This is a genomic window from Rheinheimera sp. F8, from assembly GCF_001518915.1.
Genome location: NZ_CP013656.1, coordinates 3,885,399 through 3,943,069, shown reverse-complemented (window position 1 = coordinate 3,943,069; position 57,671 = coordinate 3,885,399). Strand labels below are relative to the sequence as shown.

The 57,671-nt window shown below is 46.3% G+C and carries 49 protein-coding genes, 2 tRNA genes and 1 pseudogene (1 of these 52 only partly in view); 24 read left to right on the top strand and 28 right to left on the bottom strand.

Annotated elements, in window-relative coordinates; all coding sequences use genetic code 11:
- The 6 genes from parE to ATY27_RS17515 form a co-directional block, all read left to right on the top strand.
- Positions 1 to 468: the 3' end of a DNA topoisomerase IV subunit B gene (gene parE / locus ATY27_RS17540; RefSeq protein ID WP_208931898.1), read on the top strand. It extends 1,425 nt beyond the left edge of the window; the window shows 468 of its 1,893 coding nt (coding positions 1,426-1,893); its start codon lies off the left edge, out of view; it ends in the stop codon at positions 466 to 468.
- A gap of 87 nt (positions 469 to 555) precedes the next feature.
- Positions 556 to 1,950 (top strand): tetratricopeptide repeat protein, encoded by a 1,395-nt coding sequence (locus tag ATY27_RS17535; protein ID WP_208931896.1) that lies wholly within the window; start codon positions 556 to 558, stop codon positions 1,948 to 1,950.
- 27 nt (positions 1,951 to 1,977) lie between these two features.
- Entirely contained in the window at positions 1,978 to 4,245 is a 2,268-nt protein-coding gene (gene parC, locus ATY27_RS17530) for a DNA topoisomerase IV subunit A (RefSeq protein WP_208931895.1), read from the top strand.
- 253 nt (positions 4,246 to 4,498) lie between these two features.
- Entirely contained in the window at positions 4,499 to 5,245 is a 747-nt protein-coding gene (locus ATY27_RS17525) for a 1-acylglycerol-3-phosphate O-acyltransferase (protein ID WP_208931894.1), read from the top strand.
- Positions 5,246 to 5,250: 5 nt separating this feature from the next.
- On the top strand, positions 5,251 to 5,619 hold the full coding sequence (gene rraB, locus ATY27_RS17520; RefSeq protein WP_244151352.1) for a ribonuclease E inhibitor RraB: 369 nt from the start codon (positions 5,251 to 5,253) through the stop codon (positions 5,617 to 5,619).
- 241 nt (positions 5,620 to 5,860) lie between these two features.
- Complete coding sequence (locus tag ATY27_RS17515) at positions 5,861 to 6,655, top strand: THxN family PEP-CTERM protein (RefSeq protein WP_208931891.1); 795 nt, start codon at positions 5,861 to 5,863, stop codon at positions 6,653 to 6,655.
- A gap of 155 nt (positions 6,656 to 6,810) precedes the next feature.
- Here ATY27_RS17515 and ATY27_RS17510 read toward each other — a convergent pair whose 3' ends face one another.
- From ATY27_RS17510 to pepA, 5 genes are all read right to left on the bottom strand, one after another.
- Positions 6,811 to 7,620: a THxN family PEP-CTERM protein gene (locus tag ATY27_RS17510; RefSeq protein WP_208931889.1), complete on the bottom strand. Its 810-nt coding sequence runs from the start codon at positions 7,618 to 7,620 to the stop codon at positions 6,811 to 6,813.
- 269 nt (positions 7,621 to 7,889) lie between these two features.
- On the bottom strand, positions 7,890 to 8,099 hold the full coding sequence (locus ATY27_RS17505) for a hypothetical protein (protein ID WP_208931888.1): 210 nt from the start codon (positions 8,097 to 8,099) through the stop codon (positions 7,890 to 7,892).
- Between the two features lie 116 nt (positions 8,100 to 8,215).
- Positions 8,216 to 11,080, bottom strand: coding sequence for a valine--tRNA ligase (locus ATY27_RS17500; protein WP_208931887.1), 2,865 nt, complete (start codon positions 11,078 to 11,080; stop codon positions 8,216 to 8,218).
- 26 nt (positions 11,081 to 11,106) lie between these two features.
- Positions 11,107 to 11,538: a DNA polymerase III subunit chi gene (locus tag ATY27_RS17495; protein ID WP_208931885.1), complete on the bottom strand. Its 432-nt coding sequence runs from the start codon at positions 11,536 to 11,538 to the stop codon at positions 11,107 to 11,109.
- A gap of 57 nt (positions 11,539 to 11,595) precedes the next feature.
- Positions 11,596 to 13,104: a leucyl aminopeptidase gene (gene pepA, locus ATY27_RS17490; RefSeq protein WP_208931884.1), complete on the bottom strand. Its 1,509-nt coding sequence runs from the start codon at positions 13,102 to 13,104 to the stop codon at positions 11,596 to 11,598.
- Positions 13,105 to 13,298: 194 nt separating this feature from the next.
- Here pepA and lptF point away from each other — a divergent pair, with 194 nt between their 5' ends.
- Both lptF and lptG read left to right on the top strand, forming a co-directional pair.
- On the top strand, positions 13,299 to 14,414 hold the full coding sequence (gene lptF / locus ATY27_RS17485; protein WP_208931882.1) for an LPS export ABC transporter permease LptF: 1,116 nt from the start codon (positions 13,299 to 13,301) through the stop codon (positions 14,412 to 14,414).
- Positions 14,407 to 15,474 (top strand): LPS export ABC transporter permease LptG, encoded by a 1,068-nt coding sequence (gene lptG, locus ATY27_RS17480; RefSeq protein WP_208931881.1) that lies wholly within the window; start codon positions 14,407 to 14,409, stop codon positions 15,472 to 15,474. Before lptF ends, lptG begins: the two co-directional genes overlap by 8 nt.
- 9 nt (positions 15,475 to 15,483) lie before the next feature.
- Here the strand turns inward: lptG and ATY27_RS17475 are convergent, their stop codons facing one another.
- On the bottom strand, positions 15,484 to 15,981 hold the full coding sequence (locus tag ATY27_RS17475; protein WP_208931879.1) for an RDD family protein: 498 nt from the start codon (positions 15,979 to 15,981) through the stop codon (positions 15,484 to 15,486).
- Between the two features lie 136 nt (positions 15,982 to 16,117).
- On the opposite strand from ATY27_RS17475, the gene ATY27_RS17470 reads away from it, so the two are divergent.
- From ATY27_RS17470 to ATY27_RS17455, 4 genes are all read left to right on the top strand, one after another.
- Positions 16,118 to 16,579: a hypothetical protein gene (locus ATY27_RS17470; RefSeq protein ID WP_208931877.1), complete on the top strand. Its 462-nt coding sequence runs from the start codon at positions 16,118 to 16,120 to the stop codon at positions 16,577 to 16,579.
- Between the two features lie 129 nt (positions 16,580 to 16,708).
- On the top strand, positions 16,709 to 17,986 hold the full coding sequence (locus ATY27_RS17465) for a tyrosine-type recombinase/integrase (protein ID WP_208931876.1): 1,278 nt from the start codon (positions 16,709 to 16,711) through the stop codon (positions 17,984 to 17,986).
- A 7-nt stretch (positions 17,987 to 17,993) separates the two neighbouring features.
- The gene (locus tag ATY27_RS17460; RefSeq protein WP_208931874.1) at positions 17,994 to 19,265 is read left to right on the top strand and encodes a site-specific integrase; all 1,272 of its coding nucleotides are present in this window, start codon (positions 17,994 to 17,996) and stop codon (positions 19,263 to 19,265) included.
- 211 nt (positions 19,266 to 19,476) lie between these two features.
- Positions 19,477 to 20,457, top strand: coding sequence for a hypothetical protein (locus ATY27_RS17455; RefSeq protein ID WP_208931872.1), 981 nt, complete (start codon positions 19,477 to 19,479; stop codon positions 20,455 to 20,457).
- Between the two features lie 412 nt (positions 20,458 to 20,869).
- On the opposite strand, the gene ATY27_RS17450 is transcribed toward ATY27_RS17455, so the two are convergent.
- Both ATY27_RS17450 and ATY27_RS20035 read right to left on the bottom strand, forming a co-directional pair.
- Positions 20,870 to 21,451: a hypothetical protein gene (locus ATY27_RS17450; RefSeq protein ID WP_208931870.1), complete on the bottom strand. Its 582-nt coding sequence runs from the start codon at positions 21,449 to 21,451 to the stop codon at positions 20,870 to 20,872.
- Between the two features lie 414 nt (positions 21,452 to 21,865).
- Positions 21,866 to 22,060, bottom strand: a complete 195-nt coding sequence (locus ATY27_RS20035) for a type II toxin-antitoxin system ParD family antitoxin (protein WP_208931868.1) — start codon at positions 22,058 to 22,060, stop codon at positions 21,866 to 21,868.
- Between the two features lie 617 nt (positions 22,061 to 22,677).
- Between ATY27_RS20035 and ATY27_RS17435 the strand changes: the two genes are divergently transcribed.
- On the top strand, positions 22,678 to 24,126 hold the full coding sequence (locus ATY27_RS17435) for an SIR2 family protein (RefSeq protein ID WP_208931866.1): 1,449 nt from the start codon (positions 22,678 to 22,680) through the stop codon (positions 24,124 to 24,126).
- 131 nt (positions 24,127 to 24,257) lie between these two features.
- On the opposite strand, the gene ATY27_RS17430 is transcribed toward ATY27_RS17435, so the two are convergent.
- From ATY27_RS17430 to ATY27_RS17400, 7 genes and pseudogenes are all read right to left on the bottom strand, one after another.
- Positions 24,258 to 24,902: a uracil-DNA glycosylase gene (locus ATY27_RS17430; RefSeq protein WP_208931864.1), complete on the bottom strand. Its 645-nt coding sequence runs from the start codon at positions 24,900 to 24,902 to the stop codon at positions 24,258 to 24,260.
- 2 nt (positions 24,903 to 24,904) lie between these two features.
- A complete protein-coding gene (locus ATY27_RS17425; RefSeq protein WP_208931863.1) occupies positions 24,905 to 26,035 on the bottom strand; it encodes a nucleoside triphosphate pyrophosphohydrolase family protein in 1,131 nt (376 codons plus the stop codon).
- Positions 26,032 to 26,664, bottom strand: coding sequence for a hypothetical protein (locus ATY27_RS17420; protein ID WP_208931862.1), 633 nt, complete (start codon positions 26,662 to 26,664; stop codon positions 26,032 to 26,034). The genes ATY27_RS17425 and ATY27_RS17420 overlap by 4 nt, the downstream gene beginning before the upstream one ends.
- Positions 26,664 to 27,131, bottom strand: a complete 468-nt coding sequence (locus ATY27_RS17415) for a TIR domain-containing protein (protein ID WP_208931861.1) — start codon at positions 27,129 to 27,131, stop codon at positions 26,664 to 26,666. Before ATY27_RS17415 ends, ATY27_RS17420 begins: the two co-directional genes overlap by 1 nt.
- 185 nt (positions 27,132 to 27,316) lie before the next feature.
- Positions 27,317 to 27,496, bottom strand: a pseudogene (locus ATY27_RS17410) (flagellin); the annotation flags it as partial.
- Between the two features lie 82 nt (positions 27,497 to 27,578).
- Positions 27,579 to 29,351: a glycosyltransferase gene (locus ATY27_RS17405; RefSeq protein ID WP_208931860.1), complete on the bottom strand. Its 1,773-nt coding sequence runs from the start codon at positions 29,349 to 29,351 to the stop codon at positions 27,579 to 27,581.
- Positions 29,352 to 29,485: 134 nt separating this feature from the next.
- Positions 29,486 to 30,136 (bottom strand): response regulator transcription factor, encoded by a 651-nt coding sequence (locus tag ATY27_RS17400; protein ID WP_208931859.1) that lies wholly within the window; start codon positions 30,134 to 30,136, stop codon positions 29,486 to 29,488.
- A gap of 43 nt (positions 30,137 to 30,179) precedes the next feature.
- On the opposite strand from ATY27_RS17400, the gene ATY27_RS17395 reads away from it, so the two are divergent.
- Entirely contained in the window at positions 30,180 to 31,817 is a 1,638-nt protein-coding gene (locus ATY27_RS17395) for an MASE1 domain-containing protein (protein WP_208931858.1), read from the top strand.
- 38 nt (positions 31,818 to 31,855) lie between these two features.
- Here ATY27_RS17395 and ATY27_RS17390 read toward each other — a convergent pair whose 3' ends face one another.
- Positions 31,856 to 32,092: a hypothetical protein gene (locus ATY27_RS17390; RefSeq protein WP_208931857.1), complete on the bottom strand. Its 237-nt coding sequence runs from the start codon at positions 32,090 to 32,092 to the stop codon at positions 31,856 to 31,858.
- 985 nt (positions 32,093 to 33,077) lie between these two features.
- Between ATY27_RS17390 and ATY27_RS17385 the strand changes: the two genes are divergently transcribed.
- From ATY27_RS17385 to ATY27_RS17355, 7 genes are all read left to right on the top strand, one after another.
- A complete protein-coding gene (locus ATY27_RS17385; RefSeq protein WP_208931856.1) occupies positions 33,078 to 33,776 on the top strand; it encodes a hypothetical protein in 699 nt (232 codons plus the stop codon).
- Position 33,777: 1 nt separating this feature from the next.
- Positions 33,778 to 34,815 carry a hypothetical protein gene (locus ATY27_RS17380; RefSeq protein WP_208931855.1) on the top strand — a complete coding sequence of 346 codons (1,038 nt, stop codon included), beginning with the start codon at positions 33,778 to 33,780 and terminating at the stop codon, positions 34,813 to 34,815.
- Between the two features lie 94 nt (positions 34,816 to 34,909).
- Positions 34,910 to 35,446 (top strand): hypothetical protein, encoded by a 537-nt coding sequence (locus ATY27_RS17375; RefSeq protein ID WP_208931854.1) that lies wholly within the window; start codon positions 34,910 to 34,912, stop codon positions 35,444 to 35,446.
- 111 nt (positions 35,447 to 35,557) lie between these two features.
- Positions 35,558 to 36,466, top strand: a complete 909-nt coding sequence (locus tag ATY27_RS17370; RefSeq protein ID WP_208931853.1) for a tyrosine-type recombinase/integrase — start codon at positions 35,558 to 35,560, stop codon at positions 36,464 to 36,466.
- Positions 36,463 to 38,481, top strand: coding sequence for an AAA family ATPase (locus ATY27_RS17365; RefSeq protein WP_208931852.1), 2,019 nt, complete (start codon positions 36,463 to 36,465; stop codon positions 38,479 to 38,481). Before ATY27_RS17370 ends, ATY27_RS17365 begins: the two co-directional genes overlap by 4 nt.
- A gap of 36 nt (positions 38,482 to 38,517) precedes the next feature.
- Positions 38,518 to 38,967: a DUF6641 family protein gene (locus tag ATY27_RS17360; RefSeq protein ID WP_208931851.1), complete on the top strand. Its 450-nt coding sequence runs from the start codon at positions 38,518 to 38,520 to the stop codon at positions 38,965 to 38,967.
- A gap of 228 nt (positions 38,968 to 39,195) precedes the next feature.
- Positions 39,196 to 39,597: a DUF2787 family protein gene (locus ATY27_RS17355; protein WP_208931850.1), complete on the top strand. Its 402-nt coding sequence runs from the start codon at positions 39,196 to 39,198 to the stop codon at positions 39,595 to 39,597.
- 79 nt (positions 39,598 to 39,676) lie between these two features.
- Here the strand turns inward: ATY27_RS17355 and ATY27_RS17350 are convergent, their stop codons facing one another.
- From ATY27_RS17350 to ATY27_RS17320, 7 genes are all read right to left on the bottom strand, one after another.
- Complete coding sequence (locus ATY27_RS17350; RefSeq protein WP_208931849.1) at positions 39,677 to 40,357, bottom strand: SprT family zinc-dependent metalloprotease; 681 nt, start codon at positions 40,355 to 40,357, stop codon at positions 39,677 to 39,679.
- A gap of 1 nt (position 40,358) precedes the next feature.
- On the bottom strand, positions 40,359 to 44,333 hold the full coding sequence (locus tag ATY27_RS17345) for a type I restriction endonuclease (protein WP_208931848.1): 3,975 nt from the start codon (positions 44,331 to 44,333) through the stop codon (positions 40,359 to 40,361).
- Positions 44,334 to 44,394: 61 nt separating this feature from the next.
- Complete coding sequence (locus ATY27_RS17340; RefSeq protein ID WP_208931847.1) at positions 44,395 to 45,675, bottom strand: restriction endonuclease subunit S; 1,281 nt, start codon at positions 45,673 to 45,675, stop codon at positions 44,395 to 44,397.
- Positions 45,668 to 48,337: an N-6 DNA methylase gene (locus tag ATY27_RS17335; RefSeq protein WP_208931846.1), complete on the bottom strand. Its 2,670-nt coding sequence runs from the start codon at positions 48,335 to 48,337 to the stop codon at positions 45,668 to 45,670. Before ATY27_RS17335 ends, ATY27_RS17340 begins: the two co-directional genes overlap by 8 nt.
- Positions 48,338 to 48,362: 25 nt before the next feature.
- Entirely contained in the window at positions 48,363 to 48,866 is a 504-nt protein-coding gene (locus tag ATY27_RS17330; RefSeq protein WP_208931845.1) for a group I intron-associated PD-(D/E)XK endonuclease, read from the bottom strand.
- A 282-nt stretch (positions 48,867 to 49,148) separates the two neighbouring features.
- Entirely contained in the window at positions 49,149 to 49,895 is a 747-nt protein-coding gene (locus ATY27_RS17325) for a retron Ec48 family effector membrane protein (RefSeq protein ID WP_208931844.1), read from the bottom strand.
- Positions 49,876 to 50,703, bottom strand: coding sequence for a reverse transcriptase domain-containing protein (locus ATY27_RS17320; protein ID WP_208931843.1), 828 nt, complete (start codon positions 50,701 to 50,703; stop codon positions 49,876 to 49,878). The genes ATY27_RS17325 and ATY27_RS17320 overlap by 20 nt, the downstream gene beginning before the upstream one ends.
- Before the next feature lie 25 nt (positions 50,704 to 50,728).
- Between ATY27_RS17320 and ATY27_RS17315 the strand changes: the two genes are divergently transcribed.
- Entirely contained in the window at positions 50,729 to 51,904 is a 1,176-nt protein-coding gene (locus tag ATY27_RS17315) for an IS4 family transposase (protein WP_208931842.1), read from the top strand.
- Positions 51,905 to 51,909: 5 nt separating this feature from the next.
- Here ATY27_RS17315 and ATY27_RS17310 read toward each other — a convergent pair whose 3' ends face one another.
- Both ATY27_RS17310 and ATY27_RS17305 read right to left on the bottom strand, forming a co-directional pair.
- Positions 51,910 to 52,410: a reverse transcriptase domain-containing protein gene (locus ATY27_RS17310; RefSeq protein WP_208931841.1), complete on the bottom strand. Its 501-nt coding sequence runs from the start codon at positions 52,408 to 52,410 to the stop codon at positions 51,910 to 51,912.
- A 422-nt stretch (positions 52,411 to 52,832) separates the two neighbouring features.
- Positions 52,833 to 52,919 (bottom strand) — tRNA-Leu (locus ATY27_RS17305).
- A gap of 409 nt (positions 52,920 to 53,328) precedes the next feature.
- Here ATY27_RS17305 and ATY27_RS17300 point away from each other — a divergent pair.
- Together ATY27_RS17300 and ATY27_RS17295 are read left to right on the top strand one after the other, a co-directional pair.
- Positions 53,329 to 53,414: transfer RNA gene (locus ATY27_RS17300), tRNA-Leu, on the top strand.
- A gap of 132 nt (positions 53,415 to 53,546) precedes the next feature.
- The gene (locus tag ATY27_RS17295) at positions 53,547 to 54,389 is read left to right on the top strand and encodes an Eco29kI family restriction endonuclease (protein ID WP_208931840.1); all 843 of its coding nucleotides are present in this window, start codon (positions 53,547 to 53,549) and stop codon (positions 54,387 to 54,389) included.
- Here ATY27_RS17295 and ATY27_RS17290 read toward each other — a convergent pair.
- From ATY27_RS17290 to ATY27_RS17280, 3 genes are all read right to left on the bottom strand, one after another.
- Positions 54,386 to 55,579 (bottom strand): DNA cytosine methyltransferase, encoded by a 1,194-nt coding sequence (locus ATY27_RS17290; RefSeq protein WP_208931839.1) that lies wholly within the window; start codon positions 55,577 to 55,579, stop codon positions 54,386 to 54,388. The genes ATY27_RS17295 and ATY27_RS17290 overlap by 4 nt on opposite strands.
- Positions 55,580 to 55,847: 268 nt before the next feature.
- Complete coding sequence (locus tag ATY27_RS17285; RefSeq protein WP_208931838.1) at positions 55,848 to 56,258, bottom strand: DUF2787 family protein; 411 nt, start codon at positions 56,256 to 56,258, stop codon at positions 55,848 to 55,850.
- A gap of 143 nt (positions 56,259 to 56,401) precedes the next feature.
- A protein-coding gene (locus ATY27_RS17280) for an IS3 family transposase (protein ID WP_244151458.1) occupies positions 56,402 to 57,576 on the bottom strand; the annotation gives its coding sequence in 2 pieces (ribosomal slippage) (positions 56,402 to 57,318 and positions 57,318 to 57,576; 1,176 coding nt in all).
- Positions 57,577 to 57,671: the final 95 nt, after the last annotated feature.

Here is a 57,671-nt window from a genome sequence, read left to right as displayed (position 1 = left end):
ACGGACCTGTCACAACTGCGTTATGGCAAAGTTTGTATTCTGGCCGACGCCGACTCAGACGGTCTGCACATTGCCACCTTACTTTGTGCGTTGTTTATGCAACATTTCCGCACCCTGGTTGATGCCGGTCATGTATTTGTTGCGATGCCGCCGTTGTACCGCATCGACATTGGCAAAGATGTCTATTACGCGCTGGATGAAGATGAAAAAAATGGCATTCTCGATCGGCTGGAAGCAGAGAAAAAGCGCGGCAAAATCAATGTGCAACGCTTTAAAGGCCTCGGTGAAATGAACCCGTTGCAACTGCGCGAAACCACGATGGATCCGAACACGCGCCGGCTGGTGCAGCTGACCATCGATGATGAACGCCAGACGCTGGAAATGATGGATATGTTGCTGGCGAAGAAACGCGCCAATGACCGCAAGGACTGGCTGGAGCATAAGGGCGATCGCGCTATCCTGGCCTAACGTGAATACGTCCGGGGATTGTCAGCCTTGATTGGTCACGGTACTCTGAGCCGCAAATTTATGCACTTTGGATGAATTATTATTACTATGAAAGTCTGTGCAGCAATATTACTGAGTTGTCTGTGGTGTTGGTCAGCGTCCGTGCTGGCCAACAATGACAGCACTGCAGCGTTACCGGAATGGATGCTGCAAATTCAACAACAGAAAAATATTCAGCCTGAAGCTATGTTACAGCAGGCGCTGAGCCATGAAGCCGAGTTTGGCAACTGGAATGCCACGCTGCAGGCCAGCTGGCTGAATGAATTATCGCTGATTTATGAGGCATTGGGCCGGCATCGCGATCAATTAGCGGCGGCAGAGCGCGGGCTGGCGCTGGTGCCGGATTTACTCAGTAAAACCCATGTCGAATTGCTGTTTAGCATGGGCTATGCACTGGAAATGCATCGGGAATATGCACAAGCCAATGAATATTATAAAAAAGGCATGGCGTTAGCGACCGAGCTGAAAGACGAAAAACTGATGATCCTGGGACAACTTAATCTGGCGGCGATGCTGGCGGAAGAAAATCAGGATCAGGATGCATTGGAAACGTTAAAACAAGCCTATGACCGCGCCGTGAAGCTTGGCGATAAAGAAACATTGGCCAGTGTTAATGCCGAATTAGGTCTGATGTACACCATGCTGATGAGCGATGAAGAAGCGCGCAAGCTGCTGGAAGAATCCTATCGCTTATTCGATGAGCTGGGCTGGGAGAAAAGCAAAATTTCAGTCTGGTACAATCTGGCGATGACCTACCGTAACCAGAGCAAGCCGGAACTGGCGCTGGAAATTTTCGACAAAATGCTGAAAGCCAGCTTGCAGGCCGAAGATCCGGTGCAGTCTTATTATGCTTATCTGGGCCTCGCGACGACCCACCGCGGGATGAAAAAGTACGATGCCGCTGTGTCTTACATGGAGCAGGCCGATACGTACCTGCCGTATCTGCAATCGACTTATCAGCTCAGCGAGCATCATTTTGAAAAAGCGCTGATTTACCGCGCATTGGGCCAGACCAGCCTGGCCTTTCAGGAAGTGGATTTGGCGGCAGAGACGCTTGGTAACCAGCGCAACGTGTCGGACAAATTTTTTGCCTTACATTTTGACCGGTTAAAATCGCATTTGTATGCCGACAATGGTGACTTTGAGAAAGCCTACAGCCTGCTCGATCAGTTCTTCAAAAATTATGTCAGCCTGCAAGACGATAAACGCGATTTGCAGGTGCAAAAGCTGCGTTTGAGCTTTGATGCTGAGCGCCAACAGGCGAAAAACGAGTTGTTGCAAAAGGACAATGAGCTGCAGGCTCTGCGATTACAGGAAGTAGAACGTAAGCGTCAGATCCAATGGTTGTGGATTGGGCTGTTTGCCAGCACCAGTCTGATCCTGCTGACATTATTGCTGTGGCAGTGGCGACGCCGTCGTCAGAGTCTTTCAGCCACAGAATAAGGCTAATTTTGCCGAAAAGGGTAATGCATGACTGATATCATCATCAGCGCCGACGGGATTGAACAACGCCCGATGCGGCTTTTTACTGAAGAAGCCTATCTCAATTATTCGATGTACGTGATTATGGACCGGGCGTTACCGCATATCGGTGACGGCTTGAAGCCGGTGCAGCGCCGCATCGTTTATGCCATGTCTGAGCTCGGCTTGTCGCACGTTGCGAAATATAAAAAGTCCGCCCGTACCGTTGGTGACGTGTTGGGTAAGTTCCACCCGCATGGCGACAGTGCCTGTTACGAAGCGATGGTGCTGATGGCGCAGCCATTTTCGTACCGTTATCCGTTGGTTGATGGCCAGGGCAACTGGGGCGCACCGGATGACCCGAAATCATTCGCTGCAATGCGTTACACCGAAGCAAAGCTGTCGCGTTTCAGCGAGCTGCTGTTAAGTGAGTTGGGGCAGGGCACGGTTGACTGGATCCCAAATTTCGACGGCACACTGGATGAACCCAAAGTACTGCCAGCCCGCTTGCCGCATATCCTGCTGAACGGTGTCACCGGTATCGCGGTCGGTATGGCCACAGACATTCCACCGCACAATGTGCGCGAAATTACCGACGCCGCCTGCCATTTATTGGACAACCCGACCGCGTCAGTGCCGGACTTGCTGCAGTATGTCAAAGGGCCGGATTATCCAACCGACGCCGAAATTATCACGCCGCAGCATGAATTGCAGACCATTTATGAAACCGGTCGTGGCAGTGTGCGGATGCGGGCAATTTATACCGTTGAAGATGGTGATATCGTCATTACCGCGTTGCCGCATCAGACTTCCGGCGCCAAAGTGCTGGAACAAATCGCCGCGCAGATGAATGCGAAAAAGCTGCCGATGGTGTCAGACCTGCGCGATGAATCAGACCACGAAAGCCCGACCCGTATCGTGGTGGTGCCACGCTCCAACCGCATCGACGTTGAACAACTGATGCAGCATCTGTTCGCCACGACGGATTTAGAAAAATCCTACCGGGTGAATTTGAATATCCTTGGCCTCGATCAACGGCCGCGGGTGAAAAACCTGCTGGAAATTCTCAGCGAATGGCTGGTGTTCCGCCGCGATACCGTGCGCCGCCGCTTGCAATATCGCCTTGATAAAGTGCTCGACCGGCTGCATGTGCTGGAAGCCCTGTTAATCGCGTTTCTGAATATTGACGAAGTGATCCGCATTATTCGCGAAAACGATGAGCCGAAGCCGGTACTGATCGAGCGGTTTTTACTGACTGATCGTCAGGCCGAAGCGATTCTGGAACTGAAACTGCGTCACCTGGCGAAACTCGAAGAGTTTAAAATTCGCGCCGAGCAGGACGAGCTGAACAAAGAGCGTGAATATTTGCAGGGCATTTTGGGCAGTGAAAGCAAACTGACTAAACTGATCCGCACTGAATTGCTCGCTGATGCGAAAAAATACGGTGATGACCGCCGTAGCCCGATCGTTCAACGCGAAGAAGCCAAAGCGCTCAGTGAAAAAGAGTTGCTGCCGAGTGAAGCGGTCACAGTGATCCTGTCGGAAAAAGGCTGGGTGCGCTGTGCCAAAGGCACCGACGTGGATGGTAATAGTCTGCAATACAAAGCTGGTGACGGCTTTAAGTCGGCTGCGAGCGGCCGTAGCAATCAATATGCGGCATTTATCGATTCCAGTGGCCGTAGTTTTGCCGCCGAAGCACATGATCTGCCATCGGCTCGTGGTCAGGGCGAGCCGTTAACCACACGGTTCGCTTTAGTGGCCGGCGAGAATTTCGAGCATGTGCTGATGGCTGAGAACCAGCTTCAGCTGTTGATCGCCAGCGATGCGGGTTACGGTTTTGTCGCGAGCTTCGAAGATCTGATCAGCCGCAACAAGGCCGGCAAAGCGCTGCTGAGTCTGCCGACTGGCGCCAAAGTGATGACGCCGCAGCCGATTAAAGATCCGGCCACTGATCAGGTGGTGGCGATTTCGAATGAAGGCCGCATGCTGGTATTCCCGGTGTCTGAGCTGCCGAAACTGGCTAAAGGTAAAGGCAATAAGATCCTCAGTATCGCCTCAGCGCGTGCCGCCAGCCGTGAAGAGTATCTGAAAATTCTGGCCGTCGTGCCGGCCGACAGCGGTGTCACTTTAGTGGCCGGTAAACGCAAGATGACGATCAAAGCCACTGATCTGGCACATTATGTTGGTGAACGTGGCCGGCGGGGGAATAAGTTACCGCGTGGGCTACAGCGTATCGATGAGCTGTTGGTCGGCGAAGTCGGTGACTCCGCACTGTAATCTGGAACAGAAACCACCTGCGGGTGGTTTCTGCTTTCTGATGCCTGACAGTAGGCCGGCGATGACCCTGGTCCTGGGGAAGGACAAGTGCTGTTACTGCGTCCGGTTCAGTACACAGTTGTGCTCTGGATTAGCAAAACTTTAGCTGACTACGCAACAAATCTGGCTGAATACCGGCAACTCTGCACAGATCAAACCAGCGTACAGCTGTAAACAGTTTATACTGCCGACCTGATTGAAATGAGGTTATGCCGTGTTAGCTGTCATCCGAATTATTTTATTGGCTGTATTTATTGTCATCACGACGGTGGCAGGTTTGGTGTTGTGTCTGGCCCGGCCTTTTCACCGTGAGAATGTTGGTGTGGTGTCAGGCTGGTATGGCAAAGCCAGTAAGATTTTAGGCGTGACGGTTGAAATCCGCCGCCATCCGGCTGTCACTGCGGCGATGCCTTGTGTATTTCTGGCCAATCACCAGAATAATTATGATTTGTTTACTATCAGTGGCGCTTTGGTGCCGGGCACTGTCACCATCGGTAAAAAAAGCCTGAAATGGATCCCGTTTTTTGGCCAGCTGTATTGGTTCCTCGGCAATATCCTGATTGACCGCAATAACAAAAGCAAAGCCGTTGGCACCATGCAAGGCGCTGTCGAGCGTATCACCCGGGATCAGCTGTCAGTCTGGGTGTTTCCGGAAGGGACGCGTAGCCGCGGTCGGGGATTGTTGCCATTTAAAACCGGCGCCTTTCACATCGCCCAGCAGGCTCAGGTTGGTATAGTACCGATTTGTATGAGCAGCACCAGCAGCCAGATCCGGTTAAACCGCTGGAATAATGGCCGCATCATTATCGAGTTCCTGCCACCATTAAGCCCGGCCGAATTGCACGCGCCAGTACGCGAAATCGCCAGTCAGGTGCGCGAGATGATGGCAGCGAAAATTGCTCAGCTTGATAGCGAGTTAAGCAGCGATTACACTGCGCAGACTACAACTGTCACAGGATGATCCAGATGTCTGAAAACTGGCAAGAATTTACCGAAGAAACCGTCAATGCACTGTTGGAAGACGGCAGCGATCCGGATGCCGAGTACACAGTCGAACACCATTTTTATCATGCCGATTTTGCTCAGCTGGAAAAGCTGGCAGTAGAAGTGTTTAAACTTGGGTTTGAAGTCACTGATGCAGAGGAAGTAGAGTTTGAAGACGGCGGCAGCGCCTGGGTATTTGACGCGATCCGCGAACAATCGCTGAATGCCACAGATATCACTGCTGATGCAATCAAACTGGAACAACTGGCACAAAAATTCGGTATCGAATATGACGGCTGGGGTACCTACTTCGAAGGTGACGAAGAATTTGAAGAGGATGACGAAGAATAACCGCTTCGTGCCGACCTGACCGAAAAAGGAGCTTTTACCAGCTCCTTTTTTTATAGGTGCCGGTTTTGCCGCTGAGTCAATAACTGTCAATAAAATTTACGGAAAGCAAATTAGGTACATTATAAATCACTGAATTAGAAAGAACTTTAATTTTGGTCCGGTTAATGCTTACATGTTTATCAGGACACCGAAGCCGTACCCAGATGTCTATAGTATCGAATTCGTTCTCAAGGAGAAGATCATGAAAAGATTAATCAAAACTACAGCACTGGCTTGTGCGTTCTTATTACCGCAGCTCGCTCAAGCGGCATTGGTCACTCAGTGGGAATATGAAGTCGCTTCTGAGTGGACTGGTGCAACCTTTCAGGCTCTCGGTGATGGTACAACCAGCACAAGCAGCTCTGTACTGAGCTGGGGCGCTGATGGCGGCAGTTATAGCAGCAGCCCGAAAAACCGCAGTGCTCTGGTGATTAGCAACAGCCCACAAAGCGGCACTGACTTAGTCACCAACAGTATGATGCCGGTTCTGACTAACGTCATTACGCACTTCAACAACATTCTGGCCGGTGGTACTAAAAGCCTTGAAACAGCGCTGTTAAAAACCACGTTAAAACTGAAACCTTTCCTGCCAACGCCTGAATCAGCGTTGCCTACCAAAACATTAAATTTCACCATCCGGTTTATTGAAACACCAAACGATGGCAGTTGCGGTTTTGACAGCTCGTCAAACTGCGATGACATCTTTGTGATCGAAATCGGTGATTTGGTCAGCAGCTTCATTTACGACGGCGTTAAGTACACCACAGCGGTTGTTGAAACTACTTCAAGTCTGACAGGCCTGAGCCCGGCAGCTTGTGCTCAAGCAGGTGCTGCTGCAGGTTGCCTTGGCTTTAAAACCATTGAACAAGCTGCAACTGCTGCAATGTTTGGTCTGTTGATCAACGGTGTGGAAGTGTCAGCACCAGCCGGCACTGGCGCATTGGGTCTTGGTCTGTTATCACTGTTCATGTACGGCCGTCGTCGCTCAGCGAAATAACTGAAACGGTCAGAAAAAAGCCTGCATCTGCAGGCTTTTTTGTTTCCAGAGCCATCCTCGAAGAATGATGCCGTCAGGCTGCGCTTGGTGGATATCACTTCATAAACCTGCTTTCGAAAAAAAGGCTCCGCAGAGCCTTTTTCGCCAGAATTTGATCAGGCTTTTTTACGCAGACGTGCAGACAAGCTCAGCCCTAAAACTGAAAACGCCAGTAAACCCAGTGTTGCTGGTGCTGGCACTGTGATTTTCTCGCTTTCAATGGTGAAGCCAAACTGAGCTGTAGTGTTTTGACCTTCAACAGTCTGGAAGCCAACACAGTTAGGCGCTGAATTGGCAATAGCACAAGCTGCTGCTGACAAACCGCCCAGAGTTTGTGTGGTTTCCACCAGTTTTACAGTGTATTTGAAACCATCGTAAATGAAGTTAGTAACCAGACTGGCCGGGTTGTCGATGACAAAAATGTCATCGCAGGCACCAGTGCTGGCAAAACCACAGTTCGCGGCAGAGCTGGTATTGCTGGTTTCTTTAAAACGGATATCAAAGTTCAACACTTTAGGCGGGAACACAGGCCCAATCACCGGCGCCCATGGCTGTAACTGCAGTGAGGTGGTTAACACCGCGCTGGTTAACGTTGAGTAGCCATTCAGGACGTTGTTGTAGTGGGTGATGGAATTGGTTAATGACGCATTAACAGCGTTTGTGTTTGCAGTGGCAGGCGCTGCCATACCAGCGATCTCAAGTGCACTGCGGTTTTTCGGGCCAGCACCTTTGTAAGATCCGCCGGTCGCTCCCCAACTGATCACGTCGTTGCTCACTGAGGTAGAGCCGTTACCAGAAGCAGAGAACACTACAGGTTGTGACCAGTTAGAAGTTGCCAGATATTGCCATTGAGTGACCAGACTTGCAGATGCTGTCATTGGCACTGTAGCGACTGCCAGTGCGGTGGCAGCGATTAATTTACGCATAAGACTCTCCATGTGAATTGTATTTTGACCTTCAGACGAAACTACATGTCCGCGCTAACATTGGCAAAAAATGCGCCACAATTTATCTAATTGATAAATATGAATAATTCACGAAATTTGATATACAGCGTGTATAAAATATGGACATTTGTTAAGTGTTGTAATTCAACATGAGGGAATGAAAATGACGCGGGTGCAAGTGAAACTGAATGGAATAAATTCTATGCTATGTCGTGTTGTTCTATTGCGGCGTTCAAGTTGCGACTGACTTAGCGTGACAATTGCTGCAATAGGGTTACAGCGTGAGAGGATGAGGCATCGTCGGTGTGTGCGTGGAGTGTGGCTGGATGGCCTTTTACACCGGTCTCATGCAGTGGATCTATGTTGTCTGCTACCGGGCTCGCGTCCTGCAGCTGCATTGACAGTTGTTGCCGGAAAAACGCATTTCGACGCAGTAACAGTTTTTTATAGGGTAACATGGCCAACTCCGCTTGATTGTGATCCTCAGCCTAGTAGTTGTTGATGGCAGATTTATGACAGTGGCCGGATAAAAAAGGCGACCCTCAGGTCGCCTCGTGGAATCGTAAAAACGTTATTACAGCGCAGCGATCTGTGCTTGCTGTGCCAGCAGTTTGGCGACGGCGGCTTCGGCGTCGGCCAGTTTCTCGCGCTCTTTCGCCAGTACCGCTTCCGGTGCTTTGGCGACAAAACCTTCGTTGGCAAGCTTGCCGGCGACACGGCTGACTTCCTGCTGCATCTTCTCCAGTTGCTTGGCAATGCGCGACAGTTCAGCGTCTTTGTCAATCAGGCCGGCCATTGGGATCAGCAGGTCCATCGCGCCTAACAGCTGTGTAGCGCTCGCAGGCGCTGTATCTGCATCAGTTAATACCGTGATGCTGTCCAGTTTGGCTAAGTTCAGCAGCAGGGCGCGGTTTTGCTCCAGGCGACGGCTGTCTTCCGCCGACAGATTGCGCAGCAACACCGGCAGTGGCTTGGTTGGTGCAATATCCATTTCACCGCGGATGTTACGAATGGCCAGAATAAAGCCTTTGACCCATTCGATATCGGCTTGCGCAGCAGTGTTGACCAGCGCGCTGTCCGCTTGCGGATAGGATTGGTTCATAATACTGATGCCGGCGCTGAAATCTTTTTTCGCCAGCGGCGCAACGCGTTGCCAAATCTCTTCGGTGATAAATGGCATGATTGGGTGCATCAGACGCAGCAACGATTCCAGCACTGTTACCAGTGTCTGGCGGGTGCCGCGTTGTTGCGCTTCAGTGCCTTTGAACAGCACAGGTTTTGTCAGCTCCAGATACCAGTCACAGAACTGGTTCCAGGTAAATTCGTACAGCGTGTTGGCCGCCATATCAAAACGGTAGCTGTCGAGGTACTGCCGGAACTGCGTCACTGTTTCCTGGTACTGGCTCAGGATCCAATGATCAGCCAGCGACAGTTCGATGTCGCCGCCGTTCAAACCGGTGTCTTTGTCTTCAGTCATCATCGTTACATAGCGGCTGGCGTTCCACAGCTTGTTAACGAAATTGCGGTAACCTTCCAGGCGCTTCATATCCCAGTTGATATCACGGCCGGTGGACGCCAGTGCCGCTAAGGTGAAGCGCAGCGCGTCAGTGCCGGTGGCTTCAATACCTTCCGGGAATTGTTTTTTCGTCTGATTGCCGATTTTTTCCGCCAGCTGCGGCTGCATCATGTTGCTGGTGCGTTTTTCCAGCAGATCTTCGAGGCTGATGCCGTCAATCATATCCAGCGGGTCGATGACATTGCCCTTAGATTTCGACATTTTGTCGCCGTTTTCGTCGCGGATAAGACCAGTCACATACACAGTCTTAAACGGTACTTGCGGCTTGCCGTTTTCGTCTTTGATGAAATGCATCGTCATCATAATCATCCGGGCTACCCAGAAGAAAATGATGTCAAAACCAGTCACCAGCACGTCGGTCGGGTGGAAGGTTTTTAAATCTTCAGTGTTGTCTGGCCAGCCCAGCGTGGAGAAAGTCCACAGGGCTGACGAGAACCAGGTATCTAACACGTCGTTGTCCTGACACAGCGCAACGCTGTCGTCTAAGCCATGTTTGGCGCGCACTTCGGCTTCATTGCGGCCAACATACACTTTGCCATCTGCAGCATACCAGGCCGGAATACGGTGGCCCCACCACAGTTGACGGGAAATACACCAGTCCTGAATGTCACGCATCCAGCTGTAGTACATGTTCTCGTATTGTTTTGGCACAAACTGGATGTCGCCGTTTTCCACGGCTTCAATCGCGGTTTTGGCCATTGGCGCGACGCGCACGTACCACTGGTCGGTCAGCATCGGCTCGATCACCACACCAGAACGGTCGCCGTACGGCAGCGTGTTGGTCAGCTCTTCAACTTTATCCAGCAAACCCAACGCATCTAAAGCGGCAACAATGGCTTTACGGGCGGCGAAGCGCTCTAAGCCGGCATATTCAGCCGGAATAGGCGCTTCCATTGCGGTATTTTCTTCGCCGTTGGTGAAGAAACATTCGCCGGTGGCGCGGATAGTCGCATCCGGTGTCATCACGTTGATCAGCGTCAGACCATGACGTTTACCAACTTCATAGTCGTTAAAATCGTGCGCCGGGGTGATTTTCACGCAGCCCGAGCCTTTGTCTTTGTCGGCATGTTCATCAGCGATAATCGTGATGCGGCGATTAACCAGGGGCAGCAGAATGTCTTTGCCAATCAGCGACTGGTAACGCTCGTCGTCCGGATTGACGGCAACGGCGGTGTCACCGAGCATGGTTTCCGGCCGCGTGGTGGCGACCACGATGTAATCTTTGCCATCCAGCGTTTTCACGCCGTCAGCCAGTGGATAACGCAGGTGCCAGAAATGGCCGCGTTGTTCTTTGTTTTCAACTTCTAAGTCTGAAATCGCGGTATGCAGTTTCGGATCCCAGTTCACCAGGCGTTTGCCGCGGTAAATCAGGTCATCTTCATACAAACGCACGAACACTTCCTGTACAGCGTTCGACAGGCCATCGTCCATGGTGAAACGTTCTTTATCCCAGTCAACTGAGTTGCCGAGGCGGCGCATTTGCGAGGTGATAGTACCGCCGGATTCGGCTTTCCATTCCCAGACTTTTTCGATGAAGGCATCACGGCCCATGGCGTGACGATCTGGTAAGCCAGCGGCAGCGAGTTTGCGTTCTACCACCATTTGGGTGGCGATCCCGGCGTGGTCGGTGCCGACCTGCCACAAGGTGTTTTTACCCAACATGCGTTTGTAGCGGGTCAGGGCATCCATGATGGTTTGCTGAAAAGCATGGCCCATGTGCAGGCTGCCAGTGACGTTTGGCGGCGGGATCATGATGCAGTACGCGCCGTTGCTGTTGTCACCTGACGGTTTGAAATAGCCTTTGCTTTCCCAGGCGTTGTACATCGCCTGTTCGATTTGACTTGGATTAAATGTTTTTTCCATGGTATCTGCCTGATCTCATCAACAACTTATTCCGGGGTACGCGTTTGCGGTTCCACCCCAAGCTGACGGTAATGTTTAAATTTCTGTCGCGCCGCGGCTTTGCCTTGTTCAGCCGCCGGCACAAATTCGATGATCTGACTGAAGCGGTTGGCAAAAGCGGGCACAGTGTCGGTGAGGTTAATCAGCACCTGGCGGCTGGTCCTTGGACCTTGCCAGCTGATCTCGACCGGAGCCCCACGGGCCGGGCCTTCGCCTGCCAGGTTGTGTGGCACAAAGCGTTCAGCGTCAAACTGCCATAATACCTCATCGACCGCCTCGGCGTCTTGCTGATTTGGGCAGTAGACAAAGACGCGCTGGTTGGCGCGAAACAAATCGGCGCACAGCTGGCAGGTCAAAGCAAAATGAGCCGGCATGCCTGCCAGCTCATCTTGTTGCAGCAAATAAAATTGCACTTGCATTAATAGGTACTCATCAGCACAGAGGGGAGGGCCAGCAGAATATGCCGGCCACCACTGTTAGTCTTGTGGATGATGGCCAGCGCGGTTAATTAAAAACTGCGTCAGCATCGCGACCGGTCTGCCGGTTGAGCCTTTGTCTTTGCCGCCACTGCGCCAGGCGGTGCCGGCGATATCCAGATGCGCCCAGTTATATTTGCGGGTGAAACGCGACAGGAAACAGGCGGCAGTGATAGTACCGGCGGCGCGGCCACCCAGGTTGCTGAAATCCGCAAACGGGCTTTCCAGCTGATCCTGATAATCGTCCCACAGCGGTAAACGCCAGGCGCGGTCGCCACTTTGCTCAGACGCATTCAAAATCTCATGCGCCAGCGGATTGTGGTTACTGAGTAAGCCAGACGCATGTTTACCGAGTGCGATGACACAGGCGCCGGTTAACGTTGCCACGTCGATGACCACATCCGGATCAAAACGTTCGACATAAGTCAGCGCGTCACACAGCACTAAGCGGCCCTCAGCGTCGGTATTCAGCACCTCAACCGTCTGACCCGACATCGTCGTCAGAATGTCACCCGGGCGATAGGCGTTGCCATCCGGCATGTTTTCCGCTGCGGCTAAGACGCCGATGATATTCAGCGGCAAGCCCAACGAGGCGGCAGCCTGCATAGTGCCAAGCACAGAGGCGGCGCCACACATGTCGTATTTCATTTCATCCATCGCATCGGCTGGTTTAATGCTGATGCCGCCGGTGTCAAAGGTCAGGCCTTTGCCAACCAGTACCACCGGCGCGCTGTTGTCGGCGGCGCCCTGATAATGGATCACGGCCATCGCCGCCGGATTTTCCGAACCACGTGCCACGGCGAGATATGAATTCATCCCCAACGCCGCCATTTCGGCAGTGCCCAGCACTTCCACTTTGACTTTGTCTGACAGCTCGGTCAGCTTTTTCGCCTGCTCAGCCAGCCACAGTGGCGTACAGATATTCGGCGGCATATTGCCGACGTCTTTACATTGCTTGATGCCTGCAGCGACTGCCAGACCATGTTCGACGGCTTTCTCGCCGATAGTCAGGTCACGCCGGGTCGGCACGTTAAAGACGATTTTACGCAGCGGGCGGCGCGTTTCGTCTTTTTTGCTTTTTAACTTATCGAATACGTAGAGGCAGTCTTGCGTCGTTTCGACGGCATGCCGGACTTTCCAGTAAGTGTCGCGGCCTTTGACATGCAGTTCAGACAGGAAACAGACCGCTTCCATCGAGCCGGTCTCGTTCAGTGTACTGATAGTTTTGGCGATGATCTGGCGGTACTGGCGTTCATCTAATTCACGTTCTTTGCCACAACCGACCAGCAGCACGCGCTCACTAAGCACATTCGGCACATGGTGCAGTAATAACATCTGGCCCGGTTTGCCTTCAAGATCGCCCCGACGCAACAGATTGCTGATGTAACCTTCGCTGATTTTGTCCAGCTGTTCGGCCACGGCGGACAGCCGGCGCGGCTCATAAACACCAACGACAATGCAGGCACTGCGTTGTTTTTCCGGACTTCCGCTTTTAACGCTGAACTCCATGGGGACTCCTGATTCAAAGAGACAAATTGCAGCAGCGGGCCGGACTCGGCGCTATGCTTGGGAAGACGCTGGTCGGGGCCAATAAAAAAGCTCGGAATCCGCTGCAGTTTCGTTGATAATAATTGCTATAAATATCCAGTTTACTTAAAAATTACCAGCGTGCCAGCAAAAAGACAGGTTTTTAGGGGGCTTTTTTGATTGTTTTTCGCTACTTGATTGGTGAAGTCTTTAAATCTCAGCTCGCGGTATTTCTGATCCTGATCACCATCATCTTAAGCCAGCGCTTCGTGAAAATACTGGCCGACGCCTCAGAAGGTGAATTACCGGGCCAGTTGGTGCTGACTTTGATTTCTTTGAAATTACCGCAGTTGGCGGTGCTGATCCTGCCTTTAGCCGCTTTTTTAGGCGTTTTGGTTGCCTACAGCCGCATCTATGCCGAAAGCGAAATGACGGTGTTACATGCCACCGGCATCAGCGAATGGTATGTCACCCGGCTGACACTGATCCTGAGCCTGGGGATGGCCTTGGCCGCCGGTGGCCTGATGATGTATTTAAGCCCGTGGGCGGCCGAACGAGAATACGAAATTATGGCCAAAGCCGATGCCGATTCCGGCCTGTCGACCTTGTTACCCGGACGTTTCCAGCAAACCTCCAATGAAAAAGCCGTGGTATTTGTGCAGGACATGAACCGCGACGGTACACAGTTATCCCGAGTATTTCTGGCGCAATCGGCCAGCGAAGATAACTTAACCGGCTCCGTGGTGTATGCCGAAACCGGCGCCATCGCTGAAGACAATAACGGTGCGCAGCGGCTGGTGCTCAGCAACGGCCGGCGTTATGCAGGTTCTGTTGATGCGCCGCAATTCGACGTGCTGGAATTTGGCCGCTACGACATTCAGATCCGCGAACAGCAGGTCGAGCAGCGCCGGCGCAAGCTGAGCTCGCTGCCCACGGACCAGCTGCTCGCTATCGACAGTGCCGAAGCCAAAGCCGAGTGGCACTGGCGGCTGGCGATCCCGTTGTCCATTCCGATCCTGATGTTACTGGCAGTGCCACTGAGCCGGGTTAATCCGCGCCAGGGTAAATTTGGTAAGTTATTGCCGGCGTTGGCGTTATTCCTTGGTTATTACATTTTGCTGATTGTCTGTCGCAACCTGATTGAAAATGAAAAAATTCCGGCGGGGCTCGGCATGTGGTGGATCCACGCCATGGCTTTGCTGCTTGGCGTATTTTTATTGCTGCAAAGCCGCGCCGGTTATCAGCGTTTTGCCGCCCGCCTGAATGGCCGGGGCCGGAGGCAACATGCTTAAAATTATTGATTTGTATATTGGCCGGATCATTTTATCCACCACGTTGCTGAGCCTGACCGTGCTTTTGGTGTTATCCGGTATGTTCCGTTTTATCGACCAGTTACGGCTGACCGATCGCGGTGACTACACAGTGTTGGTGGCAGCGATGTTCAGCCTGTTTACCATTCCCGGCGATTTGGTGACGTTTTTCCCGATGGCAGCGCTGATTGGCGGCCTGATTGGCCTCGGCATGCTGGCCAGCAACAGCGAGCTTGTGGTGATGCAGGCGGCCGGGTTGTCGCGGCTTAATATCATCAGTTCGGTGATGAAAACCGCCTTGCTGATGATGGTGCTGGTGATGGCAGTGGCCGAGTGGGGCGCGCCGACGGCGGAGAAATTCGCCCGTGAACTGAAAGCCAAGGCCATTTCCGGCGGGGATTTATTGGCCGCGCAACAAGGCGTCTGGGCCAAAGATGGCGATGATTTTGTTAATATCCGCCAGGTGTCAGACGATGGTGCGCTGAAAGACATCACCATTTTTGAATTCACGCCCGACTTAGCGCTGCAGGCGATTGTACACGCCCGCGCCGCCAGTTTTTTTAACGGCGTCTGGCAGTTGCAGGACGTCAGCCGGCTGGCGTTTCGTGATGAAAAAATTGAGAAACATCATTGGCCTGAGCAGCGCTGGCGCTCAACGTTAACGCCGGACAAACTTGGCGTCATGTCGATTAAACCGGAACTGCTGAGCTTAAAAGGCCTGGCCGAATATATCGAATACCGTCAGGTCAATCAGCAGGAGAGCAGCCGCTATCAGCTGGCGTACTGGCGTAAAGCCACGCAGCCGCTGACGATTGTGGCGATGTTGCTGTTGGCGTTGTCGTTTATTTTCGGCCCGTTGCGCAGCGTGACGATGGCAGCGCGCGTGCTGATGGGCATTCTGACTGGTTTTGGTTTTTATATGGCCAACGAAGTGTTTGGCCCGGTCGCGCTGGTGTATCAGCTGCCGCCATTGTTGGGCGCTATCGCGCCGAGCGCGCTGTTTATCGGCATCGCCGTCTATCTGATGCAAAAACGCGGGTAGGCCCAAGGCCTACCGCGCATCCCTATGTAAATTCAATGCGCTGCTTTGTTCTTTTGTCAGCACCACCACGATGGTGCCGGCCAACTGGTCCTGCAGCGCCAGGCCTTTGCCCCAGCGCACCCACAACCAAAAATTACCAATGCCGCCTAATGCTGTCAGTAAGCGAATAAGCGCCTGACGCATAGTCACCGGTTTACCATCGGCGCTTATTAACAACATCCGCCAAGCGCGCATGCCGAGTGTCTGGCCGGCTTTGACCCAGAAATACAGATAAAACCACAAGATACACGCCGTGCTGTACAGCTGAAACCACAGCGCATGTTTTTGAATATATTCCGCTTCATCCTGATAGCCCTGCAGGGAAATCACACCGGCTTTGGCCAGCAATGCCACGACAGCCAGCGCCAGCGCCATGGCAAACATCCAGATCGCACAAATGACCAGCAGGTCGTACATGATGGCAGACAAACGGCGCAGCAGGCTGGCGCGGGGGGCTTCAGTGTACATACAAACTCCAGTTCAGAACCGGCGGCAGTCTAGCATGACGGTTGGCAGGGCGTCAGCCACGGCGGCTCGCCAGACTTGCCCGCTGTGTGAAATTCAGGCAAATTGACAACGTTGTCAATTGCGCAGGAACGCAGCCATGTCACTTTTGTTAAGCCGAACTAACACGCAAATCCGCCTGTGCACCACGCTGTGTGCCTTGTTATTGATCAGCAGCGCCAGCGCCGAAAACGCCTGTAGCAGCAAAGAGCTGCAGGGCAGCTGGGAGCTGCAATCCGCGATTTATCGCGACCAAAGCGGCAAAGTAGTGGCTGAAATCAAAGATCAGCAGACTAAAAGCCGTAAACTCATCGCCGGCCGCCATTTCAGCTTTATCACCTGGGCGCCCGACGGCAAGTTCCAGGTCGCCGCCTCCGGCAGTTTCAGCGCCGACGCCAGCGGCTACCACGAACAGGTCGACGCCACCTCGCTGCCAAGGTTGCAGGGCAAAACCTATCATTTCCAGTGCAAAATCAGCGGCAACAACTGGCTGCACCAGGGGCTGGAAGACGGTACTCAGATTGAAGAGCACTGGGCACGTGTCAGCGGTGGAGCGCAATGACACAACAAAGACAAAGCGGATTTTGAATCGATTGCGCTTACGATTTATACCTTGATAAACAACAAGTTATAAATCAAAGGGGCAGACTTTACACGGACTTTACATAAAAGTCTGTGTCTAGCAGTCGTTATGGCCACAGTAATTCATCGAAAAAAGCTCTCACCAACCCTCTCAATCTTCGTGCAAAGCAATTCAGCAAATTGGATAGCGCGAATGAAGGTCAACCAAACTTATATATCACGCACAACCAAAACAAGTTGCGAACAGGAAGCCACAGAACGTGCTTTCAGGCTGCTGATTGAATATGAGATCAGGGTTAATTCTAACCTGATGCTGGTAAATAACAAGCGGTTTGGGCTTGTGGCCAGAAAAGTCATCAGCAATATGCAAACAGCCCTTGGTCTAGGGCAAGGCAAAGTCATCTACGCTGATTACATCAACGCCTTATGCAAATACCATATCCCCTTTTTCGAAAACGTCGCTATCACCCATATTGATGACGAACTATTGGCAAAATTTAACCAATGGCGAATCGAAAAGCTTGGCCGAGTCCCCGCCAAATCGACGATCCTGAACCACAACGCTGCTTTTATGCAGATTTTTGACTATGCGGTAAAGAAAAAATGGCTGTTACCAAGTCAGGTGCCGACACTGGAAAACAAGGGAGTGAGCGGCCAACGCAGAGCTGCATTGAGCCCCCAAGAATACCTGACTGTACGAAAACAAATTGAACAATTGATGCTCAACAGCAGGAAAGAAGTAACTCGGCAAATCAGAGAGTTACTACTCGACTATATGGACTTTGCGATATGCACAGGAATGCGGCCAGGGACTGAGATTGATCAGTTAACTTGGTCTGACCTACAGCCGGAACTAAACTACTCAAAATTGCTGTTCTTCGTTGCTGTCCGAAAAGGTAAAACCACCAAATACACAGGAACCAGAGAGATCGTTTGCAAGGAGGCAGTCGTTAACGTCATTAGCAGACTGACCAGCCGCTTTCCTCATCGACGAGCGGACGACAAAATCTTTGTCTTACCCTGCGGTAAACCAGTGAAAGAGCTTCCAAGACATTTTGACAGAGCGCTAAGTGAGACAGGATTGAAAGAGTCAAAACAAGGCCAACGCACCCTCTATTCACTCAGGCATAGCTACATCACTTGGGAGCTAATGGCTCAAAACGTCACAATTGACGTCATTGCACGTCAATGCGGGACTGGTATCCAGATGATTGAACAACATTACAGCCATGTGGTGCCGAAAATGTTTAGGTCTAAACTTTCAGGCGTTGATTTGGGTGAAGATTTAAAGGTGACAGCAGAACTTAGCGATGTAACCTACACGACAAAGTTATTGACAGAAATGGGAATTTGGATGAAAAACTACCGCAGCAGGCAATACATATAGGACTAGTATGGGGCGCGTAGTCAAAGCATTAGATCTCGGTGTTGATGGCTTGAATGTTTCGCTTCACAGCGACTCAATTTACTGGCGCGCCAGAGTTCGGCTACAAAGTGGCAAATGGATCACCAAATCGCTTAAAACTGAATCTGAAAAAGATGCGACCGTACTGGCTGTAAAGCTGCATACCGAACTAACTTTGAACGGTTCGAGTACGTCTAAAGGAAAGGGACATTCCTTTAGAAAGCTTGCTGATGAAGTGATCAAAGAGATTGAGTCTAACCCGTCGAATAATAAATCTGAAAAGCACTATGCCAGTTTAATTACAAAATTTACTGAACATTTTTTTAAAGACTTAGAGATTGAATCAATAACGAACAAAAATATTCAGGATTATTACAGATGGCGTGAAGCGACTTACGGTGCATTATCAAAGTCTTCGCTAAATAAGCACAATATTGCCTTGAGAAAGGTTTTTACCAGAGCAATAGGTAAAGACATACCCATAAGAATTGATCTTCGAAACCTCGAAAATAATGGTAGTAAGGCTAACCCGCGAGACGCATTTACTCTTGAAGAAATTGACCGCATCCAAGACCATTTGATTGCGACAAAAAAGACCTCACCAAACCCCAATGAGAGAGAAACTGCAGCGATACTGTTCGACATCATGGAATTCATCTTATGCAGTGGTGTTCGAGCTGGAGAGGAATACTACAACGTAAAATGGGGTGACATTCAGATAACACTCGAAAATGGCATACCTGCACTCAGAGTGATCATTAAAAAGGGTAAAACGGGCCCGAGAGCAATTATTGTTAGAACCAGCTTCATTGCCGCTATAAACCAAATGGCCAAAAATTTTCCAGAGCGGACGAAAGACGATTACCTATTCCGGTTCAAAGACGGCACGAGGCCGTCGAAGGAAAACATCAGTAGGTATTTCACCAACGTATTAAAGCGGCTCAACATCAGGCTCGAGGGTGAAAGCGTTAAGACTCTTTACTCGCTGAGACATTCATTTATCACGTGGCATCTGATTGACGGCATTGAGACATTTTCATTAACGAAGCAATGTGGAACCAGCGTCAGTATGCTGGAAAAGCACTATGAAAAAGTCAAAGTTGAGGATGAAATCGCGCGACTGTCGGGGATAACGAATATCTCGGACAAGTCAGAGAATGAATATTCAGCAACCAAAGAAGCATCTGAAAAATATAAGAAGAATGCTGACAGGCTGTACAAAGAGCTCTTAAATAATTGTAAAGAAAGAGGTTTTCCTTGATGCCGAAATATGAAAAAATATATTAAATACAATTCCTACATTGACATGAAAATGCTTAGAGTGCTTTGAACTTGAAGAGCAAAGCCAAACATCGGGGATTAAACCAACTTACAGTTAAGTTACTGAGAGGTTTTATTTGCCTCTTTGAGAACGTATACATAAATAGAATTTAGATATACGAATCAACAACTATTGAAACGGACTTATATATATGACATCGAGAGTATTTCTCGGGCTGAGTAGCCCTAGTTTTTATGACTACCAAAACAAAGCTAGCAGAACTAAAAATGATAGATATTCTTCACCTAACCCTATCCTTGAGAATGCTCTAGGATTATCGGTTTTTTACGACGAAATATGGTTTCTTTGCGAAAGCCTCTGCCCTCAATCGCTCAGAGAACATGGAAAAATAAAATTTCTAGACAAAGAATTGGTTAATAACAGACCGGAAGAGATTCCTGTTTTTCATAAAACAATTGAAAACAGTCAAAATAAAGTTTATGACATTAACATCAGCCGAAACTTATACGATGACTACATCGAGAAAGTCGCTTCAGCGGGAGTAAATTGGTGGGATGACGAAGGTCGAGCTATCGATAACCATACTCACGAGCTATTAGTTCTTTTAACTCAACTTAACGGGAACTCTAGCAATATCAATAATGTTGCTATCGATATTGCAATTTGCAAACAGTTCGAGAATACGCTTGGATTTGATCTAGCATTAAATTCGTACTCAAAAGAAATATTCAGATTGATGCATCCAACTCATCTACAACCAACAGAGCAAAAAAAATCAGAAATCGATATTTCAACTCAAGTAGTAATGGCATATATACAAAACTGCACAACAAAATTCGGTCCTAATTCAAACGTATTCGATGCAGTATCGAATAGCAAATATTGTTCAGAATTCCGAAGATACATTTCATATAAAAAACTGCATGATGCTTATCTCTGTTATAACGATGTAGTTGACGAAATCAATACCACAATACGAAAAGAGATCAGGGCAGCAGCGGACCGTAATCACAGCACAAAAGGCTTAACTAAATTATTTATTGAGGCAGCAATTGATTTTATTGGGGCAGGACTATACATAAAATCTAGTCAGTGGTTCTCTTCACAATTAGCTCCAAAACCAACAGGAGCAGCTGCATTCATACTCGACCTAAAAGACTCAATTTATTAATAACCAATACTTATCTATACTAAAAATATAATAGTAAATTTAGCTACAATTCATATTAAATCACTTTAATAGATATTAAAGTAAGTTAAATAACTGGCTTTAATTGTTCTACATAAAAACTGCCTGTTGTGCCGAAAATCAGTTTTCTGGCTTTGAAACTATAATCACCAGAAACACAGTAGCCCGTGGAATGCGCGATTCACATACCTGCGAGAACCAGACCACAAGGCCTCGCAAGAATACAGCAGTATTTCGCACAGTTATTTAGCTTAGGTCAATAAATGCCATGAACTGTGTCACAGTAAGTACGCATGTAACTGTTGGTCAGCAATGTGCAAGAAATTATGTTTAGCTCCACTGAAAAATAAAGATACTGTTTTGATAGTTCCAATAATAATTATTAAAATAATTATTATTCTTTGCACAAAACCGGCCAGCCATGATTTACCCGCCATGCGTGTTCTACAGCACAACGCCCAGATTTCGAGTTCATCAATAACTCAACTCGTAACCTGTCATTCTCCAAAATGTCTGTAAAACAATTTGATGAGAAGTAACGAACAAACCATTTTCTATTGCTCAAGGGATAATGACTAAGCCCAAGTGCTCCAGTTTTGTTGTTGTTGAGCGCAAAATGAGAGCGGATACGTGAAGTAACATTTGCTTCATGCCCGTTATAAATAACAGTGATTCCCGACGAGTCAGAACAAAGCAGAGTTTCACCAAATACCTCCATGTTACTGTGGGTTAGCAACCCGATATTGCAGCCCTTTTGGGGAAGCGATGGCGGTTTCACAACATCATGGAGTTCTTCGTAATTCATATCTACCAGAAACCAATACCACCCAGCGGCTGCATTTCTCCATTGAGTCGCGAAAGGTTTATTTTTGGCCCATTCAGCTAAAAACAGGTTTTCGTCCCATTGATGGCTATCGCCAAATTCAATCTCTTTGCTATGTAACCAGACATACTCGGCAATTTCTTCTATTTGCATCAATAAGTCCTTAATCAATAAGTCCCCTTAAGTTATAAGTTGACATGAAAGAATGCGGTTGTCATAGGTGGCGATTAATAAATTTCTGCACGCTCTGGGCCTGAGTCTGGGTTATCAGCTAGCGCCAGCATTTTTCTGTCCAAGCACTCTAAATATGCCCTGGCCTGAATGCTACCCCAATTGGTAATTGTCACCGGGGAAATTTCCCGAAGGTCTGTCTCAGCCAGCCGAGAAAGACGATAACTAAATAACTGTGCAAAATACCGCTACATTCATGCCGAGGTCATGCAACGCGGCGATTGCGGGGATGTAGAATTCGGATTCCCATATTTTCTTGGGTAGTAGCCGATTCCGCCGAAAACCAATTTTCTGTCCAACGCTCAGTTTTGGTGTAGCACAATTAAAATCAGTTATTTAGCCATTCATGCTCTGGTTCACTTCGTCAAAAATATCCAGCGCACTCTTTGGCGAATGTTCACCAGCAGATAGCTGTTCAAAGCCACTTGCAACTTCCGGCCGCAAAACATCCAACTGTTGCATCTTAAACATGTCTTTTTCAAACAATAATCGTAGACCGTCGCGAATAACCTCGCTGGCTGAGGTATACAACCTGACGCAACCTTTTCGTTAATGCGTTTTTCAAACTCACTGCCTAATGTGATGTTCATATCGCTCCCCCAAAGAGCGTATTACATGAACATTATGCGCATATTACGCAGTTAGCGACGTCAAAAGCTGCTCAATTTCCACACATACTCAAGCATGTTGATTTGCACTCAAAACTGGTCTCCCCTAATGTCTATCGCCGCTAACTGATCGTGAAAATAGTTATATGCTGAGGTTCTAGTGGCTACTGCCCATTAGCAAAAAAATTCTATGCTAAAGCCGAGATTGAACACTTTCGAATGGAAGACTAAAAAAGAAAAATTAGTAACTTTTCCGCCTCCAAATGTGGAGAAATATTTTTCTATATTGCAACTCTAAATCAAAACAAATATTTATATTTTATTGAATTTAGTCTAAAAAGCGGGTAAGTTAAAATGAAAATTCTAAATGAAAAACGGCGGCTACTTACAGGCCCAGTTTAGTAATTGAGAAAAACACAACTATATTAAAGACTATTTATTTTACATTTAACGTGGTTTTTATGTGAGACTCGAATAACAAAAATATACAATTCGAAGAAACATTTACTTCGCTGGAATTTAAATTAAAAATGGATTTATATGTTAAAAGCAATTACTGACCAACAACGCCAAAGACTTTTGAATGAACTACTGAAAGATCTAGCAGAAGATAATCTAGCTATCTTCGCAGGCGCGGGCCTATCTGCACCTGCTGGATTTGTTAGTTGGTCTGAGTTGCTTCGTCCTATCGCAGAAGAACTCGAACTTGAAATTGAGAGAGAAACTGATTTAGTGGCTTTAGCACAGTACCACTGCAACTCCAACCTAGCTAATCGAGGTAAATTAAATCAGTTACTTATTAATGAACTGTCTGCAAATGCCGATGTTACAGATAATCATAAGATACTTGCGAGACTTCCAATATCCACTTATTGGACAACTAATTATGATAAGCTGATTGAAAAATCTTTGATAGAAAACGGAAAGAATCCTGATGTAAAACACAGAGTAAAACAATTAAGTTTTACCAAGCGAGGACGCAACGCCATTGTATATAAGATGCATGGAGATATAGAACATCCCGACGAGGCCGTACTAACAAAAGATGACTATGAATCATATCATATTAATATGCAGCCATTTATAACTGCTCTCAGTGGTGATCTTGTCTCGAAAACTTTTTTGTTTTTAGGTTTTAGTTTTACAGACCCAAACTTAGATTACATATTAAGCCGTGTACGCGTTGCATACTCCAAAGATCAACGACAGCATTATTGTATTCAAAAAATCGTCGACCCGAAGCCTGATGAAGCTGAAGCTGATACAGAATACCGAAGAAGAAAACAAGAGCTTTTTACGCAGGATTTATTACGTTTTGGTATCAAGACAATATTCGTAACTAGTTACCTAGAAATAACGAACATTCTTCGACAGTTAGAATGGGCATACAGAAGAAAAACAATTTTCATTTCCGGTTCTGCACATGAATATGCTAGGTGGAACTCATCTACTGCCGAAAATTTCATTTATTCACTAGCAAAAGACATAGCCAAATTGGACTTTAAAATTGTTTCTGGCTTTGGATTGGGTGTCGGTAGTTCAGTAATTACTGGGGTACTAGAGCATGTTTATATGAATGGACAACGTTTGGATTCTGAACAGCTAATACTTAGACCATTTCCTCAGTCTGCTGTTGGTGCTCGACCCATAGCTGAAGTTTGGCATGATTACCGCACTGACATGATTTCACATGCAGGCATAGCTATTTTTCTATTTGGAAACAAGTTAAAAGATGGAGAAGTCGTTATAGCGGATGGTTTGCTCAAGGAATTTGAAATAGCGAAATTTCATGGTTTGTTATTGTTACCAATCGGTGCAACAGGATATGCAAGTAAACAAATTTACACTAAGCTATTGGACGAAGGATATTTTGATAGTGATAATTTTCCGAAAGAAGCTAGGGCATATATTGATCAAATTTGTGATGAACAATCTGATTTGACTACAATTCAGCATGCATTATTTTCAGTGCTAGCGTCATTAAAATAAATATTCTTCAAATGTTCATATGTTTTACTAACCTAATTTTTTTCTAAAGTTTTAAATTAATCCTGGTATTTTTATTAATGTATTAACGTTAATTACAGCAGACGGTTTGCAAATACGAAATTGTTGATAGTTTAGCGAGAGACAATTTTATAAAGTTCAGATATTTGAGTTTCAAATTTAGTCTGGCCTCCGTAGCTTGGATGCCGTACGGAGATAACTTGTTGGTTTCTGGTGAGTCTTTGTACGGCGGTTGCAGCATCATTACCAATTGCAACAATCCGATTAGGTCGAAGTAATATTATTAATTCTCTTAAAATTTCTTCCCCAGCCCTACGTTCTTGAGAATTATGTTGTCTATTCGAAAAGGGCTGACCAGATTCATGGGGGTGAAGGGGAAAAACGTTCCAGAGAAAAATTCGTGAATCAATTCGATTAAGCATTCCCCATAATATTGCAGCAGTTCTCTCTGCCACAGCATCTCCTAGGGTAGGTCTCTCGTTAGGCAACTCTATATTCCATCGTTTAGCATGTTGAATTATATTAACCTCATCTGTGAGTGCAAGACCGGTTCTTCTGCCACCACGATATCCGAGATCTCTACCTACCCAAATAGCATCGACTGGTTCTTCAATAGCTTTATTGAGCATTGCAGATAACATCAAAGCGCGTATCCTCGGTGCATCGTACTTATCATAGACTTGGCAGCGATCTGAATATGGATTAAAGCAATTATCAAATTGCAGCGAGGCTACTTGTTCAACAAGCGGGTGTAACATTTTTATTTCCCTACCGATTCATATCGAATTGTTCGCAGCTCACGATCGCATATAACCCATCCCCCATTATTAATTTTTATTTGGCGGAACACTTCATATCCTTCAAGAATAGCTTTTTCCCACAATTTTAGCGGACACTTTTCAACCTCGTAACCGCTTACAAACTCACTTATCGTCTTTAAAATTCCTAAAGGAACTCGTTCTTGCCCTTCAAAAAAATTTAGCTCTTTCGCTTTAGTAAAAATCCATGCAGTTAGTCCTTCCTCGACGACTATGGCCCGACCACTATCTTGTTCTTCATCACATTTCGCATTGCTTTTTCTTTTATGTTTAATCAATGCACGAATAACTGGAGACCAATGTAATATAGCAACATATGCCAAATGAAAAACATCGTGAAAGCGATAGCCATCTTGGTCAGCTATGTTGTCTGTTAAAGGATCGCCAATAAATACACCGTTTAGCTGTAAGTAACTTTTACCACTTCTACGTTGACTTATCTTTATCTTCAGCAATTTAGGTAGCTGCTCATCTTCACTATATCCACAGTCAAAGTCTAATCCAATTAAATCTTCGGCCTTAGGCTCAAGAAAAGCACCTCTTGCTTTTTTTATATTCAGTCGTGCAACTTCAGAAAATGCAAGTTCTGCTGCATGAATAGCATCTAGATAAGCTCGCGCAAATTCAACTAATTCGTTGAAAAGTGGTTTCGTACCGAGCATAGTTGCAGCTGATTTACCAAGCCTAACCAAGCTATTCTCGAGGCTTATGGGTTCACCACTAGGCATCGAGATGTATGCAATACCACCTCTTGAAAGATCACTTAAAGCACCAACTTTAGAAAATTCGTCACAGGATACTGCTCCGGAAAAAACATCCTGAAGGGGGATGTCGAGTCGCCTGCAAATTGCTGCCAGGTACCATAAAGTATCACCGAATTCTTCCTCTGCAGCATGCCTAAACCCTGGGTATGCATTTTTGTCACGAACAAGCTTTTTGGCTGTTGACATAATACCGCCAACTTCACCGTACAGGCCTTGTAGAATTGGATTCAAATCATCCTTTTTAAGGATATCTGTTGGAGCAACTTGATTTTCATACTCCGAAAATAAAAGAAATCCCTCTCTCTTCATTTTGACTTCCTCAAACTCAACCACTCAAATGGAGCTCCCTGATACCCGTTGACGCCAAGACTCCCAAGCCATTGTTCAAAAGATGCTAGTAGCTGCAAATCATTAAATGCAGTAAATCCAACCCCTGACTTACAAATACTACGGCCTTTTGAGTCAACTAACTCTTTGGGAATTTTTGGACCTTCTCCACCAAAATACACATAATGGTCGCTTACAAGCACTCTATTTACGGCAGTGTCACGTCTTACGTGATTTGGGTTCAGTTGACCATTGTTATCTGAATGGAAAGAATCGAGCTGATTCCATTTTAAAAGCGGCGTCTCTCGATAGTAAATGTTATCCCCGCAGCTCTGTTTGCGACTGCCATTTCTATATGGTTTTTTTATTTGAAAGCGAGCATCTCGGCTATAGTCATCAAATGACATGATTTCTGTAACTTTCATTGCATAAACTAAGCGTCCACCGCGTCGTACTTTTCTGTCATTACTACCGCTTCCCAAAATCCAATCACCTACAGACGCGCTCTTTCTTATCGGAGGCTTACAGGTTGCGAGAGTGCAGTAGTTATAAAACGGGTTTGGAGCAAAGCCGCTATCATATCGGACTACATATGAATAAATTTTTGCCATTAGCAAGGATGCCTTTTCAGGGGTACAGCACCATAATCACCACCGTCAGTTTTCTCCCAGCGGTCAACTCCGTTTATGGCGTTTACAATCGAATCACCGCTCCAACCGACCATAGCATCCGCATATTCTTTTAGGGCCTCTGGTAGCTCACAGTCCTTTTGTCCATGCTCCCAAACACCTATAATTCGTTTGCCTTGCTTGGCAGCATATTCAATTTCCCAGTTTACCCATTCACTGTTCTTTGTCTCTGGAGTTACGTAGCAAATAAATATACCAGCCCAATTTATTGCCGGAGCTAAAATCTGAGTTTTGATATAATGTTCATCTGTTGCATTGTTAAATTTCCCTGTATGAATGGACGAGTCTCTCATATAAATTCCTTTCGGGGACAACAGATCTTTCAGCTTTTGTAATCCATGATCATCTTTGTGGACATGGCTTATAAACACATTTCTCAAATCACTCATCAACATTCCTTATCTGTGAATTCAATATTTTCAGTAACCAATAAAAAGCATTTTAATAATTGTTAACGTGCTTTCTGAGTGAGCACCAAAACGATTAACACTCGTTTTTGAAGCATTTTAAGTTAACGTGCGAAATTAATCTCGGCAGCTGAATTAACATGCATATCTCTGTCATTGCATCATTGTCAATTCAGCAGACTTAATGCTGCCCCTGGGCGTTGATTCGCTTGCGCTAAGATTTGACGTCGCGTCAATTCAGCTGTTTCTCTTGCATAGTCAGTATTTTTAATCTGACTTCGTGCTGCTGATGCATTCTCAGCGACATTAGAAATATTACGTATTGTCGATTGAAATCAATTTTATACTACCTGCCAACATGCCAGAACTTTTTGAGGGATGCCACTGCTTTGTTTCTGATTTAGGACGATTCGTCTTTTCGCATTTGAATCAGGCTGATTTCGGCTCAGCCGAATCAAGCAATCGCTGACACCACCACACCATATAATCGCGCTGCAGCATTTTCTGCTGCACACGGTCGCCACCAACCAGACAATAGGGCATATCAAGTAATCGTTTTCTGGCCTCTTCAGCTTCCATATCGCTGTCGCTGAATAAAAACGGATAAGGGGCATTGTGATAGTCAGGAAACTGCTCAGCTTCAGGCGGTGATTGGATGAGGATAAACAGCAGGCTTTGAAGGTCATCTATGTTGGGATACCCACTATTCGCACGCCAGCAAATTAATGTCCATTCGTCACTTAATACTCTCGAATGCTGCGGCAGCAACATGCTTAAAGTCTCGATACCATCGAGTAAAGACAGGCAGACGAGCCGACGCAACAAAGTTTGTTGGGATTGCTCCAGCAAAGGCCGTTGTAAATCCTGTTTTAACATGGGCAGCGCGATGATGAGCTGCCGGATAGCTCGCGGACTAGTTTCATCAAAGCCCTCGACTACTTCACGGGCGAAAATCTGGTGCTTGAGGGTATGGCCTTGCGGCGAAGTCGCCAGCATCGCCAAGCGACATGGACGTTGAGAGGCTGCATCCTGCCTGGCAGCAGTGACCGCAGTAAAATCCAGTTGGCCAATGGCAGCACCTAACTGCCGCTGGATCGCTTCATAAGAATATTCCCGCTCCAACCGAGCCCGGCCTGCCGTTGCTATTTTGGTAATCAAAGCAGGTTGTTGCAGATAGCGCAGTAGCGTTTCACTGAAGTTACCGACATCACAGGCGATATACTCTTGCCCCGGCACAAAGTAATCGGCCATTTGCATCTGTGGTAAACCAAAGTCCACATCAAGCTGCAATAGCGCAACTTGATGGTTCATCAGCTCACAACTGCGGTAGTTATAAGGCCCATTAAACCCAACGACGTTCAGCCCGATTTTACTGCGCGCCAGTAACTGACTGTATTCCTGATGCGAAACACCACTGACAAAAACAACCTTATATTGGTTGGCATACTGCTTTGCGAAATCATGCGCTAACTGCATGGCCACATCGCGCCAGCCACCATATTCAGCTCTTGGGCTCTCACCAAAACTCACAATCAAATCAATGTCTTTACTCAGGTTGTACTGACCTGTTGAATAATGAAACGAACCCCAGTTCGCACCAAATGGCAGGCTCAGCACCGTTTTATCCGCCATCAATGATTGATAAAGCGGCACAAAAGCCGAAGACACAGGAGCTACAACATCAAAGAGTTTCGCCAGATATTCACAGTGCAAGCCACGAAAGGTGTGGCAGACCCCGGCAACCGAGGGAAATGGCAATCGCTCCAGTCCTTTCGGCGCTATGCTGGCACCACAAGCTTGTGGGTCGAAATAATACTCAGGTGTAAAACCGGCAGGTAAGCGCTGGATGGCTTCTGCAAGGTCATCTATGGAAATGTCAAAAGCCAGTCGGTCAGCTCGCCCTTGTACTAAATGCGGTACTGACAGTGACACCACATCGGCGTAAATCAGCAGGCCAATACTCTGAAAATTTGGATACACGTCGTAGTTAATCAGCCCCAGTAAAATTCGCGGGCGCTTTATCTTGAGCTTGGCCGCATGCTTGGTGCGAAAGTGATTGCGGTACAACAGGAAGTTCAGATTATAGAGAGATGGGCCGCTAGCCAGCGTCTCTAACTTCCCTTCCAATGCCTGAATGACGGATACATCATGCTGATACTGACTTTCAATTGCATGAATTTGCTGAATAACTTGGTCGACCATGGCATACATCTTTGATTGCGAACAGATGTATGCACACTAAAAGCCTCGCTTCATATAAAAGCCGGAATAAATCGTAGCTGGTATCAGAATTATTCTGAGCAACGGCTACCTGTGACAAACAATAATCGCTGTGCTTAGTCCGTCAGTACACTGAGTTCTAGCAAGCCAAACTTCAGCGCCAGCTGCAGTAACTGATAGTCGCTCTGCACTCCCAGCTTCTGGCAGATATTGGCACGATGGGTATGAACAGTTTTGTCGTTTAAATCGAGTTCTCGTGCCGCAGTCTTGACGCAATAACCGCGGGCCAGCAGGCTGAAGACTTGTTGCTCTCGACTGGTCAGTTTGTCGAGCCCCGCCTGCTTCTGGGCTCGCTCACGTTGCTTCAGGTTGCGGGCCACGTCACTGCTTAAGAAAAATTCGCCCTGTGTGATGCGCTCCAGTGCCAGGGGCAATTCATCAGCAGCGGTGCGTTTTGACAGGTAAGCATGCACACCGGCCTCTTCGGCCTGTTGCACATAAGGATTGTTATCGTAAATCGAAACCATGACAAAATAGGCTTGCGGCTGACTTAGTTTCAGCGCCTTGATAAGCTCAGGGCCTTTGATATCGGGCAATGAATGATCTACCAGAATCAGATTAAAACTTTGCAGACTCGCTTGATTCAGCGCTTCTTTACCACTACCTGCTTGCGCGATGGATTGATAATCGCCAATTGAATCAAACAGATGACAGAACCCATCCCGCACAATAGGATGGTCATCAACTACTAATACTGACCAGGGCATGTGTCACACTCATCCTTGGAAGCAACTGACAAGACTTTAGCAAATGTGGGAACAATACAAAAAGGAATTTTTCCGTACCGACAACGCCGCTGAACTGATGTTGGGACATCTGGCTGTGGTGCTGCTGTATGGTACGGCTTTTTTATGTTTCTATTTTTTCTCCCGCAACTTCTTTACCCATCAGGGCTGGTCTGCGTGGTTCATGCCAGCTGGCCTGCGCCTTGCTGTGTTGTTAATAGTTCCGTGGCGATATTGGCCGACGTTGATTGTCACTGAGTTTTTTTGCCAGCGCAGTATCACGATTGGCTATGGCAATGTCCTTCCTGAGGTCTGGGGCGCAGTACTGAGATTTGGCACGAAGCAAGGCTTGGTGATTCTTGTAGCCTTCTGGTTTAAGGTTCACTGGCCTGTCACTCAGTTGCACAAAACAAAGTATGTGCTGCTGTTGCTTACGCTCATGCTGTGGGAATCAGTGGTCAGTGCAACTTCGCTGATGTGGTTTACGCCGTTTTACCAGAACATTCCAGCGGAACAAAAGCTCTCAATATGGTGGGCATTTATCTGTGGCAATCAGATTGGTATTTTCTTGCTGGGTATTCCGCTGCTTGGCGTGTGGCAGTTCTGGCGGCAACAACGCAAAGAGTGGAAAACTCCAGCCAAACGATGGAAAGCAGCGAGCCTATTACTGCTGATAGTTTTGGCTTTTTTCCTGTTTCGTGCCGAACCGGATGCGCTCTATCTAGTATTATCGTTGAGTCTGTTTCCCGCCGCCATGCTCTGTTATTTAACCGGCTGGACCGGCGCTGTGATTGCATTAACGACGCTCAACTTTGCGACTGCTTTTACCTTGTATGGCCAGTCAGGCACCCTAACCATGCAACAGTTACAGGCATTTGTATTGCTACTCAACATTGCAATCCTGCTGTTTGGATCCTTGATGTCAACGCAGCAAAGTCTGACCCGAGACCTTAGGCAACAAGCGGCGCAACAGACTGAACTCGCTATCCGCAATCAGCAACTATCTGAGAAGTTTTCCAGCGTGCTCGAATATGAGCGCAAGGTCGTATCCAACGAACTCCACGACGAACTCGGTCAGGTGGCGACTGGTCTCAAACTGCAAATCAAAGCGCTGCAACGGCAAGAACCCAACGAACGCTTGGACAAGCTCAGCGCAACAGTCGACACCTTATACGACTCTATCTATCGATTAATGCATCAGCTCACGCCGCGTTTACTGGAAGAAAGAGGACTTATAGCCAGCCTAACTCAAGGCCCACTGCCAGAGATGCTCAGTCATGCCGACATCAACTACAGTCACCAAATTGATAACAGCGCTGAAGCTCTGCCTGAACCGGTAAAAGTTCTGCTTTATCGGGCCGCACAAGAGGCGCTGACCAACGTTGCTAAACACGCCAATGCAAGCTGGTGTCGCCTAAGTCTTGAAGTCAAAGGTGGTATTTGTTATCTGACAGTTGAAAATGATGTTGGCACCCGAGATGTGAATGAGCAGACTCCAGCAACAGAAGGCTTTGGACTTAAAAATCTACAAGAACGACTCTGGGCTGCGGGTGGCCGACTAACATCGACACTTGAAAACTCGATGTTTGTATTCAAAGTATTGCTTCCGGCCAGGCTATCGCCTGAAGTGAAGACTTCAGGCTTCCGAAGTCACTCTGAATAGCAACTATGAACGACTGGACTCAGTTGAAAACTGTGTTTTTATAAATAGCTGTTCATCAATTTCATAAAACTCAGAAACGTAGGTTCATCTACATCAGGACTGTTTGCAATTTCAGCAATTGAACGAGGGCAAAGTCCGCTAGGGCTGAGAAATGGCCACAGTTTAACCACATCTCCAACCGTAACCGGTGGAGCACTAAGGTCATCGGCCTTCATTTTTAAAATTGCCTTTCGAAGTCTGGTTGGTCTGTCGTACTGGATAAAGTTGTTTTTCATTACTACTCCTTTGTTGGAGTAGTGATCATAAAACTGATCGTTGAAATCTCAAAAATAGCAGCCTTTTAAGCTAGGGATTGGACACATAACAGACCGTCAGGTCAATTCTACCTCTAATTTATAACGCACCGATTGGGTGGGCTCCAAAAAGCACAGGACACTGAATTATGATGCTCCGGAGCACCTGACCGGCGTTTTCTCTGCCGCATTCATTCACAATAAACTCGCCAATTTCTACCCGCCGAACCACCCGATAGATGTATCAAACCAGCCAAACGTTGATGCCTGGAAGCCGGTCCGCCGCTCTACTGTGTCACCACACAGACTCTATCCGCCGGTATCTAATCTATCTGTTGCTCTAATAAGAGAGTTACTACAGAGATATTCCACAATCAGACAGATGTAGTTTTATGCACTGATAGCCATTCATTGATCACTTAGTAGATCACACTCTCAGATCACAACATGAGATTAGTAACACAGTGAGATGTGTTCAGAATCAGCAAATGTGTTCGCCGGTTTTCGCAAAATGATCGCTGTTCTGTGCAGTGCGAGTGACGAATTCGTCACTGACGAACAAAGTAACTGAGACGAACACACATTCACATCCTAAGCACTTAAATACCAGCTGTTAGCCATCACCGCCGGTGCATCAACACTCACTCAATAGCAAAACTACCAGCGCGAAACAGCTGCTGTCAGCACGCGCACAGCGTAATGATCTCTTGATCAAGCTCTGTGTCTTTTCAATCAGCTTTATCCGCTTATTCAACTAGTTGTAAGACGCCACCGCCGGTGCAGAGAGTCCATTTAGAGCGCAGGAAGCGAGGATAAAAGGCTATCCCTTGTTACAGCACGAGCTTTGCGTATTGACCGCCGGTCGCGCGGTATTTCTGCGAATTCCTACTTTTTGCGAACTGTAAATCAATTCAGGAGCAGTGCCAAAACCGGCACCGCTTTTAACTTTTGATCAAAGAGGATCTGCATGAAACAAAATCAAACGCAACTCAAGATGTTGGTTGCCAGTCTTCCGCCGGATAGCCAACTGCGCGTGCGTACTTTGAAAGTACACAGTACTGACATTAAAGCCGCCGCAGCAGAGTTACTGAGCGATATCCGGCGCAACATCTCCAACCTCAATCTTTTGTTATTCCGCTTTTATAAAGCGGAGTGCTGGTTAGCTTTGGGTTACGACTCATTTAAAGCGTGCATCGAATCTGAGTTCGGCGAAGAGGCATATCCGAGCATGCGCCGGACGGCGGTTAAAGCAAGCATCGCCTACAGCGTTGCCGGTGAAGACGGCGTGCGTATGGATTATTCCTTCCACGCCCTTGAGCCCCTGAACCGCCTGAAGGTGAAGCAGTGCAAAGCAGTGTGGCGCAAGTTACAAGAGCAGATCGGCGGTCCTGTAATCCCCAAACGCAAATTAACCCGAGAGCTGGTTGAAACAATCATCGCCGGCCTTTACCCAGAATTGAGCAAGGAAAAAACCATGAACACTCCAAACGTAAATCCGCAAGCAATTCAGTTCACACAAAAAATCAAAACGCTTGATGTCACATCACCAGATTTTCTGACCCAAGTGTTACAGGCGGTTCTTGCCTGTACGGACGAAGAAACTCGGCTGCACTGGCAACTGACTTTGAAAAAGCGCCCGCTGAAATTTTCCGGCGAGGTGAAATAACATGGCTAAAACAAAAGACAACAAGCTGAATGTTCATGTCGACAAACTCGACTTTACTGTTCAGGTCCCTGAAGACATGGTGACGCTGGTGTGGAAAAACTGCTGTTCATTGATTTTGTTTCTTCGCCAGTATTTGACACTCTTTAAGTACAGCAAGGGGCACGGTGGTTACCGGCTGGGTTTTAAAATTCCGATTGGTCTTTATGCTGTCGAGTCGAAAGAAGTCGGGGCGAAACATCTGTATATGCAAGTTGCGCCCTATTCACCGAAAAAAGCCTTTTTACGTATCACGTTAAATGGCCATCCATACAACGCCGGAGATTTGTATGAGTGTCATCGCTGGCTGCACATTCTTGCGCCGGATATCGATGCTGCGCAACATGTCACAGTGACTCGGATCGATTTTGCTGTAGACGGTAAAACACCGTTATCGAAATTAGCTTTCACACTCATTGGCGCCCGTTCATCATGCCGCGTCTTTGGCCCTGATGGTGAACCACAAACTCTGTACGCCGGAAATCCGAAAAGCGACGTGCAGTTGTGTTGTTACACCAAGGAAGATGAAGATATTACACGTGCTGAACTGCGTGTCCGGCCTAATATCAAAGCAAGTCTCTTGCAGGCTAAAATTAAAGAAATGGACTTACCAAGCCGGCTGAAATGTTACGACCTTACGACGTTGCAGAAACAAAGCCTAAACCCATGGCTGCTTCACTGCGTGCGAGATGTTGGCTTGACCACCGTACTTCGCATTCTGAAAGACAACAAATCTGAACTTTCTTATTTCAAGAAAATGCTAGAAGTTGCAGAACTGGAGTATTTCGACAACAAGGAACTTGGCAAAATTTTAGAAACATTGGTTCAGCGCCACAGCCAAATCTGGTTCGGCGATTTTAGCACCGTCAGTGACAAGGCTCGACAGGATATCAAGGCGCGGCAAAAACCGTTTGAAACAACCTGGCCTCGCGGTATGGAGTCAGTACAAGACCAGTTTAAGGCCAACGGCCAGAAACTGTTCGGCAAGCCCAAGTTTGAATAACTGCTGTACGCGAGTTACCTCAGAAAAATTCTGAGGTAACTCATTTCTCTGGTGGCTATAACTAACTTCTGACCACTATAAGAGATGTAAGTGTATGACTAAAAAAGGAACGCAGTTAAAGGCAAGACCTCTTGCCAAAAAAGTGCTGGATAAAGTGCAATCAAAGGTCTTTAAAAAATCCAAGCTAAAAAAAGCGGCACAAAAGCAGGTCGAGCTTAAGACTCTGACGCCTAAAACACTACTCAACAGCAAAGATATTATTAAGACAGCCATTCAACAAGCTGGGATTGACGATGCGGAATTAGCGTCAGAATTCAAAAAACTGGGAAAATTAATAAAGACCCGAAACGACGCAGAAAAAGCAGAAGTAGCAAAAAACATCACAGCACTTCTCAATCAACACACCCATATTCTGGAAATATTCAAAGTAATCAGAATTTTAAATAAAACTCGGTCGGTGACCAAAACAAAAATTGAGTTGCTGCAGAGCACTAAAGACAAATTTGACCATGTTGTCCAAGACCTGACCAACCAAGAGTATCAATTATCGAATGGCCAGCCGGTTAAGACGCAAAACGATGCGTTGCTCTATTTAATTGAGCATTTTAAATCTCATCAAACCGCTACCTAAATACCCCTTTTAATCCCTCCAGAGCCAGTGCTACCTTGGTGTAGCACTGCTTTTCAGCAGTTTCCTACCGATAAATCAATCACTTAAATCACTTACATACCGGAGTACTTTATGAGTACAGCATGTCCGTACACGCTGTATATCAGCCGTTTATCGCCCAATAGTCGCCGCTCTATCAGCTCGCAGCTGAATAGCCTGGGGAAGCTAATGGGATGGGACGAAGCTGAGCGAGCACAGCGTTTTGCACAATTAGACTATCAACAGGCCATGGTGTTGCGTCAGCAGATGCAGGCCGCTGGCTGGAGCGCCCGTTCTATTAACAGAGCCATGATTGCGATCCGGGGGATTGTCAAAGTGGCTGTTTTGACTGGCCATGTGACACAGCAGACCTTGGCGCAGCTGGAGGCCATCCAGCAAATCAAGCACGGCGAACACCAAGGCACCGCCTTATCCACAAAGCAAGTCGAACAGCTGTTTTACCAGCTAAGAGCCGATTTATCGCCGATTGGCTATCGGAACTTGCTGGTCTTTGCACTGCTGCTGGGGACTGGCCTTCGTCGTAGCGAACTGGTGGCATTAACCCTGAAAGACTATGACAAGCCCAATAAAACCCTGTTGGTGCGCCATGGTAAGGGCAATAAAAGCCGTGTGGTCTACCTCCCCGAATGGAGCCTTGAGTACCTGCAAGCATGGCTAAAAATCAGGGGCAATGGTGAGGGGTATCTGCTGTGCTCGGTCTATAGCAGTGGCAAGGTAAAGCCGACTGAAGCCATGAATGCATCAACTGTCTATAGGCTTATCCGGCAAAAGCTCGAAGCTGTGGGGGTGGCGAATGTTTCCCCTCATGACTTACGCCGTACCTTTATTACCCGCTTGTTGTCGCAGAACGTCGACATCAACACAGTGCGACAGATGGCCGGACACGCCAGTATCAGCACCACCACCATCTACGACAAGCGTGACCATGAGTTTATGCAGCAAGCCGCTGCCATCCTGAACTACCGGAGCCACAACCGATGAGACGTAACGCCAGTTTGCATTACCCTTATCTGTCGTCTCAGTTTTGTTCGATGATTGTGCGGGAATACATCGATGATTCCGATAGTGAGCTGCTAAGCCCCAGTATGCTCAACCGCATGTGTTTTATCTCGAATCTAACGACACGTCAGATGCCAACCAGCCAAATGCTGGACGCTTTAGCCATCTCAGACCCATACCCAAAACAGACGGAGGCCTTAAAAGCCAATTGTCGACGCTTATGCAGTTTGTACGGTATCGACAGCAAGTTTGCCATGGTGTTGGAATTTGTTGCGGTGGTAAATCTCAATGCGGGGCTGACAGCGGTATTGGGCAACTTGGAATGTGAGGGGGTAAACATTGATAGCTGCGCGGTATTGGCCGAACAGTGTGACATGCCACTTTCTGATCTGAAAAATGCCTTAGCACTGCTGGTAGACCAAGGCCTGCTTCAGCAAAGCTTCGAAGAGTGGGAACCCGCCAAGATGACCATTGCAAGGCCAATACTGCTGCGCCTTAGTGGCTCACTGGTGCAAAGTAAAGGTGACTTACTGCAAACCCTGTTGTTTGAAGCGCCACCCGCAACCTTTGATTTATCGTCGTTTAGTCAGGCCAATACCGACCTGATGCAGCGCTACTGCCAAAACGCCATGGCCAAGGGGGATAGTGGTATTAGCCTGCTTATCCATGGTGAACCCGGCACAGGTAAAACTGAACTGGTGCGAAGCCTCGCTAAAGCCTGTGGTTGCCAGCTTTATGAAGTGCGAAATCTGCGCTTTGACGCTGGACAAGTAGATAACGAGTTTGGTGCCCGTCATGCCAGTAATCAGCGGGTAAAAATGTTATCTACCTTGCAACAGATGCTGGCGGCAACCCCCAATACCATGCTGGTGATAGATGAATGCGAAGACATGTTCAGTAGTTCAGACACCAGCTACAGCAAAGACAGTATGCAGCGCCTGCTTGAGCAAAACCAAGTGCCATGCATCTGGATCACCAATTACGCCGCAGAGCTGGAAACCAGCTTTATCCGACGTTTTAAGTTGGTGGTTCCCATGCCTGCCCCTGAAAAAGCAGACCTTCGCAAAATCGCGGGGCAGACATTTAAAGGTATGGCATTACCGGATGACTATATCCGTAGGCTGTGCGGTATTGAGCATATGACACCAGCTCTGATTCAAAATGCTGGCCATGTGGCAAGGCGGGTTGATGCCAAACACCAAGAGGCAGAACGCATCATCGATGAGGTGGTAGAAAATAGCTTAAGCGCTGCCAGCCTTTGGGATAGTAAACCCAAGTACCAGCAGCAACTGCGCTTTGACCCCGTCTTATTGAATATTCGGGGCGACCCGATTAGTAAGGACCACATTACACAGGCTATCCGCCAGCAAGACTCGATACGGGTATTACTGTGTGGCCCCCCTGGTACTGGCAAAACTGCCTATGCCCATTATTTGGCCGAGCAACATGACATGCCACTGAAGCAAATCCGTTGTTCTGATGTACTGAGTAAATACGTCGGAGAAAGTGAGCAGAATGTCGCCCGTATTTTTGAAGAGGCGACAGCAGAGCAGCAAATACTACTGCTGGATGAAGTAGATAGCTTACTGACTAGCAGAGACAGACTGCGATCGCAGCATGAGCTTCAGCTCGTCAACGAACTGCTGACGCAGCTTGAGAGCTTTGAGCAGCCGCTCTTTGCAGCGACGAACTACGACACGCTGTTAGACCGTGCTGTAATGCGCCGCTTTGACTTCAAGTTGTTCTGTGACTACTTGAATGCTGAGCAAGTCAAAACGCTGTACAAGCGCACGCTGAGCGTTAGAACGCTGTCTGACGATGAGCTGTCAGCGCTGAGTTTACTCAAGCAGTTAACCCCCGGCGATTTCGCCATTCTCGCAAGACGCCTGAAGTTCTGCGAGGCCAATAAAACCAATCTACGCGATATGGCCATCGGCCTGCTTCGCGACGAAAACCAACGCAAGCAACCACCCCAAGCGATTGGCTTTATCAAATAGCCACAACGCTTACACCAAACATTTAAGGAAACTACCATGACTACATTATTGAGCACGCTCAAGGTGATCGACCGTCCAAAAATCGAAGCCAAGCCACCTATTTTAGGCAAACGCATGAAGCTGATTGATCGGCTAGAAGAACAACTGACCATGGCCAAAGCCATGCTCGACAAAACCCCATTCGAGGCCTTTCGGGAAAAGTCAGTCAAAGACCCTGAAACTGGCGAGCGTAAAACCATTCGTAAACGCCGCTCAGTCCGGCCTTGGTATTACGACAGCAACGAACACTACTACATCGAAATCAAGGTAGGCCTCAAAGCTATTGAGCTGGAAAAAGGCAAAACTGCGATTGATGTGGGGCCAAAAGAACAGCTACCTGATGTGATTAACACCATTATTCAGGCGGTCGAAAAGGGCGAGCTGGATACGCACATACTGGCCATCACGTCAGTTAAAGCGGGTGAAAAACGGGCTCAGAAAAAGTAGCACTGCAACCCTCAAAACGCACAAAAATTAGTTCTGTGAGTTTTGGAGGTGGGCTTTGAAGCAGCGTAAAACCTGTATTGTGGGTTTTGTGAGTGAAAACTCAGAGGCCTTCATCGCGCTGATAACCCAAGTCAAACATCTCATACCGCTTCACTAATTTTTTAATTCAGTTAAACCACTCAAATGCCTGCTGTTAAAGCGGGCATTTTTATTTTAAGGACTTTTACCATGGTTATTACAACAAACGACCTACCACTGCCTGTCACCAGCAAACTAACCGACATCATCAAAGATGCACTGAAAGGCAAAGACCTTACCGGAAAAACCAGCGTCACTCTGAATTTCAGGGACCCAGACTACAGCGCAGAAAATGGTGGCTTCCATCCGGTTGAAATCATGCTGAAGCGCAAAGGCGCTGAATGGCACATTTTGTACATCACCAACTTTTGCTATGCAGGTATTGGCCCCTATGCCGAGCTGGTCAAAGACTTAGATTTTGATTTTGGGGTGGGCGTGTTTCAGACCAGCTATGGGTATTTCAGAATAGAAGAGGCTTTAGACGTCTATCCGGTTTGGGAGCAAAATTTTTGTTGCTATGTCATGAATGACGCTTTTGACATCAAAATTTGATCAACGTCTGGAAGGCAGTATGCAGCGCAAAATTTCAACCGCGCTGCAATCTCAGTCGTTGCAATAATCGTCGGGTTTATTACAAATCTAATCCGGCACCATTGTGCTTTAACCAGGCGATTTGCTTTGAATAGGAAGGCAAGATTTTATCAACTAGATTCCAGAACGCAGGACCATGATTTAGGTGGACTAGATGCGCCAGCTCATGAACAACAATGTAATCCAAAACGGAGAGAGGGGCCATTAAACAACGCCAGTGAAAGTTCAAGTCACCTTTAGGGGTGCACGAAGCCCAATGATGTTGAAGATCCATCACACGAATAGCACGATATTCAACACCTAGTTTGGGCGCATAATGCGCGACGCGCTTAGTTATCCTCATCAACCCTTTAGTGCGATAGAAATTCTTGAATAGATCACTGCCATGCTCTGCTTTATCACGACGCATTAAAAAGTAGCCATTTTTCAGGATTAAATCTTCTTTCTGCTCGTTAACAAGCTTTAATCGATAATTGCTTCCCAAATACGGAAATCCCTCACCGCTTACAAACTCCCGTTCCACTCGGGTACGATTGAGATCTTCCCATTCAGCTAGATTTCGGTATATCCAGCTCCGCTTTTCCTCGATGATGCTTTGTACTTTTTCAATATCGTAGCTTTCTGGAGCAAGTACAGTGACACTCCCATCGCGTTCAATGAGTATGCTCGTTGTCTTTCGCTTACTTTGTTTCAAGCTGTACTGAATATCTTTGTATTGCATATTAGTGCAGCTGGTCTTTTTTCAACGTTCTTCGCGCTTCAACAGCTTCTTCTATTTCCTTTTTAGATTTCACTTCGAATGCGTTGTAAGTTGGTTCTATTCGCTCTCTCTTCACTCGGCTTTTTTCCATCGCACCTGGTAACATTTGTGGTAAATCCGAAACACGCTTAACCAGCTTCTTAAAAGTGGCTACAGCAACGTGATAAGCAAAGTTGCCAACAACCCCCGCAACTACAGATTGCTGCAAAAAGCCTACAACATCAAAATCTTGGCTTCCTCTTCTAGTCTGCTTTAGAGCAATCAGTGGAGCACCAAGCCCCTCAATGGTTAATTCATCCTGAAGAGCGGCAACAATGTCTGACAGAGCCTCTTGCGACAGTGCTGACATGAGATCATATTCAGTTTTCACTTCATAAGGCATGGTGCTATCTGCTGACTGAGCTTCAACCGCACTAGGTACGTCGATGTCAGTGCGAACAGTTACTGAAGCAACTCGAATGAACTGTTCATACTGTTCAAGTTGGCTGGACAGATACAGCTCTGTTCCACATACCGAATATTTAAGCATGTCCAAAACTTGCCGCTCGTCTTCCAAAGAACCTGCCAGCTTCAAATCTTTTATAGCGTCAATCAAACTCTCAATTTTGAGTGTCTGCTCATGATCCGACAAAAGCATTTGCTCCCGTCTACGCGCTAGCGCTACGACCTCAGTCGTTAGTTTTTCATGCGCATCTTTCAGCTGCGGCACTTTGCTGAGAATAAAGCGTTTTTTGATGCGCCCTCTAAGTTCGGAAACTAAGTCATCACGCTCCCAGAAGTCGAGACTACTAATATTTTCACCAAGTTCTTCCATAATGGCTTCGACGCAAGCATTCACTTTATCCAGTGGTGTAACGGGTTCGCTATCAGGGAATGCGATGCTAACAATCAAATCAAAAAATGGATCTGAGACTTGAGCATTTGGGCCGCGTCCAGAGTCAATTTCTTGTCGCAACGCACTCAACTCAAGGATCATTTTTTCCCAATTGCCGGAGTGCTTTTTGATCACTTCATCCAGCTTTTCACTCATTTTTTTGTAGAAAACTGGGTCGTCATCCGCATTCACTTTACAATGTTTGCGGATAGCATGTTCCATCTCACTAGCCTGCGCCTGCACATCCGGCTCTTTGCCCCAATACGTCATAAAGGCTTCACTGAACAAATCAATGGGCTTAACCTTTGGGTTAATTCCAAGGCTAATCAGGTGTTCATTCACAAGATTGCGTATTTTCGCGCCAACGCCCTGAAAATTCATGCTGTCATCTTGGTAACGCTGACGCGCCTTCGCTTGAATATGCACAAACTGGTACATCGGTGTTTTGTATGGATCAGCCAAGGAGTTTGGCATAATGATGTCCATGCTCTGGAGAAACTTCTTCAAGAACACGTTGAAGCTGTCACGCTGACGTGGATCTTCTAAAACAGCAATTGCCTGAAGTTGCACCTGATAATGCTGATCGACGCCTAGTTTTTGATTCACAAAGGCCTCAATGTTGTGGACTTTAAGTTCGGTAAACAGCTGAAGTAAACGCCGAAATCGGCTTTCCAATACAGGCACTTCGCTGTCAATGTTTTGCAAGCTTTCCAAAATATCATCTTGGTCATCTTGCGAGTACATCGAAAGCGCTTCTCTAAGGTGATGAGCCAAGCCGATATAATCGACAATATAGCCTCGCTGCTTTTCTTTCGCGGTTCGGTTTACACGGGCAATAGTTTGAAGCAAGTTGTGCTCTCGTAGTTTTTTATCGAGATACATTACTTGCTCTATTGGCGCATCAAAACCCGTTAACAACATATCGCAAACGATTAAAAATGCTACACCCGTATTTGGCTTGCTGTGGTCAAACTTCTTCTTAAAGCTATCAATTGCTTTTAGTTCTTTGGCTTGCTTTCGCGCATAGCTGAACGATGCAGCTTCATTGGTATCATCACTTGAAATAACCACTGCAGTTTTCAAAAACTCAAGGCGTTCAAGCCAAGCTTTATCGATGGATTGTGCAGGCTGCTTCTTGTACAGCTCGATTTCTTTCGCCAGCGCCTTTTCAATATACGTTTGGTAATGAATAGCCGCTTGCTTGGAAGAACACACTACTTGCGCTTTAAACCCTGCAGGCAAAATTTGTCTCAGATAGTGCTTAACCAAATCCTCGGCAATTTCCTCAATGCGCTGTTCGGCTTCAAGAATGTCACCTTCCGCACCATATTTTTTACGGATCGCTCTTAACTCTTCTTCGGTTCTGTCAGCAAACAGATCTTCAAACTTGGTATCAAAACCCGCTTTGTCGTAGATCGCACTTTCTGCGGTTTTACCTTCGTAGAGGATTTTTAACGTCGCGCCATCATCCACCGCATCCTGAAGTTTGTATTTGTCGATATAGGCTTTTTCTTGACTGACACCAAAGCGCTTCCAAGTAGGATAAGTGTGATGATCTGCAATAAGTGGTGTGCCAGTAAACGCCACTCGGGTTGATTTTGGAAAAGCATCAAACAAGTTATCAGAAAGGCTTGCCCTATCTTTACCTCCTCGCTGGGTGCGGTGTGCCTCATCGACCAAAATCAGTACTTTTTCACCGGCGTTTATCACACCAAACGGTCGATGCATAACAATTTCAGCATCAAAGTCAGCTTCAAGCTCCTCAATGCGCGCAACATCTCCAGCTTCTTTTGCCTCTGCCAGTTTCTTCGATAAAAGTTTACGAACCGACTCAGGCAGGAAACTGCTGTCTTGCTCGCGAAACTTATGCACCATCACCATATTGGTGTTTGAGGTATCGTTTGCCAGCTTTTCCCGTGCATCCTTGGTACTCTTGATTTCAACCACGGTATCGCCAATTAACGCCGCGGTATTCGTGAGTTGCTCTTCAAGGTCACTCCGGTCATTCACCATTAACACTTTGTAGCTTTTCAGCACTGAGTGTCGACGCAGCTTACGCACCAAGAACACCATGGTAAGGCTTTTTCCGCTTCCTTGAGTATGCCAAACCACGCCTGAGCGTTGTATGCCAGTTTCGCCTTGCTCCATACGCTCAATAATTTTCTGCACCGCTCGGTATTGTTGATAACGGCAGATCACTTTGACACGTGCACCGTTTCCGCCATCCATAAATAGGGTAAAGCAACGGGTAATATCTAGTAATCTTTGTGGGTGAAGCATGCCCTGAACTAACTGCTCTTGACTGCGATGAACACCGATTTCAGGTGCGATATAGGGCGCCGAATCTGGGTAAATAGTTTTCCAGTTGAAATAATAATCTTCGTTTGAGGTGATAGTACCCACTTTGCAATCATCACCGTAGGTGCTGATCATTAACTGGTTCGTAAAAAACAGCGCAGGCTCACCTTCTCGCAGTTTGCTATATTCAGGCTCACGTAAGTCGGCATAACGGCGCAATTGGTCAATACCTGCAGCCATGGGGTTAGAACAATGTTGTGACTGCTCTTTACACTCAATAACCACCAGCGGCAAGCCATTGACGAACAATACAATGTCAGGGCGAATATGCTCTTTACCTAACCCTGGTGTGTCAATACGGAACTGATTGATGGCAGTGAAGATGTTGTTGTTCCAGTTTTCAAAGTCAATCAGCTTAACAACTGGGTCTTCCTCACCAGTCAGCTCATTTCGGTCGAGCTGCCATTTGTGCAAACGGCCTATAAAGGCATCATTGGCCGCCAATAATTGATGAGTACCAAAGTCAGTCACGTCATTCAGCAATACATCTAATTGACTATCCGTCAGCCATGGCTGACCGTCATCGGTGGTGTTGATGCGTCGCACTGCTTTTTTGAAGATGTCTTGTAAAATGACTTCACGAAAAGAGCTACGAAAGCTGGTTGCTGGGTCAGTTGGCACACCTTGCCCTAAATCCGTTACGTCCCAGCCCATACTAACAAGCTGTTTTAGCAGCGGTTTCTCAACCAATTGGTACTCTGACATTCTTTAACATCCTTATTACAGCCAGCGAGTCATTTACCTGCTGCCACTATTTTATTTTTTGTTAAGCGAGGACAGGAACTTTGCCTGTCAACAGGTCATGCATTAAGCCATTCTTTTGGGCTTTTAACTTGTTTAATGAAGAAACTTCGCTCCAAATATAATTTTCCAAAAATTGCAATTTCGAATTAATCAGAGCAAGTTCAATAGCATCAGGGATTGGAATCATTAATTCTCTCATTGTCTGAATTCCTACCGCAGGCTGTGATGTTACATTCACAATTCTATCTAACTGAGCCAACGTATATTCGGAAATCAAAACATCACGAATATAGTGACCTATTATGCCAGACTTGATTAATAACACATTGGCACTTAATGCAAAGTTACCAGCTTCTCTAATAACTTTAGGTTGACCGATGGTACCAATTTTTCCAAAAATTACATCGCCCAGCTCTACTTTAAATCGACTCTGCTGTTTTAAATATGCGTCAGGGCTTACTTTGCGGCACTTCTTTGCATCAATCCGCTCATCCCAGGTAAAGTCACCCACTCCTACATAAGGCACACCATCTGTTACTTGCGGTGGGGTTCTATGATCTGGTTGAGGGTCAATAACAGGAGCAATAGCTTCAAGTTGGCTTATCATCCACCCCTTCGGCAACATACCTAGCGGAGTCTTGTGATAAAGCTCTGGTGCTTCTTTAAACGTTGGGCGAAGTGCTTTAGTTTGGGGGTCGATACCTCGGCTAAATAAATCGGCCATCATGCCTTGCTTGATAGCGGTGTATTTGTCGATAATAGCTTGAGTGGCATCAATCTGATTATCAATACAAACAAGAATCTTCGAGATAGATGCACGTTGTCCTTTTGGGGCGACTGGCAGCAAAAACTTTTCTGTATCTTTCTTACTGACTTCAAGAAAGGTGCTACCAATACCAAGCCGTTCGTATCTATCTTTGAAAAGTTGTACCAAATAATAAAGATATTCAGAAGGAACACTTTCCTTTGGAACTAAAGACTTAAAACCTTGGTTCGTGCAACACTTAACAGCCGAAATTTTTGCTTGTCCAAGTGTAGCTCGCGAGGTCATCAAAACAGTACCTATCGGTAACATTGAAGCTGATGACTTTTGCAATCCTGAACTCGAAATACTCTCTTTGCTTGAAGTTAAATAGCGCCCGTCACTACCTGTAATATCCGTCGGAGTGACCCAAGCTATTTCTGCAGGACTCCAATATTCAGCTACTTCACGACTCGGAGTACCACCACTGACTATTTCTGCCAAGGCTGATAAGGGTTGCCAAGACCAACCTTCCGGGAGGTCAAACAGAACTTCACTCATAACCCAGCTCCTTCATAAAGTCAGCTAGCTTGCTGGCTTCTTGCTCTCGCTTGGTAATAATGCCTTTTGCTGTTACTTGGTACTTGCGATGTAAATTTTCAATTGCAGCAATACGGTCAAGCAGCAGTGCACGCACATAACTTTGATATTGATGATCCACTTCAGTTTTAAAGCGTTCCAGAATTAGCGCTTTTGCTTCTTCTGGCGTGATCGCATTTCGAGCAATCTCAAGCAGCTCATCTCGACGTTTTTCTGTTTCCTTGATCTCTGCTTTTAGCAGTTTCAATTCATCTTCCAAAGCTTTGTGTGCTGCCAGCTTAGCCTCAATTGCTGTTGCTTCAGCAGCTGCAAGTGCACCTTTTCTTGCGTGGTCTTTAATTAGCTCAACGTTATCCAGCTGAACACCAAGCTGCCTCGCTAATGCGAGGATCTCCTGATGGACTGCGAAATTCAGCTCTTTTTCCGTGAGGCCTGCAGAGAAGTCAGCTTGCTTCGAACCTTTGGGCAGTTGTGCATTGTTTTTGAGCTGGATGAAGGCATCTTTTATCTGGGCTTTGAGCACGGACAAACTGTTTTTAAACGTCGCTTTGTGTTCTTTCAGAGTATCTTTCAGTTGCTTAACATAAGCACTAGGCAATGCTGGATTTTCATCAGTTGGTTCGTAGTCTTCTTCATCTGCTGCATCAACAAAGGCTTGCAGTTCGCTGATACGTGCTTGCTTGGCTTGTAGTTCTTCCACCACATCCGCACACTGGCTGGCAAACAGCACTTCATCAGGAATGAGTTCAGCGTTCCAGCCGCTGGCGGCCACAGATTTAAAATCGGCTTCCAGTGTTTTAAACCAATCTGCCATTGCGCCACGAACTTTGTATTGATTCAGTAGGTTCATCGGCATTAAGTGCTGTTCGATAGTTTTGAGTGAATCACGACGCAGCGCAAATACGCCTTTATCACCCAATTTTTGGTCGCCCAGAGCTTCAAAGCCTGCTAAGTTTTGCTTCCAGCCATCCAAAGCAGCTTGAAAATCCGCATGTTTTTTAAGTACTGCAGGGTAGTTTTCTATGTGCGGCTTGAGCGAAGATAGCAGTTCAAACTCATCTGCAAAGTCTTGGAACTCGTCGCTAGAACGAGGCACAAACAGGCTCTCTTTTAAGCCAGGGTAATCATCCCAAGTAACTTGCAGTGCATCAATTTCTTCAGTGGGAATACCGCCGTTTAAATGTGCTTTGACGTTTTGCGGCTCTGGCGCAGGACTATTATCAACATAACGGCGAATATTTAAGTTGTAATCTTCACGCGCAAGTTCATCTTTGTGGACCATTCGCGCATATTTTTCGATGCTTGGTTGTTCCGGATCTGCCAGCATTGCTTTGTAAACGCTGGTGATTTTCTCAATGTCTTCCGGCCGTAAGCTATTTTGGTTTTTACCTTCACGATACTCTCGGTCAGCGTTAATAAACAGCACCGAATCACGGTTTTCACGTCCTGCCTTGTTCAACACCAACACACAAGCTGGAATACCAGTACCGTAGAACAAGCCTTGAGGTAAACCAATCACTGCTTCAAGAATGCCTCTTTCGATAAAATCTTGGCGACAGGTTCGCTCTTCAGCGCCACGGAACAACACGCCATGAGGCATAACCACTGCAGCTTTACCATTTGCTTTAAGCGACGCCACCATGTGCTGCACAAACATCAAGTCCGCTTTCTTGCCAGACTCTGGCATAAAGGTATTGAAGCGATCTTTCAGCTCCATATCCGCTTTCTTATAGTTTTGCGAAAACGGTGGATTGGCAATAACTCGGTCGAAGGGCCGTACTTCGCCATCTTTCGTCCGATGTAATGGTTTGGCTAAGGTGTCACCATTTTCAATGTCTGCGCCGCCTGATCCATGCAGGATCATATTCATCTTACAGATAGACCAAGTACCACCATTGTCTTCTTGGCCGAACAGGTGAATTTTCTTAACGTTGCCGCCAGTTTCCTGCACATAATTACAGCTTTGGATCAGCATTCCGCCCGAACCACAGGTAGGGTCATAGATTTCCATGCCTTCTGCAGGCTCAAGAATTTCAACTAGCAGACGCACTACTTCAGCAGGGGTATAGAACTCGCCACCTTTTTTACCCGCGCTGTCTGCGAAGTATTTAATTAGGTATTCATAGGCCGCACCCAAAAGATCAGGGAATTCGAAGTCATCGTTTGAAAGAGGGATACTGTCAAAGTGTTGAATAAATTCGACCAAACGTTCATCAGGAATAGGATTTTTACCGACTTTACGGTTGAAGTTGATGTGCTTCAGCACACCTTCCAAGCCTTTTGCGGTGTTTTTTTCTTCCAATGCTGCAAGGGCTTTATTTAACCCATCGCCGACATTTGTTTTTAAGTGCTTAAGGTTTTCCCAACGCGCTTTTTCTGGCACGTAGAAAGCAAACTGCTCTTCATCCTCGAGTAGAAGCTTAATCTCATCATCGTCATGCCCTTCCGCCTTTAACTCGCTAACTTTCGCTTGATAGTCCTTCTGAAATTGATCCGACATGCGTTTAAGAAACAAGACACCAAAAATGTATTCCTTGTATTCAGAGGCATCCATTTTGCCCCGTAGAATGTCGCAAGCTTTGAAAAGTTTGCTTGAAAGTTTGTTAAGCGTAAGTTTTTGCATTTAATTCCCAGTATTTAATAGCTTATTATTTATTTTCAATTGCAAACAAAACACTGTAAAGCGCTTCGATGCTGCTGTACACAGCGAATTTGCTTTTGGGTATTTGTCTTATATCTGGCCGTTCAGCTTTCAAACCGTCCTTATTGCCTTTGGTGTGCTTAGCCAATTTAAAGTCGTTTATATCTGGCAGAGGCTCACCAGCAAGGCCACAAAAAAATAGGAAAGGTCCAAGTTGCATAGTTGCTTCATCAAAGTAAATCCAGATAACGCAGCCTGACGTTTTTCTAGAGAGTGCTATATGCACCTTTTGATACGAAGCCTTAGCATCTGATTTCGCTGTTTTTAGCTGAATATGGCGCAGTACACCGTTCTCTTCAGCAATCAGGTCATAGCCTTGGTTGTCCACTTCAGGCTTCGAAATTTCGATACTGCAAGTAGCGCTCGCCCAGGACAGCTTAAGAAGTTCGCCAATGAACAGATGCTCAATCAGCTTTTCTCGGTAAGAGGATTTGAGGTAGTGCTGTTCCATAGCTTTTGAACGTCGATAAATAAATAGGGACAGGTTATCAAAATTAAACTAGAAATTGAATGAGTAACTTATTGAAACTAAGAATATAAAAGTGTCTTGATTTCGACTCGAACCAGCAGTTCATTCATAATGTGAGAGATTTGCATTTAGGATGGGGGGCCGAACACTGATTGGACATTACGGACATAAGTACTGGACGTTAATCCGGAATGGAAGCAGTGTTTTTGGTGCATATTTTATGAAATATGAAAACTGTGATACGTCTTAAAAATAGTCCAAGCGCTATTTGCTGTAATGCCGTTCAACTTTCATTAGCTGGTATGAAGCTCTAGTTTCGTCGGTAAAATTTAATGTAATTGAGTCAATAAATTTAAGAACTTCATTCTCAATTTCATAAAGTTCAGCTTCCGAGACGCTAGCTAACGAAATACCAAACCCTTCTAGATATTTATTCAGATTACTGCGATGATTAAAGAAACTCTTTTTCGAGGAAATATAAGGGACCTTTTTATCTTTAACACCATTTGATTTATCAATTAAGTATCTTCTAAAACTACTTACCTTTCCGAGATAACCATCAAATTTAGCAAAGTTGCCGATCTTCGACTCAGGATATACTAGCGAATAAAGTGTATTTACATTCACATCGGACATTCGGATGTGCGTACATGATTCCAAATAACTTCTCAAGATAGCGTTAAAATGTCCCATATTGACTATGTGATTGCTGAAATTTGATGATTTTTTAGAAAGATCATATTGCTGGTAAGCAAAGATCACACCGAACAATGCAACACAAAATACTAAAACGTTTGAAATAAGAGGGAATAATGATAGTGTTACTTTAAAAGACTCACTGAAATTCGAAATGCATTTTTCGGTGAGACATGGGGCGAAAGTCAGTTCTGGTTTTTCGTAAACCCCATAGATAAGTAGTGCAACCAAAAAACACATTAATAATGAGCATGCAATAGCTAAAATTTTCAACAGATTTTTAAAATCCGAAATATTATTTGGAATAATCGACATGTGTGGGCCTAATGTTTTGAATTAACTTTAATTTATCCTCAGAAAAAACATCAAATTTACCATCTCCATTATTTATCATGAAATGAAGCAAGCTCTTTAAATAGTAAAACCTGTGGTGATAAATATACTTATCCTTTGATTTCGTGTAATTCTTTACAAGCCAATTGTATCTTTTATCACAAAATTTTCGGTCAATTTCTGATGGCTTTGGTTTCAAATCTTCACTCATCAAAATATTAACCATTCTAACTCTTCTATCGTTCTGAACTCTCGCTAGCTTATTGACCCTACCAAGGGTTCTATTGTATAGGTTTCTGTATGCCTTCTCGCTATTTTGGTGAAGGACCTTCGCTCTGACTTTTACTTCATGAACCGCTGCAAAAATTCTTTTAACCTCTTCCTTAGGAAAAATTGGAGACGAGTAATTAACTTGTAATCCATGCACCTTGAGAGGGGTAATGCCGGAGTAAGATAACTGCCTTTTTTCGCTATTTGTTGGGAGATCCTTACTTCTGAGCATTTCTTCTACAATCCGCTCAGCTAAAGAAAAATCAAAATTTTTTGTTTTTGAGGAAATTGTTATGTCATCAATAAGCCTCGTATACTTGAGACCCATTCTTTTTAATCTTTTGACAACTTGATGCTCAACGTCCCAAAAAACAAGATTTGCGATATAACTGGACGTTAGGGCGCCTTGCACTAGATGCTGCTCGTAGCCTGAAGTATCCCCAGAAGTTGTGTAGGTAAAACAATAATTCAGGCGCGGGAGGGAACATTCATGGCAGTCCCTGATCTGATCCTTCGCCAAAAATCACAAACCATGAATAACCGCCATGAAAGCTCAAGCTATGCTCGCCGATTTTCTCGACCTTGTCACCCCAAAAAATTTCCATAAACATCTTTTAAACTCGCTGACGGCATCGCTGCAGAGTTTACTCACCAACGGCCAGTGCACTGTCACTGCGATTGGTCGCGGCATTGATAGTGACGCCTCAGAGCGACATTGCATTAAACGGGCAGACCGTCTGCTCAGCCACACCACAATGCAACAGGCAGTGCCAGAGTTTTACACAGCGATGACCGGCGCATTAGTGAAGGGAAAACAACCACTTATCCTGGTCGACTGGAGTAACGCCGACAAAGAACGCCGCCATTTTATCCTGCGCGCCAGCCTGGCTGTTGAAGGCCGGGCCATGACGCTGTTGCAGATGGTCACGACCGAATCCGATTACAACTGTCCGCATCTGCATAAGGCATTTTTAGCGAGATTGAAGGCGATGCTGCCCAAGCGCTGCTGGCCGGTCATCGTCACCGATGCAGGCTTCAAAGTGCCGTGGTTTAAGGAAGTGAGTGCCTTAGGCTGGCATTTTATTGGTCGGGTGCGCGGTCAGGTATCGCTCAGATTACCGGGCCAGAGTGAATTTATCAGCGTGGCGAAGGTGTATAAAAAGGCCTGGCAGCAGCCGATGGTTCTCGGCGAGATTGCGCTTGGTCAATCTCAGCAATATGCCTGTCGCGCCGTGCTTGCCGGTAAAGGCTGGAAACTGAAAAAAAGCGACAAGCATCTGCCGTTTAAAGAGCCGTGGCTGCTGGTATCTAACCTGGCGTATTGCTTCAATTATGCAAAGAAAATCAACAAGCTTTATGCTGCAAGGATGCAAATTGAAGAAGCATTCCGCGATCAGAAAAGCCAGACGTACGGCCTTGGCAGCAACGCGCATCGGACAAAGAAAAAAGGCCGGTTAGAAGTGTTATTGCTGCTGGCTGCGCTGGCAAATTGGTTGCATTACATGCTTGGGTTGGCAGCAGAACTCGCCGGCAAGCATCGGTCGTTCCAGGCGAATTCGCTGAAACATCGCAGAGTGTTGTCGTTCAATTATCTGGGTAAACGGTTGTGCCGATTAGCCAGAGTCGGTATCAGCGGTGAGGAAATCCAGGCGGCAGTCAGGCAACTGCTTGAATGGGCGGGTCTTTTTGATTGGACCAATGTCAGGAAAGTGAGCGGATGATATGGTTAGGTTATTTCTGGGGATCCGTCAGGCTCGTAGCAACATAAGTTACTTACGATGTCAGCAACTTCATCTGAATAACGAAATAATCCGGAAAAAATGCTCTTCACATGGTCATAATGTATTCGATCAAAAAACGATGATATATCTATTTTTAAAATGCTTCTTGATTGGCAGTGTACTGCTGCGCAAGAGACATAATCACGAACACCGGTTTTTTCATTGCGGGGAATAGAACCGAAAAGATAAGAAGGCCAGAGAACACATGATTTATTAATTCGTCGATTAATTCGGCTTTGAATTTTTCTAATTAATCCACATGGATTTTTAATCTTTCTTACTGAACCATCTTTCTTGATGACTGGTTTTTTGGGATCAGAGTAACGCTGCGCAGGCTTTAGGTTGAGCGCTTCACTAAGTTCAGCATTGGTTATATTTAGTGCAACCAACAAGCCGTTTACATCCTTTATAGGGCCTGCTTTAAAAATTGGCTTAATTGTATCCATACTTAGTTCTTATTGAAATTGTCGGCCTAGCATTTGACTGCTCCAGGCTTCCGCACAAACATGCAAAAAGTGAATTCAAGAGCAACCCTACTGTATTTGCATGTTTAGGCCGACCTTCAAAATGTGCCGAAGGCACAGCGAGGCGACGAAGTTGCCGTGTGAAGCGAAGCTTCACTACGGTGACGTAAGTCGTCGTCGAGCGGCGGTGCCGTTCCTGCACAAGGTGATTGGATTTAACCATTACACCACCCAATAAATTGGGCACAAGGGCTACAAGTACTCTTGAATCATTTAACGGACTGTTAGCCCGTTATTATTAAAATATAGATATTTTAAATTCGGTACAAGAAATTTCGGAGGAAATTGAAGAATTTAATTGAACTATTAAGATTTTACTGGGAAATAAATAACTTGGGAATTATTGGTGCCTGGGGTCGGACTCGAACCGACACGCCATTTCTGGCGGCGGATTTTGAATCCGCTGCGTCTACCGATTTCGCCACCCAGGCATAAAGAGGGGCATTTTTAAAACTTTACAAGACTTTACATGAGCCTTGCACTTTTAATAACTGTTGAACTGTAGACGTTTCAACGAGTTATGTCTACCTTTTTCATAAACGCAGTGCATTTTGAATCCGCTGCGTCTACTGCATGAAAGATTGCTGCAAAATTGCGCAATTGGTTGTCAGGACTGAGATTTTGCTTGCAGGGGCGGGAAGGCTTTGTATAATGCGGGTGTTTACTGCTCCAATTCCTCTCAAATGCCTGGGTGGCGAAATCGGTAGACGCAGCGGATTCAAAATGCAAAGCGTCTGAAAAAGTGGTAGACATAACTCGTTGAAACGTCTACAGTTCAACAGTTATTAAAAATGCAAATCACATGCAAAGATTTGCAAAGTTTCAAAGCATGTCCCCTATGCCTAGGTGGCGAAATCGGTAGACGCAGCGGATTCAAAATCCGCCGATGAATAATCGTGTCGGTTCGAGTCCGACCCTAGGCACCACAGTTCCCTACGCTAAAACATCTGTTTATATTGAAATTTTTAGATGGTGCTCCACTTAATCACCCGTTGCTAATCATATTTGTGTCATAGATAATCGCTTTTTCTGTATCTATTCTTAGGACACAAGAGCGCATGGGTAAAGCAGTTAAACAATCAGAGAGTATTGCCGACTGGTCTAGTGATTTGTTGGATATTGCTAATTCTGCCCCAGAATTAGATATGGAATCTATCTCCGCACCTAGTTTAAAGAAGATCAAATCTAAAATCGAAACGGCACTCAGACATTTATCTGATATCTCCGCAAAACTCGATCCGGTAAAGCAACCCAATTCTGTATTTGACCCTTCGAATCCTGAAGCTGTTGGTCGAGTCGTTGCTATGGCTTTATTGTCTCAACCTAAAACTGGTTTATCAGTAATTCCAAGATTCTACGGTGCTGGTGTTTATGCAATTTATTATACCGGACCATTTAGTGCTTATGCTCCATTATCAGGTTCTGATCATCCAATTTACGTTGGGAAGGCTGATCCCGAATCGGCCAAAGCAAGAAACCCTCTTGAGCAAGGCGAAAAGCTATGTAAACGTCTTAAAGAGCACCTTAAGAGTATCCAGAAAGCAACAAATTTAGATGCATCGGATTTTCAATGTAGATTTCTTGTGGTTGCAAGCGGTTGGCAAGAAGCTGCAGAAAGGTACCTAATAAACTTGTACAAACCTATTTGGAACAAAGAAACCAAAATCTGTTATGGAATTGGTAAGCATGGAGACTCTGCGGATACTAGAGGAAATAAGCGCTCGCCTTGGGATACCATGCATGCCGGTAGAGAATGGGCTGGACAGACTGTTGTTGATCAAATCCCTCATGAGAAAATAATAGAGATGCTCTCAACCCACTTTAACACCAATCCTCCAATTGTAGATAAACAGCAAGCTGTTGACACCTTTCTAAGTGAAATGTGTCAACATCATGGTTAGTTGGAATCAAGGTTTGCTATAGAGGCAGCTACGGAACTTGCAACGGTTTGTGCGAGTTTTACCGGAACAGCATTACCCAGCTGCCTCATTGTCTCAGTCCATGAACCGTTAAATCGATATTGGTCAGGGAACGTCTGAATTCTTGCAGCTTCTCGTACAGTAAAATATCGGACGCTTCCATCTAATTTAACCAACATATTTTCACCGCCAGGAACTCCGTGATCTCCAGCTTTAAGTGTTTTTGATGGTTCATCCAGTGGGCTTCCTGTATGCCCAGGATATGTTCTCGCGCCTGGTACAAATATATGATTATCCACTTGCATCTTGATCCCAAGCTCAGGATCTGGCAAGTCGCATATTGCATCACGTACAGTAAGCCATGGCAGCTTGCTAATAACTTCCACATCAGTTGCTTTTGCTGCGTGCTTTAGTCTTTTTATTCTGCCTAAGCTTCTAACTGAAGGCTCAGGACGGTCTTTTTTGCTAATCTTGTGCCTTTCCCAATATTCTCCCGTGATCCATTTAGCAATCAAAAGAGCATCTTCTGAGTGGGTCTCTTCGGGAAATTGCCAGTCGATAGCTAAGTCACTTCTGAAACCAATGAAAAAGACCCGTTCCCGCTTTTGGGGCACCCCATAGTTTGCTGCATTCAGCAATTTCACATTCAACTTGTAATGAAGATCAGAGGCTTTCGATTGACCGGAATAGCACTTTAGGCGATAAAGATGTTTCTCCCAACTTTCCTCCGGCTTCCTTACAAAATCGGGAAATGCCAACTGTAGATTTATGTACTCAAAATAATCAGAAAATGAGGCTCTCATAAGGCCTTTAACATTTTCAAAAATAAATGCTTTAGGCTTCAGTTCACGGACAGCTCGAACAGCTTCAGGAAACATGTCCCTCTCATCGTTATAACCTTGATGTTTACCACCCAACGAAAATGGCTGACATGGTGGGCCACCAGAGATTACGTTAACTGCTTCTCTAAAAGCCGAATAATCAATTTTTCGGGCGTCATTTTCCACTGGAGTAGGCCATCCAGCGATTGGGGAATTATCTAGTAATCGGTTATATCTAATTGTTTCGCAAGCATCTTTATTCCACTCAATTATCGCTGAATGGTTGAAGCCAGCGTTACTCATACCAAGAGCAAGGCCGCCTGCTCCGGCAAATAGCTCTATTGAACTCATACTAAACCTACAATTTAGTGCAAATCTAAGTTTGCAAAATTAGATTACTGTTATTCTATACAGTATTTTATGCCATGTCACTTTACTGTTTTACCAAGCACAGTGATGCAGATTGAGTGTTCTCGTAAGATGCACGCCTAATTCAAAGTTGCTTAGGATAAAAGTACGATTTTCTATTGCAGAACATGCAGTTTGGTGAACTTTTAGGCTTGTTTTTCTCGGAAGTACCGGATTTTAGCACCTATCTGAATCGCGGCTAAAGTATCTACTAAACTGAAACCTTACAAGTGTAAATGCTCCCCTTGGTCTTATGGAAGCAAAAGTTCTGCTCCCACACTGGATAGATGTCTGATGCCTCTTCTATCCGGTAATACCCGTACTGGGTCTGAAACACGCCCGCCCCAAAATCAAAATCCAAGTCTTTTACCAGTTCTGCATAAGGGCCAATACCTACGTAACAGAAATCTGTGATGTATTGAAAGTACCAATCATCGCCTTTGCGCTTTAGCATGATCTCCACTGGGTGGTAGCCACCAGTTTCTGCACTGTAGTCTGGGTCCCTGAAGTTCAGGGTGACGCTGGTTTTTCCGTTAAGGTCTTTGCCTTTCAGTGCATCTTTGATGATGTCGGTTAGTTTGCTGGTCACTGGTAAAGGCAGATCGTTGATGTTGATATTCATGCAGGTTCTCCAGAAAAGTAAAAGGCCTGCAGAGAGTGCAGGCCTTGTTGGTGGTTGATGTAATGACGGTTAAGCGGTTTTATTTGATTTGTTGCGAACCTTCGGTTCTTTCGCTGGAGATACCGCTAGGATGTGTGTAGTGGTCAACTAATTTTGGCCACATCGTTGTAGCCAAGCCAGTATCTGCGCTCGGATTCATTCGGAGCCAAACCACCGTTATAGTGATGTGGCCTGAGCTGGCTGTAATAGCCCAGCATGTAATTCAGTATCTCTCGTTCTGCCTGAGCAAATGAGCTGTAACCGACGGTCGGAATCCATTCTGTCTTTAAGCTTCTGAAGAAGCGCTCCATCGGGCTATTGTCCCAACAGTTCCCACGACGACTCATACTTTGCCGAATTTGAAAGCGCCACAGCAATTGCCGGAACTTGGTACTGGTGTAATGGCTGCCTTGGTCTGAATGGAACATCACTCCTTCAGGCCGACCTCTGGATTCAAACACATGACTAAGCGCCTTGCCGATTAATTCACTGTCAGGCGAGAATGACATCGCCCAACCAATTGGTTTTCTTGCAAATAAATCCATCACTACCGCTAAGTAGGCCCAGCGGTTGCCTGTCCAGATATAAGTTACATCGCCGCACCACACCTGATTTGGCCTGGTTACGGCAAACTGGCGTGCCAGTAAATTTGGGATATCAATCCGCTCATTGCCTGTCTTTTTATATGAATGCGAAGGCAGCTGACAGCTGATAAATCCAAGCTTTTCCATACACTTAGCCGCCAGATAACGGCTCATTTTAACGCCCTGAGCGCTTGCCATCGTTGCAATGCTGCGAGAGCCTGCTGAGCCATTGCTGGCATCAAACAGCTCCCGGACTTTGCTTAGCCGGACAACCTGCTCTGGCTGAACCGGCTTGGGCTTTTTCCAATACTTAAAGCTGCTGCGATGGACTTCAAACACCCGGCACAACTGCGCCACGGCATAACTCTGCTTGAGCTGAGCAATTATCGTGAATTGTTCAGCGAGTCCGACATCAAGAGAGCGGTAGCCTTTTTTAGGATTTCCTTTTCCAGCTCTATCTGTTTGATTCGCTTCTCTAATTCGCGAATTTTAAGTTGGTCTGGTGTCATCGGTGTGGCTTTGGGCGTGATGCCTGAGCGCTCTTCACGCAACTGCCGAACCCATTTATCCATGGTGGATTTGCCAACATTCATCGCTGCCGCTGCTTTAGCAACCGAGTAACCTTGGTCCAGTACCAGTTGGGCGCATTCCAGACGAAATTCAGGGCTGAATGTAGGTCTTGTCTTTTTGTTCATCATGTCACCTAATTGCTTACGAGGCGTAGCATAACACCTCTAATCAGGTGGCCAAATTCAGTGTGCCACTACAATTGAGCGATATCTGGCGCTGC

Bases quoted from the DNA above. Each gene is read 5' to 3' on its own strand.
- ATY27_RS17535 (WP_208931896.1), top strand. From the start codon at position 556: ATGAAAGTCTGTGCAGCAATATTACTGAGTTGTCTGTGGTGTTGGTCA.
- parC (WP_208931895.1), top strand. From the start codon at position 1,978: ATGACTGATATCATCATCAGCGCCGACGGGATTGAACAACGCCCGATG.
- rraB (WP_244151352.1), top strand. From the start codon at position 5,251: ATGTCTGAAAACTGGCAAGAATTTACCGAAGAAACCGTCAATGCACTG.
- ATY27_RS17515 (WP_208931891.1), top strand. From the start codon at position 5,861: ATGAAAAGATTAATCAAAACTACAGCACTGGCTTGTGCGTTCTTATTA.
- ATY27_RS17510 (WP_208931889.1), bottom strand. From the start codon at position 7,620: ATGCGTAAATTAATCGCTGCCACCGCACTGGCAGTCGCTACAGTGCCA.
- ATY27_RS17505 (WP_208931888.1), bottom strand. From the start codon at position 8,099: ATGTTACCCTATAAAAAACTGTTACTGCGTCGAAATGCGTTTTTCCGG.
- ATY27_RS17500 (WP_208931887.1), bottom strand. From the start codon at position 11,080: ATGGAAAAAACATTTAATCCAAGTCAAATCGAACAGGCGATGTACAAC.
- ATY27_RS17495 (WP_208931885.1), bottom strand. From the start codon at position 11,538: ATGCAAGTGCAATTTTATTTGCTGCAACAAGATGAGCTGGCAGGCATG.
- pepA (WP_208931884.1), bottom strand. From the start codon at position 13,104: ATGGAGTTCAGCGTTAAAAGCGGAAGTCCGGAAAAACAACGCAGTGCC.
- lptG (WP_208931881.1), top strand. From the start codon at position 14,407: ATGCTTAAAATTATTGATTTGTATATTGGCCGGATCATTTTATCCACC.
- ATY27_RS17475 (WP_208931879.1), bottom strand. From the start codon at position 15,981: ATGTACACTGAAGCCCCCCGCGCCAGCCTGCTGCGCCGTTTGTCTGCC.
- ATY27_RS17470 (WP_208931877.1), top strand. From the start codon at position 16,118: ATGTCACTTTTGTTAAGCCGAACTAACACGCAAATCCGCCTGTGCACC.
- ATY27_RS17465 (WP_208931876.1), top strand. From the start codon at position 16,709: ATGGCCACAGTAATTCATCGAAAAAAGCTCTCACCAACCCTCTCAATC.
- ATY27_RS17460 (WP_208931874.1), top strand. From the start codon at position 17,994: ATGGGGCGCGTAGTCAAAGCATTAGATCTCGGTGTTGATGGCTTGAAT.
- ATY27_RS17455 (WP_208931872.1), top strand. From the start codon at position 19,477: ATGACATCGAGAGTATTTCTCGGGCTGAGTAGCCCTAGTTTTTATGAC.
- ATY27_RS17450 (WP_208931870.1), bottom strand. From the start codon at position 21,451: ATGCAAATAGAAGAAATTGCCGAGTATGTCTGGTTACATAGCAAAGAG.
- ATY27_RS17435 (WP_208931866.1), top strand. From the start codon at position 22,678: ATGTTAAAAGCAATTACTGACCAACAACGCCAAAGACTTTTGAATGAA.
- ATY27_RS17430 (WP_208931864.1), bottom strand. From the start codon at position 24,902: ATGTTACACCCGCTTGTTGAACAAGTAGCCTCGCTGCAATTTGATAAT.
- ATY27_RS17425 (WP_208931863.1), bottom strand. From the start codon at position 26,035: ATGAAGAGAGAGGGATTTCTTTTATTTTCGGAGTATGAAAATCAAGTT.
- ATY27_RS17420 (WP_208931862.1), bottom strand. From the start codon at position 26,664: ATGGCAAAAATTTATTCATATGTAGTCCGATATGATAGCGGCTTTGCT.
- ATY27_RS17415 (WP_208931861.1), bottom strand. From the start codon at position 27,131: ATGAGTGATTTGAGAAATGTGTTTATAAGCCATGTCCACAAAGATGAT.
- ATY27_RS17405 (WP_208931860.1), bottom strand. From the start codon at position 29,351: ATGGTCGACCAAGTTATTCAGCAAATTCATGCAATTGAAAGTCAGTAT.
- ATY27_RS17400 (WP_208931859.1), bottom strand. From the start codon at position 30,136: ATGCCCTGGTCAGTATTAGTAGTTGATGACCATCCTATTGTGCGGGAT.
- ATY27_RS17395 (WP_208931858.1), top strand. From the start codon at position 30,180: ATGTGGGAACAATACAAAAAGGAATTTTTCCGTACCGACAACGCCGCT.
- ATY27_RS17390 (WP_208931857.1), bottom strand. From the start codon at position 32,092: ATGAAAAACAACTTTATCCAGTACGACAGACCAACCAGACTTCGAAAG.
- ATY27_RS17385 (WP_208931856.1), top strand. From the start codon at position 33,078: ATGAAACAAAATCAAACGCAACTCAAGATGTTGGTTGCCAGTCTTCCG.
- ATY27_RS17380 (WP_208931855.1), top strand. From the start codon at position 33,778: ATGGCTAAAACAAAAGACAACAAGCTGAATGTTCATGTCGACAAACTC.
- ATY27_RS17375 (WP_208931854.1), top strand. From the start codon at position 34,910: ATGACTAAAAAAGGAACGCAGTTAAAGGCAAGACCTCTTGCCAAAAAA.
- ATY27_RS17370 (WP_208931853.1), top strand. From the start codon at position 35,558: ATGAGTACAGCATGTCCGTACACGCTGTATATCAGCCGTTTATCGCCC.
- ATY27_RS17365 (WP_208931852.1), top strand. From the start codon at position 36,463: ATGAGACGTAACGCCAGTTTGCATTACCCTTATCTGTCGTCTCAGTTT.
- ATY27_RS17360 (WP_208931851.1), top strand. From the start codon at position 38,518: ATGACTACATTATTGAGCACGCTCAAGGTGATCGACCGTCCAAAAATC.
- ATY27_RS17355 (WP_208931850.1), top strand. From the start codon at position 39,196: ATGGTTATTACAACAAACGACCTACCACTGCCTGTCACCAGCAAACTA.
- ATY27_RS17350 (WP_208931849.1), bottom strand. From the start codon at position 40,357: ATGCAATACAAAGATATTCAGTACAGCTTGAAACAAAGTAAGCGAAAG.
- ATY27_RS17345 (WP_208931848.1), bottom strand. From the start codon at position 44,333: ATGTCAGAGTACCAATTGGTTGAGAAACCGCTGCTAAAACAGCTTGTT.
- ATY27_RS17340 (WP_208931847.1), bottom strand. From the start codon at position 45,675: ATGAGTGAAGTTCTGTTTGACCTCCCGGAAGGTTGGTCTTGGCAACCC.
- ATY27_RS17335 (WP_208931846.1), bottom strand. From the start codon at position 48,337: ATGCAAAAACTTACGCTTAACAAACTTTCAAGCAAACTTTTCAAAGCT.
- ATY27_RS17330 (WP_208931845.1), bottom strand. From the start codon at position 48,866: ATGGAACAGCACTACCTCAAATCCTCTTACCGAGAAAAGCTGATTGAG.
- ATY27_RS17325 (WP_208931844.1), bottom strand. From the start codon at position 49,895: ATGTCGATTATTCCAAATAATATTTCGGATTTTAAAAATCTGTTGAAA.
- ATY27_RS17315 (WP_208931842.1), top strand. From the start codon at position 50,729: ATGAAAGCTCAAGCTATGCTCGCCGATTTTCTCGACCTTGTCACCCCA.
- ATY27_RS17310 (WP_208931841.1), bottom strand. From the start codon at position 52,410: ATGGATACAATTAAGCCAATTTTTAAAGCAGGCCCTATAAAGGATGTA.
- ATY27_RS17295 (WP_208931840.1), top strand. From the start codon at position 53,547: ATGGGTAAAGCAGTTAAACAATCAGAGAGTATTGCCGACTGGTCTAGT.
- ATY27_RS17290 (WP_208931839.1), bottom strand. From the start codon at position 55,579: ATGAGTTCAATAGAGCTATTTGCCGGAGCAGGCGGCCTTGCTCTTGGT.
- ATY27_RS17285 (WP_208931838.1), bottom strand. From the start codon at position 56,258: ATGAATATCAACATCAACGATCTGCCTTTACCAGTGACCAGCAAACTA.